The sequence below is a fragment of the Methylobacterium sp. J-068 genome (genome assembly GCF_022829445.1).
Taxonomy (GTDB): Bacteria; Pseudomonadota; Alphaproteobacteria; order Rhizobiales; family Beijerinckiaceae; genus Methylobacterium.
Genome location: NZ_JAKSXY010000027.1, coordinates 1 through 47,874 on the forward strand (window position 1 = coordinate 1; position 47,874 = coordinate 47,874).

At 66.6% G+C, this 47,874-nt stretch carries 36 protein-coding genes and 2 pseudogenes; 12 read left to right on the forward strand and 26 right to left on the reverse strand.

What is annotated here, in order from left to right; all coding sequences use genetic code 11:
- Both MKK54_RS01990 and MKK54_RS01995 read left to right on the forward strand, forming a co-directional pair.
- Nucleotides 1–320 (forward strand): CoA-transferase (locus tag MKK54_RS01990; protein WP_279597115.1); only part of this gene is annotated, 320 nt, incomplete at its 5' end.
- Nucleotides 321–795: 475 nt separating this feature from the next.
- Nucleotides 796–2,448: a porin gene (locus tag MKK54_RS01995; protein WP_244008830.1), complete on the forward strand. Its 1,653-nt coding sequence runs from the start codon at nt 796–798 to the stop codon at nt 2,446–2,448.
- A gap of 77 nt (nt 2,449–2,525) precedes the next feature.
- Here the strand turns inward: MKK54_RS01995 and MKK54_RS02000 are convergent, their stop codons facing one another.
- Nucleotides 2,526–4,421 (reverse strand): bifunctional sugar phosphate isomerase/epimerase/4-hydroxyphenylpyruvate dioxygenase family protein, encoded by a 1,896-nt coding sequence (locus MKK54_RS02000; protein WP_244008831.1) that lies wholly within the window; start codon nt 4,419–4,421, stop codon nt 2,526–2,528.
- A gap of 115 nt (nt 4,422–4,536) precedes the next feature.
- Between MKK54_RS02000 and MKK54_RS02005 the strand changes: the two genes are divergently transcribed.
- Nucleotides 4,537–5,442: a LysR substrate-binding domain-containing protein gene (locus MKK54_RS02005; protein ID WP_244008832.1), complete on the forward strand. Its 906-nt coding sequence runs from the start codon at nt 4,537–4,539 to the stop codon at nt 5,440–5,442.
- 194 nt (nt 5,443–5,636) lie between these two features.
- On the opposite strand, the pseudogene MKK54_RS02010 reads toward MKK54_RS02005, so the two are convergent.
- Nucleotides 5,637–5,855: pseudogene (locus tag MKK54_RS02010) on the reverse strand (integrase core domain-containing protein); the annotation flags it as partial.
- Nucleotides 5,856–6,094: 239 nt separating this feature from the next.
- Entirely contained in the window at nt 6,095–6,757 is a 663-nt protein-coding gene (locus tag MKK54_RS02015; RefSeq protein ID WP_313898368.1) for an IS110 family transposase, read from the reverse strand.
- A gap of 491 nt (nt 6,758–7,248) precedes the next feature.
- Here MKK54_RS02015 and MKK54_RS02020 point away from each other — a divergent pair, with 491 nt between their 5' ends.
- From MKK54_RS02020 to MKK54_RS02030, 3 genes are all read left to right on the forward strand, one after another.
- On the forward strand, nt 7,249–8,817 hold the full coding sequence (locus MKK54_RS02020; RefSeq protein ID WP_244008834.1) for a tyrosine-type recombinase/integrase: 1,569 nt from the start codon (nt 7,249–7,251) through the stop codon (nt 8,815–8,817).
- Nucleotides 8,818–8,879: 62 nt separating this feature from the next.
- Nucleotides 8,880–9,074, forward strand: a complete 195-nt coding sequence (locus tag MKK54_RS02025; protein ID WP_244008835.1) for a hypothetical protein — start codon at nt 8,880–8,882, stop codon at nt 9,072–9,074.
- A gap of 241 nt (nt 9,075–9,315) precedes the next feature.
- Complete coding sequence (locus MKK54_RS02030) at nt 9,316–9,870, forward strand: hypothetical protein (protein ID WP_244008836.1); 555 nt, start codon at nt 9,316–9,318, stop codon at nt 9,868–9,870.
- A 60-nt stretch (nt 9,871–9,930) separates the two neighbouring features.
- Here the strand turns inward: MKK54_RS02030 and MKK54_RS02035 are convergent, their stop codons facing one another.
- From MKK54_RS02035 to MKK54_RS02070, 8 genes are all read right to left on the reverse strand, one after another.
- On the reverse strand, nt 9,931–10,239 hold the full coding sequence (locus MKK54_RS02035) for a hypothetical protein (RefSeq protein WP_244008837.1): 309 nt from the start codon (nt 10,237–10,239) through the stop codon (nt 9,931–9,933).
- Nucleotides 10,240–10,450: 211 nt separating this feature from the next.
- Nucleotides 10,451–10,870, reverse strand: coding sequence for a hypothetical protein (locus MKK54_RS02040; protein WP_244008838.1), 420 nt, complete (start codon nt 10,868–10,870; stop codon nt 10,451–10,453).
- A gap of 152 nt (nt 10,871–11,022) precedes the next feature.
- Nucleotides 11,023–11,295: a hypothetical protein gene (locus MKK54_RS02045; RefSeq protein WP_244008839.1), complete on the reverse strand. Its 273-nt coding sequence runs from the start codon at nt 11,293–11,295 to the stop codon at nt 11,023–11,025.
- Nucleotides 11,296–11,664: 369 nt separating this feature from the next.
- On the reverse strand, nt 11,665–12,909 hold the full coding sequence (locus tag MKK54_RS02050; protein ID WP_244008840.1) for a hypothetical protein: 1,245 nt from the start codon (nt 12,907–12,909) through the stop codon (nt 11,665–11,667).
- Between the two features lie 135 nt (nt 12,910–13,044).
- Nucleotides 13,045–13,902 carry a hypothetical protein gene (locus MKK54_RS02055; RefSeq protein ID WP_244008841.1) on the reverse strand — a complete coding sequence of 286 codons (858 nt, stop codon included), beginning with the start codon at nt 13,900–13,902 and terminating at the stop codon, nt 13,045–13,047.
- 340 nt (nt 13,903–14,242) lie between these two features.
- Entirely contained in the window at nt 14,243–15,271 is a 1,029-nt protein-coding gene (locus tag MKK54_RS02060; RefSeq protein ID WP_244008842.1) for an adenylosuccinate synthetase, read from the reverse strand.
- The gene (locus MKK54_RS02065; RefSeq protein ID WP_244008843.1) at nt 15,250–17,067 is read right to left on the reverse strand and encodes a ribonuclease H-like domain-containing protein; all 1,818 of its coding nucleotides are present in this window, start codon (nt 17,065–17,067) and stop codon (nt 15,250–15,252) included. Before MKK54_RS02065 ends, MKK54_RS02060 begins: the two co-directional genes overlap by 22 nt.
- 540 nt (nt 17,068–17,607) lie before the next feature.
- Complete coding sequence (locus tag MKK54_RS02070) at nt 17,608–18,426, reverse strand: 23S rRNA (adenine(2030)-N(6))-methyltransferase RlmJ (RefSeq protein ID WP_244008844.1); 819 nt, start codon at nt 18,424–18,426, stop codon at nt 17,608–17,610.
- 370 nt (nt 18,427–18,796) lie between these two features.
- Between MKK54_RS02070 and MKK54_RS02075 the strand changes: the two are divergent.
- Nucleotides 18,797–19,163, forward strand: a pseudogene (locus MKK54_RS02075) (ISL3 family transposase); the annotation flags it as partial.
- 456 nt (nt 19,164–19,619) lie between these two features.
- Here the strand turns inward: MKK54_RS02075 and MKK54_RS02080 are convergent.
- Nucleotides 19,620–22,757: a PAS domain S-box protein gene (locus MKK54_RS02080; protein ID WP_244008845.1), complete on the reverse strand. Its 3,138-nt coding sequence runs from the start codon at nt 22,755–22,757 to the stop codon at nt 19,620–19,622.
- A gap of 263 nt (nt 22,758–23,020) precedes the next feature.
- Here MKK54_RS02080 and MKK54_RS02085 point away from each other — a divergent pair, with 263 nt between their 5' ends.
- Nucleotides 23,021–23,926 (forward strand): SDR family oxidoreductase, encoded by a 906-nt coding sequence (locus MKK54_RS02085; RefSeq protein ID WP_244008846.1) that lies wholly within the window; start codon nt 23,021–23,023, stop codon nt 23,924–23,926.
- Nucleotides 23,927–24,044: 118 nt separating this feature from the next.
- Here MKK54_RS02085 and MKK54_RS02090 read toward each other — a convergent pair whose 3' ends face one another.
- From MKK54_RS02090 to MKK54_RS02110, 5 genes are all read right to left on the reverse strand, one after another.
- The gene (locus tag MKK54_RS02090; RefSeq protein ID WP_244008847.1) at nt 24,045–24,386 is read right to left on the reverse strand and encodes a DUF3140 domain-containing protein; all 342 of its coding nucleotides are present in this window, start codon (nt 24,384–24,386) and stop codon (nt 24,045–24,047) included.
- A 106-nt stretch (nt 24,387–24,492) separates the two neighbouring features.
- Entirely contained in the window at nt 24,493–24,633 is a 141-nt protein-coding gene (locus MKK54_RS02095) for a hypothetical protein (RefSeq protein ID WP_244008848.1), read from the reverse strand.
- 135 nt (nt 24,634–24,768) lie between these two features.
- The gene (locus tag MKK54_RS02100) at nt 24,769–27,765 is read right to left on the reverse strand and encodes a PAS domain-containing protein (protein ID WP_244008849.1); all 2,997 of its coding nucleotides are present in this window, start codon (nt 27,763–27,765) and stop codon (nt 24,769–24,771) included.
- 219 nt (nt 27,766–27,984) lie between these two features.
- Nucleotides 27,985–29,103: an HWE histidine kinase domain-containing protein gene (locus MKK54_RS02105; RefSeq protein WP_244008850.1), complete on the reverse strand. Its 1,119-nt coding sequence runs from the start codon at nt 29,101–29,103 to the stop codon at nt 27,985–27,987.
- A gap of 109 nt (nt 29,104–29,212) precedes the next feature.
- Nucleotides 29,213–30,343 carry an HWE histidine kinase domain-containing protein gene (locus MKK54_RS02110; RefSeq protein WP_244008851.1) on the reverse strand — a complete coding sequence of 377 codons (1,131 nt, stop codon included), beginning with the start codon at nt 30,341–30,343 and terminating at the stop codon, nt 29,213–29,215.
- A gap of 426 nt (nt 30,344–30,769) precedes the next feature.
- Between MKK54_RS02110 and MKK54_RS02115 the strand changes: the two genes are divergently transcribed.
- Entirely contained in the window at nt 30,770–33,001 is a 2,232-nt protein-coding gene (locus tag MKK54_RS02115) for a CHASE3 domain-containing protein (protein ID WP_244008852.1), read from the forward strand.
- A gap of 42 nt (nt 33,002–33,043) precedes the next feature.
- Here the strand turns inward: MKK54_RS02115 and MKK54_RS02120 are convergent, their stop codons facing one another.
- The 8 genes from MKK54_RS02120 to MKK54_RS02155 form a co-directional block, all read right to left on the reverse strand.
- Complete coding sequence (locus MKK54_RS02120) at nt 33,044–35,236, reverse strand: PAS domain-containing sensor histidine kinase (protein ID WP_244008853.1); 2,193 nt, start codon at nt 35,234–35,236, stop codon at nt 33,044–33,046.
- A 3-nt stretch (nt 35,237–35,239) separates the two neighbouring features.
- Nucleotides 35,240–36,289 carry an acyl-CoA dehydrogenase family protein gene (locus MKK54_RS02125; protein WP_279597118.1) on the reverse strand — a complete coding sequence of 350 codons (1,050 nt, stop codon included), beginning with the start codon at nt 36,287–36,289 and terminating at the stop codon, nt 35,240–35,242.
- Nucleotides 36,290–36,394: 105 nt separating this feature from the next.
- Nucleotides 36,395–36,616 carry a type II toxin-antitoxin system ParD family antitoxin gene (locus MKK54_RS02130; RefSeq protein WP_244008855.1) on the reverse strand — a complete coding sequence of 74 codons (222 nt, stop codon included), beginning with the start codon at nt 36,614–36,616 and terminating at the stop codon, nt 36,395–36,397.
- 106 nt (nt 36,617–36,722) lie between these two features.
- Nucleotides 36,723–37,076: a DUF3140 domain-containing protein gene (locus tag MKK54_RS02135; RefSeq protein WP_409564113.1), complete on the reverse strand. Its 354-nt coding sequence runs from the start codon at nt 37,074–37,076 to the stop codon at nt 36,723–36,725.
- 160 nt (nt 37,077–37,236) lie between these two features.
- Complete coding sequence (locus tag MKK54_RS02140) at nt 37,237–39,669, reverse strand: PAS domain-containing protein (protein ID WP_244008857.1); 2,433 nt, start codon at nt 39,667–39,669, stop codon at nt 37,237–37,239.
- 87 nt (nt 39,670–39,756) lie between these two features.
- Nucleotides 39,757–42,942 (reverse strand): PAS domain S-box protein, encoded by a 3,186-nt coding sequence (locus MKK54_RS02145; RefSeq protein ID WP_244008858.1) that lies wholly within the window; start codon nt 42,940–42,942, stop codon nt 39,757–39,759.
- Nucleotides 42,939–43,751 (reverse strand): Crp/Fnr family transcriptional regulator, encoded by an 813-nt coding sequence (locus tag MKK54_RS02150; protein ID WP_244008863.1) that lies wholly within the window; start codon nt 43,749–43,751, stop codon nt 42,939–42,941. The genes MKK54_RS02145 and MKK54_RS02150 overlap by 4 nt, the downstream gene beginning before the upstream one ends.
- A 193-nt stretch (nt 43,752–43,944) precedes the next feature.
- Nucleotides 43,945–44,745, reverse strand: a complete 801-nt coding sequence (locus tag MKK54_RS02155) for a pentapeptide repeat-containing protein (RefSeq protein WP_244008859.1) — start codon at nt 44,743–44,745, stop codon at nt 43,945–43,947.
- Between the two features lie 292 nt (nt 44,746–45,037).
- Between MKK54_RS02155 and MKK54_RS02160 the strand changes: the two genes are divergently transcribed.
- Entirely contained in the window at nt 45,038–46,180 is a 1,143-nt protein-coding gene (locus MKK54_RS02160; protein ID WP_313898369.1) for a permease, read from the forward strand.
- 46 nt (nt 46,181–46,226) lie between these two features.
- Here the strand turns inward: MKK54_RS02160 and MKK54_RS02165 are convergent, their stop codons facing one another.
- Entirely contained in the window at nt 46,227–46,808 is a 582-nt protein-coding gene (locus MKK54_RS02165) for a PepSY domain-containing protein (protein ID WP_244008861.1), read from the reverse strand.
- 554 nt (nt 46,809–47,362) lie between these two features.
- Here MKK54_RS02165 and MKK54_RS02170 point away from each other — a divergent pair.
- Together MKK54_RS02170 and MKK54_RS02175 are read left to right on the forward strand one after the other, a co-directional pair.
- Nucleotides 47,363–47,599 (forward strand): hypothetical protein, encoded by a 237-nt coding sequence (locus tag MKK54_RS02170; protein ID WP_244008862.1) that lies wholly within the window; start codon nt 47,363–47,365, stop codon nt 47,597–47,599.
- Nucleotides 47,600–47,740: 141 nt separating this feature from the next.
- The coding region (locus tag MKK54_RS02175) for a cytochrome b/b6 domain-containing protein (RefSeq protein WP_244008864.1) at nt 47,741–47,874 on the forward strand (134 nt) is incomplete at its 3' end.

Genomic DNA, 47,874 nt, shown 5'->3' on the forward strand with positions numbered 1-47,874 from the left:
CCAACTGGATGATCCCGGGCAAGATGGTGAAGGGCATGGGCGGCGCCATGGACCTCGTGGCCGGCGTCAAGAAGGTGGTGGTGGTGATGGAGCACACCGCCAAGGGCAAGGACGGTTCGGAGAGCCCGAAACTGCTGGCCGAATGCGACCTGCCGCTCACCGGCACGCACGTGGTCGACATGGTCATCACGGATCTGGGCGTCTTCACCATCGACAAGAAGGGCGACGGCGGCATGACCCTCGTCGAACTCGCCCACGGCGTCACCGAGGACGAGGTCCGCGCCAAGACCACCGCCGCCTTCGCCGTCGCGTTGACCTGAGCGCGTAGACGCCCGGCCCGCGCCGGCCCGCGCTCCGACCGGGCCGGCGCGGCGGGCACTGTGCGAGAGACACTCGGCACCGCCCCGCTCCCCTGCGCCGTCCGGCCGGGAAACGATGGCCGCTGCGGTGCGACGGGCCACGACACCGGGAGCGGGATGTCCGGCCGAAACGGTCCGGGACCATCGGTGTCCCCATCATGGCCGAGCGCTCCAGGCTATAATTCGACCGGCCCTGTGACACTTCAGCAACGTTTGTGACCTTGGTACGACAATGGGCATTTTCAAATCTGACGAAGACTTGTCCAATTGACTCAAATTCGAATTGCAGGCTGAGATAGCAGATATCAGCAAACAACAGTCATCGGCACTCGTTCGGTTCGACGGTCATCGGCGCCTCGCTCATCGCGGCGGGCGCGTGTGGCCAAGGAATCGGTGTGCCGAAATGACGTCGCGACAAGATGATGTGGGGGAAACAATGCCAACGTATCGAAGCTTACTCCTGGGGTCCGTGGCGGCCCTGGTGACGATGCCCTTCGCCCGGGCCGCCGACCTGCCGGCGCTCAAATCCGCCCCGATCGAGTATGTCCGCGTCTGTACGACCTACGGGGCGGGATTCTTCTACATTCCCGGCACGGATACATGCATTCGTCTTTCGGGCCGGGCTCGGGCCGAATTCGGTTACCAGCAGAATTTCGTCCGCGGCAATTCGCAGGGCGATCTGAGCATGTATCGCGGGCAGATGCGCCTCAACGTCGATGCGCGCACCCAAACCGATTACGGCACCCTGCGGGCCTTCGTGAGAATGGAGGCCTCCAGCCGCACCGGCAACTTCATGTGGTCCGGCACCCTTCAGCGAATCGGAAAGGCGTACGCGGCGACGGGGCAAGACCAGCTCAACCGGACCCAGCAGCAATTCGACGTCGACAAGGCCTTCATCCAGTTCGCCGGCCTGACGGCGGGCCGCGCCTCGTCCTTCTTCGACTTCTACGCCCACGACTTCGAGATCATCGGCGTCTCGCACGGCTCGGACGTGTCGGCGACGAACCTTCTCGCCTACACGGCAACCAGCGGCACGGGCTTCTCGGCCACCGTCTCCATGGAGGATCCGACCTTCCGCAAGACCGGCATCTACGCGGCCGCCGCCAGCGCCCCCGCCCTGGCCGCCTTCGGGACGACCAGCGCGCCGAGCCCGGTCTTCCAGGGCTTCGCGGCCGACGGCACCCCCACCGGGGTCGGCTTCGTGGATGTGGTCGAGCGCAACCGGATGCCCGATTTCGTCGGCACGCTCCGTTACGACGGAACCTGGGGCTCGGCCCAGATTTCAGGCGCCGTCAAGGACGTCAATACCGGAAACTTCATCGCCGGTGCCTATCTCGGCACGAATAACGGCGTCGCGCTGAGCGCCGCCAATGCCGTCGCCGTCTCCCGCCCGAACACCGAGATCGGATGGGCGGTGCAGGGCGGCGTCAAGATCAACCTGCCGATGATCGCCGCGGGCGACACGCTCTACCTTCAGGGCGCCTACGCTCAAGGCGGCACGCAATATACCGGTGTGCAGTTCTTCACCGCAGGCTACATCACCGCGGCGCGCCCGTTCCAGGGGGCGTCCTTCTCGCAATACCTGCCGGACGCAACCCTCAACCCGCTGACCGGCAAGCTCCAACTCGTCGAGACCTTCTCGGCGGTGGTGTCCTACCTGCATTACTGGTCGCCGCAATGGCGCACGGCCGTCTTCGCCTCCTACGCGGGAATCAACTTCGCCCCCGGTGCGCGCGCGGCCCAAGGGGCCGCCAGTGTCGTCGGCGGCATGACGATCGGCGGGTCGCCGGGCCTGCCCAATTCCGTCGGCTATGCCTTCAGCGAGCAGCTGCGCGACAGCCACCAGTACTACGCCGGCGGCAACCTGATCTGGTCGCCGGTGCGCGACCTCGATATCGGCGTGGAGGGCATCTACTCGTCGACCAATCTGAACAGTGGCCGCGTGATCGACCAGAACAAGAGCCCCGGTGCCGTCGTCGCCAGCATCAGCCCGACGGGCGCGCCCCTGACCGCCTCCGGTGCCGTGATCCGCACCACGAACGCGACCGACACCTTCCAGGTTCGCATGCGAGTCCAGCGCGACTTCTGAAAGGGACATCCGCTGAGGCCAATGCTTGCGGACCTCCGATCCCGGCTCGGGTGAACCGAGCCGGGATCGAGCCGTTTTCAGGCCTGGGCCCGCATCGGCACGGCGGCGTCGCTGGGCAGGAGCTTGAGGCGGGTCTGGGCGGCGAGGCGGATGCCGGCCCCCTGCGGATCGAAGCCGGCATAGCCGCGCCGTTCCACGATCTCGAAGAAGAAACGCCGTTCGAAAGCGCGCGTGAAAAAGTGAAAGTACGATCCCGTGGCGTCACGGTCGTAGATGATCTGGTGCCGACGCATGCGCGCGACCAGAGAGGCGTCGAGGCCAAAGCGCGCGACGAGGTCGTCGTAGTAATTGTCCGGCATCGCCAGGAATTCGATCCCTCGCGCGGCAAGCGCCTCGGCGGTGGCGAAGATGCTGTCCGTGGCGAGGGCGACGTGCTGTACGCCGGCGCCGAAATAGTAATCGACGAAGCGCGACGACAGGGTCTTGCTGCTGGCCGAGCTGTTCAGCGCCAGGGTCATCGCCCCGTTGGCCGTGTGCAGCACTTCGCTCTGCACGAGCCCGACGGGATCGACGAGGTCGACCTGCGGTTCGGCCTGAACCGCGAACAGGCTGGTGTAGAACAGGCGCCAGGACAACAGCTCCACATGCGCCACGGTCTGGGTGAAATGGTCGATGGCCTTAAGCCCGGCGCCTCGGGTGTCGGCCGCGGGGTCGATCTCGAAATCCTGCATCCAGGCCGCCTCGGGATCGATCCCGGCCTCGACGAACTCGATGAGTGAACCGCCCACCCCCCGCACGGCCGGCAGGGTCCGCTCGCCCGGTCCGTGCGCCTGCTCGAACGAGGGGATACGCAGGCCCTCGGCCCGGGCGTGCGCGGCGGCGACGTCGTTGACCGCAAGGCCGATGGCGCAGACCGACGCCCCATGGACGGTGCCGTGCGCCGCGGCGAAGCCGTCCGGTTCGCTGTTGAGCACGAAATTGATCCGCCCCTGCCGCCACAGGCTCACCTGCTTGCTGCGGTGGCGCCCGCCGGGGGCGAAACCGAGCTTCTCGAAGAGCGCGCCGAGCTTCACCGCATCGTCGCGCGAGGCGGCGAACTCGATGAAATCGAGGCGCTCGACGCCGATCCGGGGCGGCAGCGTCGCGGCAGCCGCATTCCCGGCCCGCGCGGCCTCGTCCCGCAGGGCGGTGAGCGAGCGCACGCCATCCAGGGCCGTCATCCGCGTGGCATTGGCGCGGAAGTTGTCGTTGAAGATCTCGAGGGACAGGACATCGTCGTATCCGATGTGCATCAGGGCGGCGACGTACTCGACCAGAGCCAAGCCGCCCTGGCCGGGCATGCAGCGCAGGTGGCGGCTCCATTGCAGCACGTCCATCTGGATCGTTGGCGCGTCAGCCATCTGGACGAGGAAAATGCGCCTGGGATCGATATCGAGCAGGCTTTCGGTCGGGATGCCACGCGCCAGCGAGTGAAAGCTGTCGAGGACAAGGCCGGCATTCGGATGGTCGGCCGCCCGAACGATGGCCCAGGCGTCGCGATGGTCGTTGACGTGGCGCCCCCAGGCCAACGCCTCGTACGCGACGCGCAAGTCCCGGCGCCTCGCCCGTGCCCCGAGTTCATGGAGATCGGCGGCGATGCGTGCATGGTCCCCGCTCGCATCCGCCACTGTCGAAGAACACACCATCAGGAGGTCGGTGCCGAGTTCCTGCGCCAGGTCGAACTTGCGCTCCGCCCTGTCGAAAACCGCCGCGCGGCGTGGTTCCGGCAGTCCCTCGAAGTCTCGGAAAGGCTGGAGTGTGACGCAGCGCAGGCCGTGATCCGCGATCATGCGGCCGATCTCGCGCGGCTTGTGCGTATCGGCCAGCACGTCGGCTTCGAACAACTCAACCCCCTCGAAGCCTGCGGCGGCGATTGCCGCGAGCTTCTCCGGCAGCGAACCGCTGAGCGAAACAGTGGCGATGGAATTGTACAAGCGCGCCTCCCCAGGAGCTATCATGCGGCGGGTGGAGGTCGACTATGCGGTTCCGGTCGTCGGCCGACAAAGTCTATGATGCGTGCCAGGTATAACCGCGTGTTATGGATAGGCCGTGCTCAACCTTCGCCAGATCGAGGTCTTCCGCGCCGTCATGATCGCCAAAACGGTCAGCGGCGCAGCGCGAATGCTCCACACGTCGCAACCGGGCTTGAGCCGGATGCTGAGGCACATGGAGGATCGGCTCGGCTTCCTGCTGTTCGACCGCTCGGGTGGGCGCCTCGTACCGACGCGCGAGGCGAAGATGCTGTTCGAAGAGGTCGAGCGGATTCACAAGGCCCTCGCCGATCTCGATCACTTCAGCGCGTCACTGGCCCGCGGCGAGGATGAACTTTTCAGGATCGGCGCGTCCCCGTCCCTCGGGCATTCCATCGTTCCGAAGATCCTCAAGGACCTGACCGAGCGCTTTCCCCGGCTGCTCCTTCAGTTCGACATCCTCTCCGTCGAGCAGGTGGTCGATTATCTCGTGATGCACGTCGGCGCCTGCACGTTGACACTCTTTCCCATCGATCATCCCAACATCGTCTCCGAACGCATCGGCCGCACCGAAATGGTCTGTGTCGTACCTGCGGACCATGCATGGGCCGACCGGAGCACGATTCGTCTGGACGAACTGATCGATCAGCCACTCATCTCCTTTCAGGATGAGACGCCCCACGGCCAGGTCATTGCCCAAATGTACGCACGTGCCGGCCTGAAACGAAAAGTTGCCACCTATGTACGCTTCGCCGAGACGGCCTGCGCCTTTGTCCGAAGCGGATTTGGCATCACCATCGTGGATGCCTTTACTGCGGATCAAGGGATTGGCAACGCAAGGACCCTTCGCATTACGAGTACGGGTGAAATGCAGGTGTTTCTGCATCGCAATCGTCATTCAGCGCATTCGCGAATTAGTAAACAATTTGCGTGCGAAGCGCGGCGGCAAGTAAAATTATCAGTCGATGCGCTCAATATAGGATGATAAGTAATTTGGACCAGATTGTATTAAATCATAAAACAAGAAATATTTTATCTAAATTTGGCAGGCAACGGCGGCGGGTATTGCGATACCTACACACAAACGGTTTGGAGCCCGTCCGATAATGTCCGGTAGGAGTTAAATGGTCGAGACGGCGGTTGACCTGACCGGTATTTTGGACCGAGCCGATTCAGAGGCTACTGCATGGTGGGTTCCATGGGTAGACGGAACGCCCGATCTGAGAAGCTGACGGGCGCGAGCGGCCGGTAGCCCAGCGCCGAATGCGGTCGAACGCGGTTGTAGGTGTTCCGCCAGAGCCCGATCATGATCTGCGCTTCCTTCAGTGAGCAAAAGATCTCCTACCTCAGGCACTCATCGCGAAGCTTGCCGTTGAAGATCTTACAATCACCATTCTGGTCTAATCAACGATGCGCGTGTCAACGGATTATGGGATCCCCCGTGGATCTCATGCTTCCCTTCGAGGTCGACCCGAGGTCGCCTCAGGATGGGTTGCTGAAGTGTGGTGGGACCAATCTCCCTTACGCGGCCTCGGAATCTAAGGATGCCGGACACAGGAACGGCTCCGTCCTCGCCTGACCCTCGTCCCCACGGGGACACCATTCCGCGTCGTGCGCGGATCTCGATCGCGGTCGGCTCAGATCGTGGTGAGCCGGCCCGGCGGTTGGAACACGCTTCCATCACGCCACATCCGATGCAACACGACGACAAGGCGACGTGCGAGGGCGACGCGTGCTTTCTGCAGCCCACGGCGCTTGGCGACAGCCAGGGGCCAGCTGCGCAGGGCCGAGGGCTTCGTCGCGTGCACCAGCATGCTGGTGGCGGCCTCGTACGGCGCGTGGCGCATGAGCGCGTCGCCGGTCTTGGTGATCGTGCTCGAGCGATTCGTCTCACCCGACTGGTAGCGACGCGGCGTCAGGCCGAACTGGGCGCCGACGTCGCGGGAGTGAGCGAAGCGCTCGGCCTGATCGACCGTGGCCCGGAAGGCCAGTGCGGTGATCGGGCCGACACCGGGTACCGTCATCATTCGGCGACAGGCCTCTTCCTCGCGTACAGCCTGTAGAACCATGCGATGCAGGGCTTCGCGCTGGCTCAGCAGCATGGCCTGTACGAGCAGGACGGGCTCTACCACCCGCAGCAAGCTCGGTCGGTCCGCGAGCAACTCGCGTACGCGTCCCGCGAACCCAGCGCGCCCCACGCGTCCCATCTTCAAGCCGAAGCCGCGCAGTGTGCCGCGGATCTCGGCTTCGACGTCGATCAACTTGCTGACGAGTAGACGGCGCTGCGTCTTCACGTGCACGAGCGACTGGGCCAGAGCTTTGACACCGGTACGAGCGTCTCGGTCGGTGTCGATGCTGGCATTCCGGCCGGCGTGGTATGGTCCGGCAAGGCGAACCCCACGCGGTTCGAGCCTCCCCGTCCGAGCGTCCGATCTCGGACGGCTCCGAAAAATCCCGTCCAAGAGCCGTCCGAGAACGCAAAAGCCCCGGACTTTCGTCCAGGGCCTGCGGTCTACAATTCGTTCTGTCCGTGCCCTAAGCCACTAAGCTGAATAGCTTTTTGACGTTGGGAAGATTGGTAGCGAGGGAGAGATTTGAACTCCCGACACAAGGATTATGATTTCTATTGTTCCGGCCCTGCAGCCCGAGTTCAAGCCCGGAATGATCCCGGGTGGGATCACGAAAATGCCAGCGAGTACAGGGAATTGCGTTAACGGGGGGCAACTCGCCTCGTCGTAGAGCGGCTAGAGATCTCGGGCTCCGCAGCCCGAGAACAGCCCGAGCCGGTCCGATGTCCGTACGCCTCTCCAAGACCCACGTCGACAAGGCCCTGCGCGACGTCGCCGACGGCGGCCGGACTTACGACCTGATCGACAGCCAACAGCCGGGCCTCCTCCTCCGTGTCGGGCCGCGCGGCGCGCGCTGGGCATTCAAAATCATCCGGCAGCGCACGACGTTCAGGATGACGCTCGGGTCCCCGCCCGGCCTCACCCTCGACGAGGCCCGCTCCATCGTCGCGGAGGCGCAGCGCCACATCGCCAACCGCACCGATGAGCCCGGCGACCGGTTCCTGGAGGACCAGCTCATCCGGCTCGGCCATCTCCCGCCCCGGCCGCCGCGCCAGCCGCGGGATCCCGTGATGGTTGCCGAGATGATGGAGATCTCGGGCGACATCCCCTACTGGACCTGGGAGAGGGCGCGCGAGGCCTACCTCGCTGAGGTCAAGCGCACCCTTCGGGACGCGACGTGGAAGGACTACAAGGCCAAGCTCCACATCCCCGAGCTCGGCAAGCTCGCCGATCGGAAGGTGCGCAGGATCTCGTTGGAGGACCTCGCCGAGATCGTCGCCGCCGTCCACGCATCGGGTCGCGAGACACATGCCGTCAACGTAGCCTCGGCCCTCCGCCCGATGTGGGGATGGCTCCGGAAGGCGCACGTGAAGCGGTCGAGCGGTATTGGCGTCGAGGGGATCGGTGCTGACATCGAGAAGCTCGCGGCCCCGGACCGGACCCCGGGCGTCAAGCTCCGAGCGAACGGCAAGCAGGCCGGCCGCTACGTCGCGACCCCGGCCGAGATCGGCACGGTCCTCGCCGTCGCCCGCGCCGGCGTCATCGACCCAACGGTGTCCCTCGCCCTGGAGCTCTTGGTCCTGACGGCCCAGCGCTGGCGCCCGATCGTGGACGCGCGCGTCGAGGATTTCGTCCCGTGGACCGAGGAACCGGGGTGGGGCTGCTGGTCGATGGGTCCGGCTCACCGCAAGACGGCCGACAAGCGCGACGACCAATCGAGGCACGCCCTCCCGCTGCCTCCGGCGCTCTGGGCCCGGATCCTGCCGCAGCTGCAGGCCTGCACGGCGGCCGGGCGGGAGCATCTGTTCCCGCAGATCCGCGCTTGGCGGATCGGGGACGAGGTGTCGGGTCACATGAACGAGGCGGGGCTCAACCACCGCTTGCTCGACATGGGGCTGCGAGCGAGCCCTCACGACATCCGGCGTGGGTTCTCCACGCACTGCCAGAAGACGCTGCGCCTGCCCCGCGACGCCGTGAAGCTCGTCATGGACCATAACGAAGGCATCGCAGCGGACGACGTTCTCGAAGGGCACTACACGCAGGACGACCGCCTCGACCTCAAGCAGCCGGTCATGTCGCGGTGGCTCGCCTGGTGCGAGGAGCAGGCGGCGACGGCGGCCGCGGCGTTCCCGCCCCTGCCGGAGCTGGCGGCCGAGACCGCCGCCCGGCGCCGGGCGCGCGAGAAGGACGGCAAGGCGAAGTCGGCCGCGAAGAAGGCGGCTGCCGCCGCGGCCAAGGCCGAAGCCGCCGTCGGCGTCGAGGGCGACAAAGTCCTAGAACTTGCCGCGTAGCCCAGGGAAACCTCAACCACGCCGCCAGCATCTGCCACTACGCTTTGCGGACGTGGCACGGGATGCACCGCGGGGCGATCCACGTGCACGGGCACAGCCATGGGGTCCTCCCGGGGACCGCGCGATCCTATGACGTCGGCGTCGACGATTGGCGCTACCGCGTCGTGACGATGGCAGAGGTCCTGGAGCGCCTCGCCGAGAACGCGGCCCGCGAGAACGGGCCGGCCGCCGGCGCGGCGCTGGCCGAGGCGGCCTAGAGCAGCCTTGCCAGGGCGTCCTCGTCCTCTCGGGGTGGGTGGGGGGCGGTGAGCTCGGCGCCGGGGCACCGTCTCGCAGGGCGGCAGGCGCTCTCCATCCTGGAGGCGGCCCACGCGCTGAGTCTCGTCTACCCGCATAGGCGGCAGCTTAGCCCGGGCCTGCGGGACAAGCTGTTCGGGGCGGCCCTGGTCCCTTGCTGAGGCCTGCGGGAGACTGATCCCACACACAGAGGAGACGGAGATGGACAAGGCAACGAAGGCGGCGAAGGCGTTGGCCGCCCTACTCGATGCGCTCTACCGGGCGATCGTCGCCATCGTGATGGGCGTGCTCTCCCTAATCAGGATCGCCCCCCGGCCGACGGCGGCCGCCGTGGCCCGGGAGGTCCTTGAACAGGCGCCGGTGGCGCCCGAGCCGGAGCCGGAGATCGAGCCGGATCTCGGCTGGCTCGTGAAGGACCACGCAAGCAAGCGCCTGGGGCGCCGCCCGGCCGGGATGCCGACCCTTGCTCCCCTGCCGGCCGTCATCGAGATCTGGATGGCCGACCTCGACCAGGCGCAAATCCGACGGCTCGCGAGCCACGACCTCGCCGCTCGCCTCATCCAGCAGCATGTCACATCCGGCACCGCCGGATGCCTCCCGACCCTCGGATACGTCCTACCCTCGATGCGGACGGCTTATCCAGCTCCGGTCACACTGGGCCGCGATGGACGGACGGGCAAGGGATCGCTGCGCGTCGATCTCCAGGAAGTCCTCGAAGACCTCGGGTACGCCCCGGCCGGCCCCCGCTTCCGCTGACCGATAGACCCAGCTACCGCTGGAACGCCGAGCCCGCCGGATCCCCCGGCGGGCTTTTTTTCATGCCTGGATGGCGCGGAGCAGGCGGGCCAGCGCGGTCTCGGCACGGTCGGCGCGGGCCGAGGCGTGGCCCACCTCCGCGACGAGGACGGCCGTCTCGGCACGGGCCCGGCGGGTCTCGGCCTGCGCAAGAGCGACCTGGCGGCGGAGGCGGACGATCTCCTCGGCGAGAACCTCGGCGGCGCCAAGGTCTTCTAGGCGGCGATGCTCGCGGACGGCGGCATGCTGGCGTGCGGCACCGACGACGATGCCGGCAGCCTGGAACCCGCGGCCGAGGACGTCTCCGGTGACGTGGGCTACGTGCGACATGGGGCCTCTCCTGGCTGGGCGGATCTCTCCCCCCGCAGAAGGCACCTGGCCGGCGTCGCCGGTCAAGAATCCCGCGCCGGGATCCCATGATGAAATCGGGCTTATCCCTGGCCCCAGGTTGACACACGCGTGGCAGCGATTGCTTTCGAGCCAGAGGTTTTCGTCCTCCCGTTACTCCTAAGCTATGTATCGAGGTTCTCAAATGACTGAGTCAGGCAAGGGAGCGGGCGTGTAACGGTCGCTTCGGTTTCATGAACAACCGCTTCCGGATCGCCGCCATTACGACCTCCCCGTCGTAGGCGGGGGTGCTTGGATCGAGCTTCTGGGCCCGGATGCTCCGGATCAGCAGGTGCTCGCGCGTCAACGACAAGACGAGTCGAAGGTCGACCGGCCGGCTCACGCTGTCCTCGCACCGCAGAAGGACGCTCCGGAGCGCGTCGACGATGCAGCGGTCGAGCAGGCCGGGATCCGGCTCACCGGCATCGCGACGGCGCTCGCGGACGAGCCTCTGGTGTCCGGCGTTCTGGCGACGCAGGCGCGCTCGGTGCGCGGCCGCGGTACCTCTGTAGTAGCGGGCCGCCACGTTCTCGGGGCCGGCGTCGGGGTTCGAGGTGGGGATGAAGCTGTGCATACCCCATTGTGCCACTCGGCTAAGCAAGAAACGGCATGACATGTCAGGGCCGATCCGCTGCACGTCAGATGGTCTCGTTTGTGCCTTGCCCCGTGCGCACAATTCGGCCCGACGTCATGCCAAGATGACCCGACCTCGGGTCGAGGCCCATCTCACACGTGGACGTCGACAAGGGCCATGGAGAACCCGATGAAGGCCGGGCGGCTCGACGTTTTGACCTGGATCGTCACAGTGTCGCCCGAGGCCAGCAGGCCGCCGGCCCCGGAGAGCGTCGCGACCGTCTTTCCCGGCGCAAAGTAGAGGGCGCAGAGCGACCGCAGGGGCCTCGTGCGCCAGGTCTGCGCGAAGACCTCGAACCGGAGGCCGCTGGCCGGGGCGGTGTCGAGCTGGCCGACGGATCCCGCAAGTCCCTTCGGGATCGCCAAGGGGGTGCCGAGGCGGCGCGGAGATATGAGCTCGCGGTAGGCCAGCTCGTGCGTCCGCTGCCGGAGGGAGACCGCGACCCAGGACGCGCTACCGTCAGCGTCGACATGGTCGAGCGCCGTGCTGGCGGGCAGGTCCGTGCGGGCCGCGGACGAACCGTAGGGTACAACGCCTGGGACGGCATCTCGAAGCCCTCGACGCGGACCTCGGTCGTCAATACCAGCCCGTGCCGAATGGGCTTTATCGGGAGAAGTCGAATAAAACAACACTTAAAATTCAGGTAGTTCTTTCAAAATTGCAGTGATAAGTTCATATATGTCGTATAAAGATTTTACTTAAAATATTGTGCAGTGTAAATTTAATATGTATAGTTACCCCCTTTGTCGATTAATTCGAGTTCTACGATTTTGTCGAATTTTCGGTTTTCTTTTTATTATGGGAGTGAGAACTTTAGCGGCCGCTTTTTGCTCTAACGTGGAGATCCGGCGTTCCAGATCCGCCATCGAGGTCGCAGCTCGGTTCGTGGCAAACTCCGCCGCTGTGACTGCCTGAAGAAGTTTGGCGTTACGCGCTTCGACCGCTCCCAGGCGATCTTTCAGTTCCCCGTCCTCGACCAAACGCCGTTCGATGACGTCGAGGCGCGCACCGTACCCCTCTACCTTGGGGGCGACCCGCTCGGCATCGACAAGGCTACCGGTCTTCGCCTCCAGGACCGCCACGCGTGCCTTGACGTCGCTCGTCGCGATATTCGCGGTCTGCACCAAGTTCCATGTCGTGTTCACGATGCCGGTGATGCCGACGACGGCACCCAGGACGGCAAGAAGACCGAAGCCCCGGACCCATGCCTGCACCTTCTCGCTATCTTGCCGTGCTTGTTTCGCGTCCCGTCGCGCGCCTCGTACGGCGGTGGGGATCGAACTGGCGATCGGGAGGCCGCCTCCGGCCTTGTACAGGTATTCGCTTGGCGAGTTGTTGTTCTTGTATCCCTCGATCGCGAGCACCCTGCGATCCGGGTCGCTCCACGCAAGTGTGGGCCCGGCGCTCTTTTCAAAATTTGCGCTCGTCTTCGTGAACTCCACCCATATGAGCGCCTTGCTCGTATCAAGGTAATAGTCCGACGAGGTCAAATTATGCAAAGGTATCAGCAGTCGGCCTTGAAAGCCTGGATCAACGAGCGGCCCTGTTCCAAGAAGAAGCCCACGATGGACATGCGTGATACGCAGATTGAACCGCATCGCTATATAATTTGGAAGGAAGAATTTGTTTCTCGTTTGAACAAATACGATCGAATTTGCCGGTAGTTTGAGAAACGTGTCTTCTTCTTTCAGAGTTTTTTCAATTTTTTTCTTACCTTTCCAGTATATATAATCGCCACCAATATGTATTTCTAACGATGCCGCTTTGAGTCGGCCGTCATGAGGTTTTTCGGTCGCGGCGAAATGGAAGCCCGTCATCCCGGTTGCGCGGTCATAGTCCAGGATCTCCGCCGACGATAGCAGCGCGGGCGGAACCTTGGGGAATGGATCATCATTCTTGAATTTCTTAGCGCGCGCCTCGATCTCCACTAGCGATCGGGCATAAACACCCAGATCGCCGGTTCCCGTCGACTGAGCCATATCTACTTGCGCTCCCGCCATTGTCACCACCAGCCATGCGCATTCGATTTTGATGGTTTGCCCGGAACCGGTCTTTGCGACACGGCTCAGCAGGCGGTCTGAGTGTTGATGTTGCTTTGATGTCGGGATCGACCACTACCCGTCGAATTGGAGCGGCGCGGCGGCTGCGAACGGCTCGTTTCCAAGCCCGTCCTCGGGATACACACCGTCGTGCGTCGCCGGGATGAACCGCTCCGGCGTGGCGTCGCAGTGGGCATGCCAGCCGGCCTCGATGAAGTTCCTCACTCCCGCGTTCAGCGAAGCGTGGTGATTCTCGTGGCCGATGACCCAAAAGACGCGACACGATCCTCGCTTCAGGACGACGGGACAGAGGAATGCCGGTCGCCCGATCGCATCCGCAATGCGTATCGCCATGGCCGAGATCTGCGACCTATGCGACGCCGTGCGGTTGAGGTGATGGTATACGACGAGTGACTGGCCGCGAGCCCAAAAGGCCGCGATCTCTTCAAGAAGGACGTACTTGCCCGCCTTCGGTCCGTCCCGGGCCGCGATCTGGGATGCTATGCCGTTGTCCGGGTCCAGGAACACCAGGTCCGACGATGCGGTCTTATCGAGGGCCTGGGCGAGCCAGGCGGAGCGGTAGGCCGCCCGGCGATGGGGCACCGAGCCATCCCCGGCCACTCCCGCAACCGGTGTCGCGTGATACCGTGTATCATCAGGCAGCATGCCTGAGCGTTCGAACTCTTCGATTGTCCGCCGACCGAGCGCGACGATCCGTGCGAGGCCCGAATGCAGGTTAGGGTCCAGCATCGAAAATGAACTGTCGCGTAGATAACCGATGTGTCTACCGTCGCCGTTGTGGGCTTCGTCGGGGAACTTGTACCAAACCACTCCGAGCTTGAGGCGGCCGATCGGTGGATTGTTAGCCGTCAGCTTGCGAAGGAGTGAGAATTTTCCGAAGTCACCAACATCGCCAATGTATCTGTCCTGCATTTCACAAGCGCCGCAGCATTCAAGTTACCCACCAAATCAGATTATGCGGTATGATGTTATGATACCCAAAATTATCACTGACCAGCCAGGCAAATAATACAGCAACGCCATCAGGAAGCTGAGAGTGCCAGCGCGTTTCCCGGTCAATGCTCCCCCGCTTGGCGTTGACTTCACCTGCTTGATGGCATTCTCCGTTCCCTTCGTCAGTATGATGGCCCCGATTGCGATCAAAGCGAGTGAGGCTGCGCTCCGAATCGCGAGTTCGACCAACCGGGCGGCTTCCAACGACATGAGGTCTCCTTCGTCCCGGCCGATGAGCCGCGTTCGGGGCTGATCAGCCTCAGGCGTTCGATCCGAGTACGGACGACCGTGCGACGAGATTGTCAGGCCCGAATCCGAGCAGGTCGATCTTTCTGCCGATCGGACCCTCGACCGTCCGCTCGATGAAATCGACGACCTTCGAAGACGAGGGACCGTCCGCGCTCACGTAGTCGAGATGATTGAGGACGATGCGGGTCGGTCGGTTCATGCGGATGGCCCTGCGCACGATGCCGGGCTCGAAGCGTCCCACGCGCCGAACCTTCTTGGTCGCCGTCGTCAACTCAAGGTAGTCTGCGGGTAATCCCGCCTGGTTTGCGATCTCCGACCACGTGATCTCACCTGGAAGCGGTCCAGAGTTGCCGGCGACCCTGATCGGGTATGACCGAACTACGAGCGTTACATCATCGATGTCGAACGCGCTCAGGCCCGCTTCCGCAGCGAATGCGACGGCGGTGGTGTCCCTGGTTGTCGTGAAGGGATAGTCGCCGTGCAACAGGGATAGCCCGAAGCCCTGGCTTCCCTCAATGACAATCCTGGCGCCGCGATCGACCAGATCGGCGAGGAAGGTCTCGGTATCCTTGAGGTACGGCCATAGGGCGCCGTGGTCGCCGGCCAGCATGGTTGACTGACCCCGTGCCATCATCCGGCGCGCGAGCGCGGCCCCTGATCCGGATCCGGTCGACCCGATCCGATCCATCAGCCCTCCCCGGCTTTCCGCCGCCTTGTCCTCGGCCATTATCAGGCTGGCGGCAGGGCTGACGTACACGCGGTCGGGACCGAGGCCGAGGCTCCGGACCTCGTCGAGGAATATGTCAGGATCGACCAGCGCCCCTGGCGGGAGGACCGCAACGGTATTCGGTGCGAGGACGGACACCGGGAGCTGGCGCAGGGCTCGACGGCGGCCATCCAGGTCGATGCCGGTGTGCCCGGAATTCGTGCCGCCCACCCGTACGACGGCGACCGCGTCCTGACGACGGGCAAGTTCCAGGGCGACCTTTCCCTTGCCTTCCGATCCGTACTGCCCGCCTACGACGATTGAGATTGGCATCCTCGAGCTCCCGTTCCGAGTACGTGGCCGACCACGGTACGGATGGCCTGCTGAAACTCCCCTACCCCGCTTTCATTCACAATCCGTGTCGACGCTAGGTCGCCCAGCGCCTCGATCTCGTTCTCAACGGGTTGGGCGTCGGCCTCGGCCAAGGTGCGGCCCGTCCCGTCGCTCTCGAAGCGCGCTTGGCGGGCTTCGAGGGCCGCGTCCACATGGACGTGCACGAAGTCCGGACCCAATCGCTCATGGAAGAACGTGGCGTCCTCGATCCAGCGAAGCCCGTCCACCACGACGAGGTTTGCGTCGCCCACGCGCTCCAGGACGCGTTCGCAAAGCCAACGCTGCCCCATCGTCTCATGTAACCGCATTCCCGCCTCCTGACGGGAGATGCGATCCGGCACTCTCCCACCCGCACGGATCTCGTCATCCACGACCTGGCTGAAACGCGTGTACGAGAAACCCAAGGCTTCCAGTTCACGCGCCAGCGTCGTCTTTCCCGCGGCGATGCGACCGCTCACGCCCACCACTAGCGGGCGCTTACCGGGTTTCAGGAGCGGGACGATCAATGCGTTTTCCCCGCAGCCCGTCAATGCCTCGAAGCGACCGGCTAGGAAGAATGTCCCGACCAACGCGGAGGTGATTGCGTCGAGCTCGTCATGGGTCACCTTTTCCGTGAGGGGCTTGCCCTTCAGGCCAAAAGCCGCGAGCCCAGCGACGAGCCATTCGGGTCCCGCGCCCTTCCGCGGGATTCCCAGGATGTCCTGCGCTGCGCCCGGATAGCTCTCTATGACGGGTATCCCGAGCCGACGGATCCGTTCGGCGAGCGCGATGCCCCGCGCCGTAAGCTTCTGCATGCTCGGCAGCAGGGAGGGGTAGACGTTGATGCCGCGTCGCTTCAGCTCCCGCTCACAAGACCTCATGATCCCGAACTCGGCGCGGGTGGGATCGTCGTCGAACGGCGAAGCCCGGCCCCGCGGTAGGGAGAGCGGTGAGTCGATCGACACGAGGTCGGCTTTCGCCCCGACGACGTAGTCGACGATCTCGTCGTCGCTCGCCAATGTCTTCGTGGTGACGGTCGCACCGATCAGTGTCGCCAAACCGGAGGGCCTCGTCTGCGAACCCGTGAGATCGATGCCAACTATAATCTCCGCGACCGACGGACCGCCCTCGAACAAGCCCCCATAGGTCTGCGCCTGCCTGCCGAGCCTCCCCGGAAGCGGCAGCTCCGCTCCGTTCTCGGCGATGCCGACGGATCCTTTGAACCTAGACGCGAACGAAATGCTTTCGGAGAAGAGGCTGTTCCGGAGACCCCAGCTCGTGATCAGGTGGTCGAGGATGACGGCCATGCCCCGGACGTCGGCGCGGTTGTATGCAATGAGATCGCGAAGCGCGGAAACATCGCCCGCCAGGTACCGGTGCCAAAGGATGACGGCCGCCGCCCCGTCCCCATCGACGCCGTCGCGCGTGGCCGCGGCCAGCTCGGTCTCGATCGCCTTCTGCCCGCCGGTCAGCCCCAGCCGACGCGCGGCGAACCGCAGGTCGACATGCACAGGGGGCATCTCCAATTCCGGGAACTCCTGCCGCAGGAAGGGTACGTCGAACAGCTTTCCGTTGAACGTCACCAATGCGCTCGCCTCGCGCAAGGCGCGCCTGAGGGGACCTGGATCATCCCCGGCGACATGGGCATGGTAGTAGCCCCGATGCTCCCATCCGACGAGGGTGATCGAATCGTAATACCGGCTCAGTCCGGTCGTCTCCACGTCGAGGAGCAGCGCGCCGGCCGGATCGGAGGCCACCGCGACGATCTCTGGCGATGGGCCCCCGATCCGGACAGGCGGAGCCGTCGGCGCGGCCGTCGCCCTGGCCCGCACGCCGACGGGAAGGTCTATCCACAAGCCGGCCTGCGGGCCATATGTCGTACCTAGTAGGTTCATGTGTCCTCGACGGACGCCTGTACGGGCGATCGGGACCCGAGCGCGTGGTTTCGTCAACGATCGCTCAGTCGATAACAACTGACAAGTACGATGGGCTCCGGATCGGGTGTGGATAGGGTCGTAAATGGAGTACCGGACGGGAAATATCACGGCACGAATTGAGGTCATCGGCGGGAGCGGGACGGCGGGCGAATGGAATCCCCCGGCCCGGACATGGAGACGTGCTTCACGCTTCGTCGACGCCCTGGGTGCGGACGCAGCGTTGCACGCCATGGATGACCGGGCGGAGCGGGCCCTCCTCGCCGGCCGCCTCACGACGGCCCTGGCATGGCGGGACCTGATGGTGGCGGTGCATAGGATGACGCGTGAGGAGCGTCTCGAAGGTGAACGCGATCACTGACGCTACGCCGGGGCGGTGATCCAGCGCAGGTCGAATCGGCCGTCGGCGTAATCCATGGCGACCAGCAGCTCGGACGCTGCGGTTTCGAGCTCCTCCGCGTATCCCCAGGGGGCGTTGATGAACACCATCCCGCTCCCAACAAGCGTGTTGCCGTCGATGGGCGCGCGCAGTAAGTCGGCTCGCAGGATATTCGGAATCCCCGTTCGCGAAAGCGCTTCGCCGATGTCGGAGGCTATCCGGGTATCCTTGATCGGATACCAGGCCGCGAAGAGGCCGGTCGGCCATTTTCTTGCCGCGGCGATCAGCCGTCCGGCAAGGCGGGCTGCCTCGTCGACGCGCTCGAACGGAGGATCGATGAACACGAGGCCACGCCGCTCCACTGGTGGGATCAGGGCCAGCATGGCCTCGTAACCGTCACGATGGTGCACGGATACGCGCCTGTCCGACGCGAAGAGATTCTTCAGTCGATCCGCATCGTGTGGATGCAGCTCACATGCCGCCAGACGGTCGGTCGTACGGAGCATGTCGGCGATGATAATCGGTGAACCGGGATAGCTTCCTTTCGCGAGGTAGGGTCGGACGGCCGCCGCATAAGAGGTCGTCGCGAGCCTGCGGAAATCCAGTCGACCGATACCGTCCCTGGCCTCACCGGTCTTCGCCGCCTCCGGCGCATCGAGATCGTACAGCCCACTACCGGCGTGGGTGTCCAGCACGATGAACGGCTTCGGTTTTGCTAGCAGGCGCCGCAGCAGCAGGGCCAACGCCGTGTGCTTAAAGACCTCAGTATGGTTTCCGGCATGGTAGGCGTGGCGATAATTCATTGTCTCGGGCCAATATATGTCGCGATGGCGTGGGCTTGCTGGGCTTGGGTCTTGAATAGGCTCGGGTCTGGTAATCCCGATTTCGACCGGGCTCGACGGTCGGTCACGGACGAAGACATGAGTCAAGCCGCAGTTGCGACGGAGGTGGATCCTTCTGAATTCACGGGGCAGAACCGCGGGTGAGGCTTGACCGACTTTTCCTGTCCCGTGAAATGGGATCGCGAGGTAGACGAGGCCGCCCATCAACGCGACGTAGGTTAGATCTGCGACCCAGAGCTGGTCGGGTGTATCTCGGCGTGCAACGTCTCTGACACACTCTCGCTGATGCTGGCGGCTTTGAGGTTGCGGATATCCATGATGGAGCCGCAGCATGCGCCCTCGCTTTCGGTCATCGAGCCTCGTACCCGCTGGATTTATCGTCGATCATCACGATGTGGGCACAGACCGGATCGGCCTGGTCGTGAGGTCGGGAACTGCGGAGACGATCTGCCCAGACTGCCGGACCCCTAAGTTGCTACAGACGGCGTTTGCCGACCTGCCGCTCGGTGGCCGGCGCGTCGAGCTCCAGGCCGTTGTACGACGCTTCTGGTGCGACACGGCTGCCCGCGGGCGGAAGTTCTTCGCCGAGCGCTTCCCTGACGGCGTTCTGCCCGCCTCCGCGCGACGCAGCCGGAGGAAGTCCTCCGGTTTACCTACGAGGTCTTCTGGTCTCCCGACGCGCTGGGGCGCAGCTTGCCGCCGGAGCAGGTCGAAATTCTGACCGACAGGACGGAGCGAGAGGTCCGTTTCGAAGCCGGAGCTAAGAATGATCTACGTTAGGTAGGTGAGATATGCTGACAAAATCCATGATCGGGATGATGCGTCGGCGATGGCAGAATTCCCGCCCGTTCGAGGGGCGTGCGAGGGAAGGTCTTTTGCGGAAGTGCGAGTGTCTAGCGGTCCGGGGCCGACCCGGCAGGCGAAGGTGTGCTGGCTCGGCTAAAATGCGCGTTGTCGCAAGACGACGATGGAATGATCCGTCCGCAATGGCGCCGTGCGAGAATGCGACGCATTGCGACGCTCCTATACGTCCTCGATCGCACGCGCGTCACCCTTGCTCACCCTTAGGTGACGTAAGACCGCGCCGGCGCGTCCGATAGCGGCGCGTGTGCTGCGCCGAAACCAGTCGTGCTAGCGTCTCCGGCGAGTAGGGTTCACCACCGTTCGTGACGCCCATCTCGGCGAGCGTCGCTTGCACGAAGCGGAGGAAGGGGCCGCCAACCTCCCCATTTTTTCCTTCGCTTCGTGACACGCCCGCTTCGCGACCGACGTGCCGGCGGTAGATCTCTGAAAGGCTCTTCGTCACCAACAGGTCCAATGGTGAGCGAGCGGTTCGCAACGGCCATCTGGCGCCCGTTCATGCCGCCGGGCAGCCCGACGTCGGTGACCAGCAGGTCGATGCGAACGTCCGATTGCAGCACCTTCAGGCCGGCGACACTGTCTGCGGCTTCAATGGCAGTGTAGCCGAGATCCTCCAGCACCTCGGTGACGAGCATGCGTACCGAGGGTTCGTCATCGACGATCAGCACGGTCTCGCCCTGCTCGGCACGGCAGACCTCGGCGAGCCTGCGACCGGTCTCTTTCTCTTCGGCCTCGCCGTAGTGGCACGGCAGGTAGAGGCACACCGTGGTGCCTTCCCCAACCTCGGAATAGAGACGCACTTGCCCGCCCGACTGGCGGGCGAAGCCATAGACCATCGACAGGCCGAGGCCCGAGCCCTCGCCGAGCGGCTTGGTGGTGAAGAAGGGCTCGAACACCTTGGTCATCAGGTCCGGCGACATGCCGGTGCCGGTGTCCGAGACGCAGACGCCGAGATACTGTCCCGGCGGCATGTCGTGCTTGCGCGCGCCGGCCTCGTCGATCCACCTGTTGGCGGTCTCGATGGTGATGCGGCCGCCGTCCGGCATCGCGTCGCGAGCGTTGATGCACAGGTTCAGCAGGGCGTTCTCAAGCTGGCCCGGATCGATGAGCGCCGGCCACAGTCCGGCGAGGCCGACGACCTCCAGGTGGATGGAAAGCCCGACCGTGCGCCGGACGAGTTCCTCCATGTCGGTGACAAGGCGGTTCACGTTGGTCGGCTTCGGGTCGAGGGTCTGGCGACGGGAGAAGGCGAGCAGGCGGTGGGTCAGGGCCGCGGCGCGCTTGGCCGCCCCCTGCGCCACCGTCATGTAGCGGTCGATGTCACCTATCCGCCCTTGGGACATCCGCGTCTGCATCAGCTCCAGGGAGCCGGAGATGCCAGCGAGCAAGTTGTTGAAGTCGTGTGCCAGGCCTCCGGTCAATTGCCCGACCGCCTCCATCTTCTGGGATTGCCGCAGCGCCTCCCCGGCCTGTGCGAGGGCCTCGGCCTGGTCCTTGATCTCCGTGACGTCGCGCACGGAGGCGTAGATGAGCCCGTCGCGCGGCACCGCGTTCCAGGATAGCCAGAGGTAGCGGCCGTCCCGATGCCGGTAACGGTTCTCGAAGGTGATCTGGGCCTCGCCCCGTGCCAGGCCGCCCGCCGCCGCCACGGTGGCCCTGACATCGTCGGGATGCACGAAGTCGAGGAACGGGCGCGCCCGCATCTCGGCGTCGGTCCATCCGAGCAGGGTCGTCCAAGCCGGGTTGAGGCTGACGAAGTAGCCGTCGAGGTTGGCCACGCAGAGCATGTCGGACGACGCCTGCCAGATCTGGTCGCGCTCCGCGGTGCGGGCCGCGACCTGGCGGGCGAGTTCCGCCTCCGTCTGCTTGCGTGCGCTCACGTCCTGCACGAACACGTGGAATCCGTCGACCCGGCCATCCGCGGCCCGGCGCGGCAGGTAGCGGATCTCCGCGACCCGGTGGCGGCCGTCGCGATGCGGCCAGTCCAGCTCGAAGGTGACCGCCTCGCCCGCGAGCGCCCGGTCCAGGAACGGCTTGCGCGCCGCGTAGCCTTCGGGGCCGAGGAGAACCCGGACGTCCCGGCCGACGACCTCCTCCGCGGGCATGGAAAACCAGTCGTCGTAGGCCCTGTTGGCGAAGCGGAAGACGTGGTCCGCGTCGATGAAGGAGATCAGGACCGGCAACGCGTCGGTGATAAGACGGAGCTCACGTTCGCCTTCCTCCGCTCGCTGCTCGACCTTCCTGCGCTCGGTGATGTCCGAGAAGAAGATCGCGACGCGGTTCGCGGAAGGCTCCCCGGTCCGCAGGGCACGCACGTCGAACCAGCGGCCGAACACGTCGGCGTAGTGCTCGAAATGCGCGGGCTCGCCGGTTAGGGCGACCCGGCCGTAGGTGTCGAACCAATGCCGCTCCAGGTTAGGCGCGAACTCGCTCACCCACCGGCCCGTGACGTCCGCCCCCGTCTGGCGCACGAAGGCGGGGTTCGCTTCGGCGACCCGGTAGTCGACGGCGACGCCGCCCTCGAACCGCATCTCGACGATGCAGAAGCCGACCTCGATGCTCTCGAACAGGCTGCGGTAGCGTTCCTCGCTCTCCCTGAGTTTTGTCTCGGCGAGCCTGCGGTCGTGGATGTCCTCGACGACGCCGTACCACTGGACGATGTCGCCCCCGCCGTCGCGGCGCGGGTAGGCCCGGGCCCGCATCCAACGGTGCGCGCCGACCGCCGCTACATAGATGCGATAGTCGACGTCGACGGGCTCGCCGCCGGCGAGGCTCGCCCCGAAGGCCGCCATCGTGTGCGGGACGTCGTCCGGATGGATCGCCTTGGCCCAGCCGGCGCCGAGCGGCTCGCCGGGGGCCTGGCCGGTCAGTTCGAGCCAGCGGTTCGAGTACGACGTGATGTTGCCCTGCGGGTCGGCGGTCCAGGGGACCTGGGGATTCAGGTCCACGGTGTGCCGGTAGTGGTCCTCGCTCTCCCGCAGGCGGGCGGTGGTCTCGCGGAGTTCCTCGCCGGCCCGGTGCTCGGCCGTGCGGTCGCGCAGGACCTTCACGAAGCCGAGGTCCTCGCCGGCCTCCCCGCGCAACGGCATCATCTCGCCAGAGGCCCAGAAGCGCGAGCCGTCCTTGCGCAGGTGCCAGCGCTCGTCGTCCGCGCGGCCGTGTTCGAGGGACAGGCGCATCTCCGTGCTCGCACGGCCGATGGCGTTGTCCTCGGGGGTGAAGATGCATCCCAGGTCTCGCCCGCGCATCTCCTCCGCCGACCAACCCAGGATGCGCTCGGCCCCGACGTTCCAGTCCGTGACGAGCCCCTCCCGATCCGTGAGGACGACGGCGAAGCTGGTGATGCTGTCAAGGACGACCGTCTGCCCAGGGCCGTGGCCCGCGCGGCTCGGCCGTCCTGTATCCTGGGGTGTCGTCGTGCGTATCGTCATATGGCCGGTGGTCTGGGGTCGGAGCGTCCGGGACACAGCGCCGGGGTGCTTCCCGTGGTTCCGAACCTCATCATGAAGTGAGGGATTCCGGCCCTCGACGGAAGCGGACAACGGGAAGCACCGGCTGTGGCCGGCGACGATAACCCACGGTCCGCCAACAGGAACCCACCCGACAGAGGCGGGATTTCTTTTGGGTTCGGGCCATGTCCAAGACATGGCCGCAGCGACCATTCCCGATTAGGTCGCCTACCCAGGATCTACGAATGACAGATGCCGTCGACCATCGCCTCGCGATGCAGGATCCACGCACCCAGTATCCGCAGCCTCCGTTCAAGCGGCAGCCGCAGGAGGCGCCGGGCTTAGCCGGGGCCATGGACCCCAAGCCGGACCACGGCGAGACGAGCTACCGGGGGCATGGGCGCCTCGCCGGCCGCAAGGCCCTGGTGACCGGGGCGGACAGCGGCGTCGGTCGCGCCGCCGCCATCGCCTTCGCCCGGGAGGGCGCGGACGTCGCCCTCAGCTTCGTCGAGGCCGAGATGCCGGACGCGCGGGAGGTCGCGGCGCTGATCGAGGCGGAAGGGCGCAAGGCCGTCCTGCTGCCGGGCGACATCACCGACAAGGCGTTCTGCGAGACCCTGGTCCACAAAGCAGTGGTGGAGCTCGGAGGGCTCGACATCCTGGTGAACAACGCCGGCAAGCAGACGAACCAGAAGGACATCGGCGACATCACGGACGAGCAGTTCGACCTGACGCTGAAGACCAACCTCTACGCGATGTTCTGGATCACCAAGGCGGCGATGCCGCTGCTTCCGGCCGGGTCGTCCATCATCAACACGGCGTCAGTGGTGGCCTACACCCCACCCAAGATCCTGCTGGACTATGCGACCACCAAGGCCGGGATCGTTGCGTTCACGAAGGCGCTGGCCAAGCAGGCCATCGAGAAGGGCATTCGCGTGAACGCGGTGGCACCCGGCCCGTTCTGGACCGCGCTGCAGCCATCTGGCGGCCAACCGCAGGAAGCGGTCGAGAAGTTCGGCTCCGAGGTTCCGCTCGGGCGCCCGGGCCAGCCGGTCGAACTCGCTCCGATCTACGTGTTCCTGGCCTCCCAGGAGGCGAGCTTCGTCACCGGCGAGGTCTACGGTGCCACCGGCGGCAACGGTACCGCATAGGCACATCACGCCGAACGGCGCCTTGATCCCGTTCGACGTGCCGTCGCGCGGCCCTGGGTGGCAGAGGCCGACCCAAGGCCGCGTCCTTTGCGACGAGCTTCCGCCCCCCGCCTCCCGATCACTTCGAAGGGTCGTGGCCCCAATTCATCAGCGAAAGCCGCCAGGGCGAGTCTTTCACCTCGTCCTTGTCCTTCGGGCCACCCTGCTTGAGGTGTCGGTGCACGTAACCCACGACCTTGCGCATGTGGCTGTAATCGTCGTCCGACAAGTCTGCCTTCTTCTTATTCAACATCTCGACGATGCGACGGCCTTCCTGATGTCCAGTGGCCTCGCCGCCGTCCTTCTTCTGGCCGACCGACTGGCTCCCGTCACCCTTGAGGTGCTTCTGCAACGCGGAGGCCGTCATGTTCACGACCTCCTTGAATTCGGCGTAGGTCGCCTCGTGGTTTTCCTCAGCCATCGCTTACCTCTCGATTGACGTACGGTTTCCGTGTCCGTTCGCGGATGAGACAGGTCCGAGACATCCACGCAAAGGGTCGCCGGGCCTAGCTTGATCCAAACGTCGCTCAGGACTTGGACTTGCCACCCTTCTTGCCCAGTTCGGCCTGGGCCGAGGATGAGGTGCGCGGATTGGACTTGCCCTCATGGCTCGCCTTGGCGTTCGCCTTCCTGGCCGTGTCGCTGCCGTGGCCCTTCTTCTCGGTCATGGTCGTCTCCATTGGATTGTCGGGCCAATCCGCCGGGCCAAGCCTCGTTCCGAGACCGGTAGTGCGACCCTGCGCACGCCCTCGACAATGCAATGCGAGGTCGGAGCTGGCGGACCTCAAGCCTGACCGTTCGGGTCAGGCCGCCGCCTCGTCGTTCACCTCCTGCATGGAGGCCAGCGATGCCTCAAGGCGGCAGGTCAGGCCCGCGGGCGCGTAAGTCAGCCTGACCTCGCCACCGACCTCGGCCGCGAAGCTGCGCTCGATCAGGCGTGATCCGAAGCCCCGGCGCGTCGGCTGCGCCAGAATCGGCGGCCCACCCTGCTCGGACCAGGTCAGGCAGAAGCGCGGCGCGTCTTCCTTGTGGACCACGTGCCAGCGCAGGTCGACGGTCCCGACCTCGTTCGACAGGGCACCGTACTTGGCGGCGTTGGTCGCAAGCTCGTGCAGGGCGAGCGCCAGGGCCAGCGCCGGCTTTGCGGCCAGGTGCACGTTGAGACCGCTCGAACGGATACGGGTTGCCGTGTCGCCGCGATGTACCGCCAGGGCTCCGTCCACGACCTCCCCGATGGGCGCCTGGCTCCAGCTCGACTGGGTCAGGATATCGTGCGCCCGCCCGAGCGAGATCAGGCGGGCGGAGAATGCATCACGCGCGGATTCCATGTCGGCGGCATTGCGAAAAGTCTGACTGGCGATGGCCTGGACCATGGCGAGGGTGTTTTTGACACGATGTTGCAACTCGCCGGTCAATAGCCGCTGGTGCTCTTCGGCACGCTTGCGTTCGCTGATGTCGAGCATCGCGCCGATCATGCGCACGGCGTGCCCGCGTTCGTCGCGGATGACGTAGCCGCGGTCGAGGATGTGGGCGTAGGAGCCATCCGCGCGGCGGAAGCGGTACTCGCTGGTCCAAGCCGTACCGATCCGGTCGATGACGGCATGGAGCGAGTCGTCGATGCGGGCTCGGTCGTCCGGGTGGATTTGGTCGATCCACCAATCGCCCGTCGGCTCCACCGTCTCCGGCCGGTGCCCATGGGCGGCCTGGAGCGCCTCGTTCCACATGACGTGGTTGCTGGTCAGGTCCCAGTCCCAGATCGCGTCGTTGGTGGCGCGTGCGGCGAGGCGGTAGCGCTCCTCGGTCTCGCGGAGCAACTGTTCGGCCCGCCGGCTCGCCGTGATGTCACGCGTCGTACCGATGAATCGGATGGTTCGTCCATCCGAGACGAAAGCCTGGCCCTTGGCCGATACCCAACGCTCGATCCCGTCCGCGATGCCAACCGTCCGGAAGGCGATGTCGTAGGAGCCGCCACCTTCCGGATCGAGGGCGGCCTTCACGGCCGCATCCACCCAATCACGGTCGTTCGGATGCAGTCCGGCAAGGAAGGCGTCGTAATTCACGGGTGCGCTGGAGGGCAGCCCGAACAGGGCACGTGTTCGACCGTCCCATTCCAGCGTGTCCGTCACGAGGTCATAGTCGAAGATGCCGGTGCCGGTGGCGTCCACGGCGAGGCGAAGCTGTTCACGCGTTTCGCGTAAATCGTCCTCGGCCTGACGGCGGTCATGGATGTCACTGTTGCTGCCGAGCCAGCCGACGACCTGCCCAACGCCGTTCCGCCTCGGCTCGGCCCGGATGAGGAACCAGCGGTAGTCCCCGTCATGGCGGCGTAGCCGGGCCTCGGTATCGTAGACGACCTCGTTCGTGCGGGCATGCTCCCAGGCCAGCAGCAGGCCGGGCAGGTCGTCGGGATGGATCACCTCGCCCCACCCGAACGGCAGCGCCTGCTCGGGGGTTTGGCCGGTATAGGCATACCAACGGTCGTTGAGATAGCTGAGGCTGCCGTCCGGGTTGCCGAACCAGATGATGGCAGGCGCGAGTTCGGTCAGCGCCTGGAAGCGTTCCTCGGCGACCTTGCGCTCGTGGATGTCGAGCGAGGTGCCGATCCAGCTGCGCAGGATTCCGTCGGCGTCTCGCACAGGGTGGGCGCGGGACAGGAACCAGCGGTACTCGCCGTCCGCACGGCGCAGCGGGAACTCGACCTCGTACGGCTGGCCACCCGACGCCGCGGAAAGCCATGCCGCGCGGGTCGCCTCGCGATGGTCGGGATGGATCACCCCCATCCAGCTGGCCTCGCCGGTCTCGCCGGTCGGCAGGCCGGTGTAGTCGTACCAGTAAGCGTTGCAGTAGGAGACAGCCGCGTCCGCGTCGGCGAACCAGACCACCTGCGGGCTGACCTCGACGAGGGAACGGTAGCGCAACTCGCTCGCCTGCAACGCGGCCCCCGCCTTGCGCTCCCCGGTGCGGTCGCGCAGAATCTTGAGGTAACCGAGTAGTTCTCCGCCGTCCGACCTCAGCGGCATCATCTCGCCGTTGGCCCAGAACCGAGTGCCATCCTTGCGCAGGTGCCATCGCTCGTCGGGGGCGCTGCCGGTCTCCCTTGCCAGCCGCATCTCGGTTTCCGGCCGTCCGTTGGTACGGTCCTCGGGCGAGAAGATCGCATCGATTGGCCGCCCCAACATCTCGGGCTGCGTCCATCCAAGGATGCGTTCGGCACCCGTGTTCCAGCGCGTGACGCTCCCTCGGGGGTCAGTCGCCACGATGGCGTAGTCCGTCGCGCTGTCGAGAATACGCTCGTGAAGCAGGCGCTGCTCGGCCTGTTCGCGGAGCGCACGACGAAGTTCCATCTGGCCCATGGCCTGCCGGGCGAGCCGCCTCAAGCCCTTGCGCTGCCGCTCGGTCAGCACGTGCGGCTTGGTGTCGAGCACGCACACGGTGCCTATGGGCTGACCCTCAGCGGTCCTCAGAAGGGCGCCCGCGTAGAAGCGCAGGCCAGGATCGCCGGTAACGAGCGGGTTGCCCTCGAAGCGCGGGTCGCGGCTGGCGTCCGGGACGCAGAGGAAGTCCTCCTGGAGGAGGGCCTGCCGGCAGAAAGAGCTCTCCAGAGGTGTCTCGCGCACACCCAGACCAACCTCCGCCTTGAAGAACTGACGCCCGTCGCCAACGAGGTTGACCACAGCGATTGGCGTCTCGCACAAATCGGCGGCGGCCTCGGCGATCTCGTCGAAGTCCTGCTCGCGCGGCGTGTCCAACAGCCGGTAGCGGTCGAGAGCGCGAAGGCGTTCGACCTCTTCATCGCTCATCGTGACGCGATCCATGAAAATGTTGGGCTCAAGACGCCTGAATGGTTCCAATCAACGAGGATTCCTACGGCCAAAGCGACCACACCGATTTACCCGATGCCGACGTACGACCCATTCCCGCATATGTCGGTCGACAGTATCGCGACCGGGAACTGATGACCATGCGACGGGCCTCGTTCCGGCTGAAGTCGGCCGGTTCGGAAATCCGACGGCAAACCGTCAGCCGTTCGGAACGGGTAGCCCGATGCTGATCCGAAGCCCGTCCGGATCCGCGGCGACGTCGACCTCGGCGCCCGTCTGCGCGGCCAGGATGCGATTGATCAGCCGCATGCCGAACCCTTCCCGGGTGGGCAGCGAAGGCGGTGGGCCGTCGTGCTCCTTCCAGACCCAGGCCAGCCATTTGTCGTCCGAGCGATCCTCCACCGCCCAGGTCACCGTCACACGGCCGTTCGGATCGGCAAGGGCCCCGTGCCGGAGGGCGTTGGTGGTCAGTTCGTGCAATGCCATACCGACCGGCACCGCGAGTTCGGAGGGAAGCCTGAGGTCCGGTCCCCGGAGCGTGATGCGGCTGTTCTCGCTGTACGGATCGAGCTCCGCCCGAAGCAGGCTCTCGAACGAGGCGACTTGCGCCTGGTCTTCGGTGATCAGGGCGTGGGTCCGGGCGAGCGAGACGATGCGGCCGGTGAAGGCTCTCCCGAATTCCGGCAGGGAGACAGCCGAGCGCATCGTCGCGTTCAGGACGGCCTGGACGGTCGCTAGGGTATTCTTCACGCGGTGGTGGAGCTCGCGGACCATCATGGCCTGCCGGTCCTCGAAGGCACGGCGGTCAGTCACGTCACGCTGGGCCGAGACCCAATGGGTGATGCGTTCGTCGGGGCCGCGGACCGGCGTGATCAGCCACTCGACCATGTAGGCCGTGCCGTCCTTGCGATAGTTGAGCGTCTCGCCCTGGAAGGCATTCCCGGCAGTCAGCGCGGCGCGGGTCCCCTCCAGCAAGGCGCGGTCGGTCCCTGGCCCTTGCAGGAAGCGTGGGCTGCGCCCGATCACCTCGTGCGCCTCGTACCCGGTCATGCGGGCGAAGGCAGGGTTCGCATAGACAATGATCGGTCCCGGCTCATCGAGTTCGGCGGTAGTGATGAGGATGGCCTCGCCGGCGGCCTCGACAGCCGCCCGAAGGAGCCGGAGATCCACCCCGTCAGGCCAGTCCTCGTTCGTACGCGACACCTGGACGAACTCCCGAGGTGGCGGACTAGGATCGCCCCCCATGTCCAGGACGGCGACGCCTCCGGGATACCGAATGATGCGACAACCGGCGACGGGGCCCGCAGTTTCCGCCACGGTCCATCTGCCACGGGCCAGGCGACGGCGTCAGTCCTGGCCGCCGTGCGCGGACCCGGTTCCCCGGGAGGGTCTGAGTGGTCGCGCTTCTCCTCGCTTGCGTCCAGGCTCAGGACGCCAGGCTCGCCCATGGGAGGCCTATGACGACCTTGAGACCTTCCGCTTCCCAGTGGTGGGAGATGGTCCCCGACAGTTGCCCACGGACGGTTCGCTCGGTGAGCTTCGATCCAAACCCCTCGTTGTGGGGCGGGCATCCGATGCGAGGACCTCCGCGTTCGGTCCAGACTATACGCATGTCCGTGCCGACGCGTCGGCAATCGACGGTGACGGTGCCGCCGTTCCCCGACAAAGCACCGTGCTTGATCGCGTTCGTGGCCAGTTCGTGGATGACGAGGGCCAGGCCGGTCACCGATCCATCGCCGACCGGGACGTCGTCCATCGCGCCGTGGACAAACCGGCGTTCCGCGCTGCCCGCCTCGTCATAGGGTCGTAGCAGCGCGTACAGCAGGCCCTGAATGGTCTGTTGCGGACGGGACGAGCGCTCGTCCACCTGTGGAACGTGCAGGTATTCGAGTGCCCGGCTCATGGCCGTGAAGCGGTCGCGCAGGGTCCCGGCATAGGATTGCACAGCCGGGAGGTTCCGCGCCGAGAGGGTGACGAGCCCGTTGACCAAAGCGAACATGTTCTTGAGGCGATGGCTTAATTCGCGGCTGCGTAGGTCATGTCCGTCTTCGATCCGCCGCAGCTGGGTCATGTCCCGCGAAACGGCCATCACGCCCACGAGCCGGCCGTCGACGTCGACGATCCGGGACAGGACGACGTCCCAGTACACGGTCCCACCCTGGGGCGCCGGGCGACATCCATCGAAGCGCGCCGTGCCCACCGTTGCCGCCACCGCCAACGCGTCCGAGACCGTCTCGCGAATGGCCAGGGGCCACGACAACGACCATGGCTCATGGTCGGCATCGACCAGGTCGCCGTCGCCGAGCACACGGCGCGCCATCGGGTTCCGAAGACGTAGATGACCCAGTTGGTCGATCACCTCGACGCAGTCTTGGCTCGCGGAGATAAGTTCGCGACCGAAGTTCCAGGCGTTCCACGGATCGTAGGGATTGTCCGCGGCCTCGCTTGATGGAAGATCGAGGCGATAAGGACCGTCGGTTCCACCGTCGGCGGGGGCTCCGCCGGCCCGCAACGGGACCACGTTCGAGCTCGGCCCCCGGCCGGTACCCTGGGTCATGGCCTGGCCCTTCGTAGCCTATCGATGGCCGGGCTACATGCGGTGATCACAGGATACCGGGATCGCGCTTGTTGGCGTCGTCATAAGATCGTTTCTGCAGACTATCGGTCCGTTTTCGGTGTCTCTTCAACGCGATGTACTCTTTCCAAGCGGGCCGGTGGTAAGAGGCAGTCGTCATGCCTCGATCCGATCAGAGCTCAGGTTTCCCTCCACCACCGATTCAAATCTCCGCTTCCAGCGCAATTCGTATGGCTGCCCCGATGCAGGGGGCTCTCAAGCGAAGACCCTAATTCCCTCGCAATCATCCGGCATTGCGCTACCAATCGCATCGACAGGCCGCGTCGGTCCCCGTTCCGGGGCCTTGCCCGGTTCGCCGCGCCGTCGTCCCCCTTCCCGTACGGCGGCGCGGTCGGTCACGGAATCGACATGACCAAGCACCTCGTCGCCCGTGCCAACCTCCTCGTCTTCGCGGTGCTGCTCGCGATACTGGCGCTCGTCGGTGGCGTGACCTGGGAGCGTCTCGGGGCTTCGCGCGAGGCACGGGAGTGGTCGCAGCACAGCTACCGGGTTCTCGCGTCGATGAAGGACCTCGCCATCGCCCTGCGCGACGCCGAGACCGGACAGCGCGGCTTCCTGCTCACGGGCAAGGACGACTACCTCACGCCCTACAACGAGGCCCGCGACCGCGTCGGCCTGCTGCAGGGCGACCTGCAGAAGCTCACTATCGATAACCCGGCGCAGCAACGTCGCCTGCGCGATATCTCGCCAGTCATCCAGCACAAGATGGAGGAGCTCGCGCAGACCGTGCAATCACGGCGCGACAGCGGTCTCGATGCGGCGCTGCGCATCGTCAACACCGACGCGGGCCGCACCTACCAGACGCATGCCGAGGGTGTCCTGCAAGCCATGCTGGTCGAGGAGCAGGGGCTGTTGGACACCCGATTGGCAGAGAACGACGCCCGCGCCGCCTGGGTGCGCTGGCTCGTGCTTGGCGGAGCCGTCCTCGCGGCACTCGTCCTGCTCGTGGCGGCACGCCTCCTGAACCAGGCATGGTCGCGCTCCAACAAGGTCGAGGCCGAGCAGCGCACGTTAGCGCTTCGCCTGCGCGCCTCCCTCGACAGCCTGAGCCAAGGCATCGCCGTTTTCGGCGCCGACCGCCGGATGACCAACTGGAACCACTGCTTCCAGGTCCTGCTCGACATCCCGAAGGCGATGCTCCGTCCCGGCACGCCCTACGTCGCATTCGTTGAGCACACCTCCGAGGCGGGCCGTCCCGCCCTGGAGACCGAGGACCAGATCCATCACGGTCGCAACGCCCCCGGCGAGCCCGTGGTTTACGAGCGCGTCCGCGCCGACGAGCACCACCTGGAGCTCCGCCGCACCCAGATGCCGGACGGCGGGTTCGTGCTCACCGTGACCGACATGACCAAGCGAGCCCAGGCCGAGGGCGTCCTGCGCGAAGCACAGAAGATGCAGGCCATCGGCCAACTGACCGGCGGCATCGCTCACGACTTCAACAACCTGCTGCAGGTGATCCTCGGGAACCTGGAGTTCGTCCGGTCCAAGCTCGGCGACGCCGATGCCAAGCTCAGGACCCGGATCGAGCGGGCGGCCTGGGCGGCGCAACGCGGGGCGACGCTCACCGGCCAGCTACTGGCCTTCGCCCGCAAGCAACCCCTGGCTCCCGCCGCCATCGACCTCGCCGCGGCGATGCCGGACCTCGTGCCGCTTCTACGACGCACCCTCGGTGAGCACATCGAGGTGCGATACGTCGAGAGCGCGGGCCTATGGCCGGCGATGGCCGACCCCGCGCAGCTGGAAAGCGCCGTGCTGAACCTCGCCCTCAACGCCCGCGATGCTATGCCGGGTGGCGGTCGCCTAACCATCGAGCTCGGCAACAAGGTCCTCGACGAGCACTATGCCCGCGACCACGCCGAGGTGACGGCCGGCGACTACGCCATGGTCGCGGTCTCGGACACAGGCCATGGAATGACGCCGGAGGTCGTGGCCCGGGTGTTCGAGCCCTTTTTCACGACAAAACCCGACGGCAAGGGCACTGGCCTGGGGCTCGCGATGGTGTTCGGCTTCGTCAAGCAATCGGGCGGCCACGTGAAGATCTACTCGGAATCCGGCGAGGGAACGACGGTGAAGATCTACCTTCCGCGGGCGGTGGGCGCAGTCACGGTCGCGGGTCAGCGCTCCGCGGCTCCGGTCGAGCTTCCTCGGGGGAACGCCTGTGTGCTCGTCGTCGAGGACGAGCCGGCCGTGCGCGAGATCGCCTGCGCGATCCTCTCGGACCTCGGCTACCGCGTCTTGGAAGCCGCCGACGGCGAGGAGGCCCTACGCGTCTTCGGCGCAAACACCGGTTCCGTCGACCTGCTGCTCACCGATGTCATCCTGCCGGGCAAGGTCCGGGGCCGGGAGCTCTCCGAGCGCGTCACGGCAATGCGTCCCGAGGTGAAGGTCCTCTTCATGTCGGGCTACACCGAGAATTCCATCGTCCATCACGGCAGGCTGGACGATGGCGTCCGCCTGATCGGCAAGCCGTTCAAGCGCGAGCAACTCGCCGTCAAGGTCGCGGAGGCGCTCGGTCATTCCACCCCGACCACCGCCGGGGACGGCAACGTGGTCTCGCTACGTCCACGCCTCGGGAACTGACCGTCGCCGGGGTGCCATGGGGCACAGCGTCGGCCGTTCCGCCTAAGTCGAAGCAGCACGCACCCAATCCGTTTGTTGGCCGGGATGCTCCCCGCCTTGGTCCCGGTCGCGGGAGCGCAAGGCATCCGCGTGGCCACGCCGGTCACCTGCGGCTTGGTCGAGCGCGTCCGACCCCGAGGACCGAGGCCGGGCCATGCGCCCGAGCACGCGCGAGATGTCTCCGGTGGCGTAGGGCTTCTGGACGAGCTCGAAACCGTGGCGCCCCTCCTCGGCCAGCACGTGGCTGTACCCGCTGGCCAGCACGACCGGTAGGCCCGGATAGCCGCGGCGTATCGCCAAGCCGAGCTCGATCCCGTTCATTCCCGGCATGACCACGTCCGAGAAGACGATGTCGAACCGAGCGCTGTCCTCCGCGAGGAGCGACAGGGCTTCGGCGGCGTTGACGGCCCAGGTCACCTCGTGCCCGAGGTCCGCGAGGATTTGCGTCGCGAACCGGCCGACCTCCAGGTTGTCCTCGACCATCAGGACCCGTCTCGACCCGCCCGGCAGGACCGGTATCGCCGCGACTCCCCGGGCGGCAGCGAGTTCGGCCGGCGGGGCGATGCGCGGCAGGTAGAGCGTGAACGTCGTGCCCTCACCGGGCACGCTCTCGACGGCGATGTCACCTCCGGATTGCTTGGCGAAGCCGTAGACCTGGCTGAGCCCGAGGCCGGTCCCCTTGCCGACGTCCTTCGTGGTGAAGAACGGCTCGAAGATCTGGTCCAACGCGTTCGACGGTATGCCGGTCCCCGTATCCGTCACCGACACGGAAACGAAGTCGCCGGGGGCCGGTGCGTGCCCTCGGATCGCCGGAATGCCCGGGACGTCGCGCAATCGAAGGCTCAGTGCGCCCTCGCCGTCCATGGCGTCACGCGCGTTCACCGCCATGTTGACCAGCGCGGTCTCGAACTGGCTCGCGTCGGCGTGGACGAAGCAGGCTTCGCTGGACACCTCCGTATCGATGGAGATCCGGACGCCCACGATGGTGGCCATCATCTCGGTCACCGTCCGAAGTCGTTCCGCGGCATCGAACGCCTCCGGCTTGAGAGGCTGCCGACGCGCGAAGGCCAGGAGTTGCCCGGTGAGCTTCGCGGCGCGGTCCACGGTGTCGGAGATGGCCGCGACGTAGCGTTTCCGGCGGTCGTCCGCCAGATCGTCCCGGGCCAGCATCTCGATGCTGCTCTTGATCACCGTGAGCAGGTTGTTGAAGTCGTGGGCCACGCCACCCGTGAGCTGCCCGACGGCCTCCATCTTCTGGGCCTGCCGCAGGGCGGCGGCGGTGACCTCCCGCTCGGCCACGGCCCGGGCGATGCGGCCTTCGAGATCCTCGTTCAGAAGACGCAGGGACTCCTCGTCGCGCCTGCGGTCGGTGACGTCGCGCGCGACCAGGGTGACGCCCTCGATGGAGCCTCCGCCGCCGAGGACCGGACCGGCCGACAGTTCGAGCGTCAGCACGCTGCCGTCCCCGCCCACGATGCGCAGCTCCCGCGAACGGATGCTCTCGCCCATGCCAGCCTGGCTGAGAAGCGCCACGGCGTTCGCCCGGTCGTCGGGCAGGAACAGTTCGAAGAAGGCACGCCCGGACACGGCGTCCCAGGACACCCCGAACACCCGGGCGGCCGCCTCGTTCCAGCTCACCACCGCGCCGTCCAGGGCGACCGCCACGAGCGCGTCCGGTGCGTTAGCCAGGATGGCGGCGAGGTAGCGTTCGGCGAGCGCCAGGTGGCGGGTGCGACGCTCTTCCGGAGCGTCTGCCACCGGGATGGCCTTCCCGAAGCGGGCATTGATCCGCCCGTACAATCCCTTCACGGCGCGGCGGCTCGCGACCGCCGTCGCGGCTTCCCGCAACAGGCGTTCGAGCTCGGGAACGCCGACGTCCGCTCCAAGCACCCAGGCCTCGGAGATCTCCGGAGAGAACGGAAGCAGCCGTCGCATCCGGTCGAGCCGGTCGTCCGGGACCACGAACAGGATCTGCCCGGACGGGCGGCGCTGACGGAAGGTCCGTGCCCGCGCGAGGGGATCGGCGACGGTGGGCGCGATCACCAGGATGTCCGCGTCACGCTCGACGGCGGACGGCGCGTCCGCCGATACGGACACTGTCAGGTCGAGCGTGGACCAGTCCACGTCTCCGGCCTGAGGCCACGCCGCGACGTCGGGGCCATCCCCGACGAGAACCAGCACCTGCATCGCCGCCATGGCTCAAAGCAGCGGCAGGCCGAGCACGGATCGGCCGAGCCAGGCCTTGAGGAGGTGCGTGGTCGGCGACATCACGTGCGCGGCCTGGGCGTCGCGCAGGAGCCGCGCGAGCTTACCGTTCTCGCGATAGCCGCGACCACCGAGCAGGGTCATGGCGGTATTGGTCACCGAGACCGCGGTATCGGCGACGTCCACCTTGGCGGCGAACAGCGCCTTCGGGGCTTCCGGCGAACCTTCGTCACCGAGCCGGGCGGCGTAGGTCACGAGCTGGCGCGAGCGCTCGATCACCGTCCACATCTCGGCGACCCGCTCGGTCAGGGCGGCGTTCTCGACCAGGCGCTCCGAGGTGTGCTCGTAGCGGTGCTGACGCAGATGCTCGACGGCAAGGTCGAAGGCCGCCTGGGCGACTCCGAGATAGGTGCCGGCCATCGCCACCAGGAAGTACGGCGCGACGACCTCGAACACGTACCAGATCTGGTCGCCCTCGGCGCCGAGCAGGTTGGCAGCCGGCACGCGCACGCCGTCGAACAGCGCCCCGGACGAGTGGTTGCCGCGCATGCCGATGCCGGCCCATGGCGGATCCCAGGCCAGGCCGGCCGTGCCCTTGTCGACGAGAAGGCAAGTGAACGTGCCCGGATCGTGCTCGGCCCCGGGAGCCACCGTCGAGACCACGTAGGAATCGGCGTAGGCGCCGCTCGTGATGAAACTCTTCTTCCCATCGACGACGAAGCCGTCGTCATCCCGCCGGAAGGTCGAGCGCGGAAGGAAGAAGTGCGCCCCGCTACCAGGCTCGCTCAGGGCGAGGGACGTGACGTGCTTGCCGGCGGCGATGGCACGAAGGTAGCCGTCCTCCTGGGACGGCGTAGCCTTCGCGGCGATGACGGCGGTGGCGACGCAGTGCATGCCGTAGCACATCGCCGTCGAACTGCAGGCGTGGCCAAGGATCTCTGTCACGCGGGCGAGCGAGGACAGGCCCTCGCCCAATCCGCCGAGGCGCCGTGGAGCCCGAGGAGCCCCACGCCACCGAGGGCGCAGAGGCTGTCTCCTGGCCAAACCGCGTCCCTGTCCGTGATCTCGGCCCGCGGGGCCGCGACGCGGTTCGCCACGTCCTCCGCCAGCGCGATCACACGCGACGCTACGGATGATGCGGCGGCGTGTTCAACCACTGTGCTCTCGCGACCCATGTGTCACCTGTGCATGGGATGGCTGGATGCCGTTGACGGCGTTGGCCCAACCGGCCTCGTCGCGCTCCAGCAGCCGCAGGCCGGCCCGTACGACCTCGCTCGCGCTGAGGTATCGACCCGAGGAGACGCGCACCGCGATGAACTCGGAGAGTTCCGGGGTCAGCGAGACGTTGAGCGACTTTGGGGCCTTGGCCATGCACAGGGATGTCATTGCCACGGTCGACTGTCAAAGCCTGACACGACCCTGCGACCCCGAAGCATGGACGGGTGACCCACGGAAGTGCGTCCTCGCCGTCTCCGGCTCAGGCTCCCTTCAACGGGTCGTGTCCCCAGTTCATGAGCGAGAGCCGCCAGGGGGAGTCCTTCACCTCGTCCTTGTCCTTCGGACCGCCCTGCTTGAGGTGCCGATGGACGTAGCAGACCACCTTGCGCATGTGTCCGTAGTCGTCATCGGTCAGGTCAGACTTCTTCTTGTCCAGCATCTCGACGATGCGTCGGCCCTCTCGGTGCCCCGTCGCCTCGTCGCCATCCTCCTTGTGGCCGACCGAATGGCCCTCCTTGCTCCCGAGATGCCTCTCCCGTAAGTCCGCCGTCATGTTAACGACCTCCTTGAACTCCTTGCAGGTCGTCTCGCAGTCGTGTTCGGACAACTGCAACCCTTCGGATAGGCAAGGGGCCGCGTGCGGGACGGCCCAAGACGATCATCCTACTCGCCCGGGTCGATGCCGGGTCCCTTCCTTTCCGTCATGCCTGCCTTCCTCGCATCAACGGGGCGACGTTCCGGGATCGGCCGGCATGACGCAGGTCCATGGCTCATCACGATAGTTCAGCCTGGACCGTCCTCGCTTCCCTGCGGACCGTCGCGACCCGACGCAGGATGCGCGAGAGCTCCTCGACCGAATAGGGCTTGCGCAACAGGTCGAACCCGCCGGTGCCGCCCTTGGCGAGGACGTGGCTGTAACCGCTGGTGAGCACGACCGGCAGGTCGGGATGCCGGCGCCGGATCTCCCGGGCGAGCTCGACGCCGTCCATGCCGGGCATCACCACGTCGGAGAAGACCACGTCGAAGCGCTCCGGATCCCGATTCAGCTCGGCCAGGGCCCGTCGGGCATCCTCGGCCCAGACCGTGCCGTAGCCGAGCTCGGCCAGGGTCTGGGTGGCGAAGATCCCGACGTCGACGTTGTCCTCGACCACCAGGACACAGGTGCCGTGGCCCTCGACCAGGGGTTCCGGCTCGGGTGCCTCGACGGGAGGTGCCGCGTCCGCGGCCGCCCGAGGCAGGTATAGCGTGAAGGTCGCGCCCCTGCCGGGCTCGCTCTGGACCAGGACCTCGCCACCCGACTGCCTGGCGAAACCGATCACCTGGGACAGGCCGAGGCCCGTGCCATGTCCGACGCCCTTGGTCGTGAAGAACGGCTCGAAGATCCGTTCGACGTCTCCCGGCGCGATGCCCGTGCCGGTATCGGCGACCGACACGGTGACGAAGTCGCCCGGCACGGTGGGATGCGCGCGCACGGCCGGGATGGCCGAGACCCGCGCGACGGCGATGTCGAGCCGCCCCTCGCCACCCATGGCGTCGCGGGCGTTGACCACGAGGTTCACCACGGCTGTGTCGAACTGGCTCGGGTCCGCGTCGACGAGACAGGCTTGGTCCGGCACCGTGACGTGGACCGCGATGCGCGAGCCCGTCAGCGTGCCGACCATATCGCCGACCGAGACGATGTTGCGGCCGACGTCGAACACCTCCGGCTTCAGTGCCTGCCGCCTGGCGAAGGCCAGCAGCTGGCCCGTCAGCCTGGCGGCACGGTCGACGGTGTCGGAGATCGCGCCGACGTAGCGGAGCCTGCGCTCCTCGGGCAAAGCCGGCCGCTTGAGCAGGTCGGTCGACGACTTGATCACGGTCAGGAGGTTGTTGAAGTCGTGCGCCACGCCGCCGGTGAGCTGGCCGATGGCCTCCATCTTCTGGGCTTGGCGCAGGCCTTCCTCCGCCGTCGCGAGGGCGGCCGCCTGATCCTTGTCGAACGTGACGTCGCGCACGACCCCGTAGATCAGCCCGTCGCGCGGCACCGAGTTCCATGCCAGCCAACGGTGGGAGCCATCCCGGTGGCGGTAGCGGTTCTCGAACCCGAGCACGCTCTCGCCCCGTGCCAGACCGGCCATCGCCGCCATCGTCGCGTCGCGGTCGTCGGGATGCACGAGGTCGAGGAACGGGACCGCCGTCAGCTCCTCCTCCGACCAGCCGAGTGTCGCGGTCCAGGCCGGGTTCAGGCTTATGAAGCGACCCTCGAAGTCCGCCACGCACAGCATGTCCCGCGAGTGGCGCCAGACCTGGTCGAGCTGCCGCGTGCCCTCCTCGACCCGCCTTTCCAGGGCCTCGTTGGTGTCCAGCAACCGGCGCTCGGCCTGCTTCCGGTCGGTCACGTCGAGGACGAACACATAGAAGCCGTCGACGGCGCCCTCGTCGGACCTGCGCGGTGTGTAGCGGATGTCTGCCACCCGGGGACGCCCGTCCAGATATGGCCAATCGAGTTCGAGCCGCGCCGGCTCCCCCGCCAACGCGGCCTGGAAGGCGGCGCGCCGCGCTTCGAGTCCGTCCTCGTCCAGGAACTCGCCGACGTGGCGCCCGATCACCTCCGAGGGGGACAGGCCGAACCAGTCCTCGTAGGCCCGGTTGGCGAAGCGGTAGACGAGGTCGCGGTCGATGAAGGCGATCAGGACCGGCAGCGCGTCTGTGACGAGCAGGAGGTCGGCCTCGCGCGCCCGCAGGGCCCGCTCGGTCAGGACGCGCTGCGTGGTCTCGTTGGTCACGCAGAACAGCCCGACGACCGCGCCTGCCTCGTCGCGGATCGGCGAGTAGGAGAACGACCACCACGTCTTCTCCTCAACGCCGTACCGGGCCATGGTGAGGGGCAGGTCGTCGAAGCGGCTGGCGGTCCCGGAGAGGGCCAGCTCGACCATCGGCCGGACCTGCTCCCAGACGTCCGACCAGAGCGCGGGCAAAGAGGCGCCGAGCGCCTCCGGAAGCCGCGGGCCCAGGATAGGGCGGTAGGCGTCGTTGAAGAAGAACGTGAGCTCGGCTCCCCAGGCGAGGAACATACTCTCGGGCGATGCAAGCACCAGGTTCAGCGCGACCTTGAGTGCCGCCGGCCATGCCCCTGAAGGACCCATCGGCGTGCCCGACCAGTCGTGGGCGCGGACCTTCGCGCCCATCTCGCCCCCGGCTTGCGGAAAACCGTTCTCTCGCGACACGCACTCAACCGGTCTTGGTCGTTGGAACCCGCCGGAAACGGCGGATGCCCGTCAACGGCGATCCCTGGCCGTCGTTGCGACGCGAGATCAGCGCACGTCCTCGAAATTGCGCAGTGGTGCCTCGACGACACACCGAACGCCCTCCGGCGGATAGGTCAGTGAAATCCTGCCGTCGACGGCATTGACGAGGCCGCGCTCGATCAGGCGGGAGCCGAATCCCTTCCGGGAAGGCGGCAAGACCGGCGGGCCGTCCCGTTCGCGCCAGCTGATGGTCAGGACTGGGTCCGCGTCGGCGCCGGTCAGCGTCCATTCGACATCAACGCGACCGCCCGGCGTCGAAAGCGCGCCGTACTTGGCGGCGTTGGTCGCGAGCTCGTGCATCATCAGCGCCAGGGCCAGCGCCGCCCGGCCGCCGATCTCGACCGGCGGCCCGCGATAGTCGACCCGGCCGCCGCCGTCGTCCTGCAAGCCGACGCCGCCGCGGACGACCGGCTCGATGGCGGCGCGCTCGGCGGCGCCCCCTAGCAACAGGTCGTGGGCCTTGCCGAGGGTGATCAGCCGGTCGGCCAGGACGTCCTTGGCCGCCTCGACGTCCGTCGCCCCCCGCAGCGTGTTGGCAGCGATGGCCTGCACCATCGCCAGGAGGTTCTTCATGCGGTGGCTGAGCTCGTGGTTGAGCAGGTCTCGCTCCTCCTCGGCCCGCCTGCGCGCGTCGATGTCCGATACAGCGGCGACGGCGCCCGACAATCTCCCGTCGGCGCCGCGGATGGCGGCCGCGACGATGTCGATCCAAGTGTCCGTGCCGTCGGGGCGGCGGTAGCGCACCTGCAACTGGGCACGGTCCATCCCCTCGGCGATGACCCGGGCAAGCGGATACTCGTCCGGACAGACCGGCTCGCCGTCCGCGTGGAAGGACTTCCATTCCCCGTAGGCGGCGACGTTCGGCGACGGCAAAACCGGGTGGCCCAGGATCTCCTCGATCCGGACGTTGCCGCCGACGATCCTGCCGGAAGGCGCCTCCGCGAACAGGATGCCGACCGGTACGGTCTCAAGGATGGAGCGCTGGCTCGCCTCGCTGGCGCGCAGGGCCTCCTCGGTGCGCTTGCGCTCCGTGATGTCGTTGAACAGCACCGCCACCTGGTGCGAGCCCGACTCGCCGAACGGGTAGGCGAAGACCTCGAACCATCGGTTCCCCAGGGCCGCGGCGACGCGCTCGAAGCGCTCGGGCTCGCCGCTGCGCGCGATCCGGTCGTGGATCTCGAACCAGTGCTCCTCGTGGCCGGGCGCGAGCTCGCGCATCCATTTGCCCAGCACGTCGGTCAGCCCCGACTGACGCTCGAAGGCCGGGTTCACCTCCAGGAAGCGGTAGTCGAGCGGACGCTCGTCCGCATCGACCCTGACCTCGATCACGCAGAAGCCTGCGTCGATGCTGTCGTAAAGGTCGCGGTAGCGTGTCTCGCTCGCGGCGAGCTCCTCCTCGGCCTTGCGGGCGGCGGTGACGTCGCGCGAGACCGCCAGCAACCGCGACACCTCCCCGTCGCCGTCGCGGATCGGCGTGAGGAGCACGTCCCACCACTTGGGCGTGCCCTTCATCGTGCAGGCCGGCCCCGCGAAGCGTCCGATGCCCGACTTCAGCGCGGCCTGGACCGCGGCCTTCGCCTCGACCTTGGCCGGCCCGTCCCAGAACTCGGTCCAGTCCTTGCCGGCGACGCCGTCGAAGTCGTCGATCTCCATGACGCGCATCCCGCCCTCGCTCATGAAGCCGATGCGGGCGTCAAGGTCGAGCACCTTGATGCAGTCGGCCGAGGAATCGAGGACGCTGCGCAGGAACGCCTCGCTCGCCTGCAGGCGGGCGGCGGCATCCCGCTGCTCGGTGCGGTCGCGCAGGATCTTGAGGAAGCCGATGGCGGTCCCATCCTCGTCGCGCAGCGCCATCATCTCGCCGTTGGCCCAGAAGCGTGTGCCATCTTTCCGGACGTGCCAGCGCTCGTCGATGCCGCGACCTTGGTCGAGGGCGGCCTGCATCTCCTTGGCTGCGATGCCCGCGGCGCGGTCCTCCGGCGTGAAGAACACGTCGGCCGGGCGCTGGCACATCTCGGCCGGCGACCAGCCGAGGATGCGCGTGGCTCCCTCGTTCCAGTCGTCGACGCGGCCGTCGAGGCCCATCACAATGATGGCGTAGTCGATGGCGCTGTCGAACACCGCCCTGTAGCGGTCCTGCCCGGCACGGACGCTGCGTCGCGCGTCGGCCTCCCCTGCCTCCGCCAGGCTGGTGGCCACCGTGCCGGCGAACAGGCGCGCGGCGTCGAGGTCGCCGTCGGCGAAGGCGTCCGGACGGCTCGACTGCAGCTTGAGGACCCCGATGGGGGCGTCACCGCGAACGACCGGCACGCAGAGCGCCGCCCGCGTTCCGAGGTGCTCGACCACGTCGTGCTTCGCGCGCGGGTCGACCGTGGCGTCCGGGCTCGACACGGCCTCGCCGGTCGCGAAGACGTGGCCGGACAGGGTTCCGGTCAGCGGGATGCGCAGGCCCGCGTGCGGTGCGAGGTCGCCACGCGCGATCCGGTAGACGAGCGCGTCGCCCTCGCGGATCGCGATGACGCCGCCTTCCGCCCGGGGAACGGCCCTCATGGCACCGGCGAGCAGGGCATCGAAGCCCGCGTCGAGGTCGCCGCGGGCACGGGTGACGGCGGCCTGGGTCTCGATCAGGGCCTCCTGCCGCATCAAGGCCTCGCGCTGCCCGGCCAAGGCCTCGTCACGGAACGCGAGGGCCTTGCGCAACTCCATCTGGCCCAGGACCTGCCCGGCCAACTTCCGCAGCGCCGACGCCTGGGTCGGCGTCAGCCCCGCCGGCCGCGGCTCGTGGTCGATCACGCACAGGGTGCCGAGGCGCTCGCCGCCCGGTGCCGTCAGCGGCGCCCCGGCATAGAAGCGCAGGTACGGCTCGCCCGTCACGAGCGGGTTGGCCCGGGTGCGGGGATCCCGCGTCAGGTCCGGGATCACCAGCAGGTCCGGCTCGCCCAGCGCATGGGCGCAGACCGACTGGTCGAGGGGCGTCTGGCACGGCTCGAACCCGCGCCTCGCCTTGAACCACTGGCGTTCTCCGGCGACGAGGCTGACCAGGGCGACGGGCGTGTCGCAGACCAGCGCCGCGAGATCGACGATGTCGTCGAAGCCAGGCTCCGGCACCGTGTCGAGGATGCCGTAGGCGGCGAGCGTCGCCAACCTGGGTGGGGATGCGGTCTCGGACGGGACAGAGGGATGCACGTTCACGAATGCGCTTCCCGGATCTTGGAGGGAGGCTGATCGATCCAGACTTGAGGCTCCGTCGCCTCGACCACGAGGATCTCGCCGTCCGGTGCGCAGACCGTCCCTAGGACGGTCCGGAAATGGCTGCGGACCCGGGCATGGCACTCGCAGCAGGCGGCCTCGGCACGCCCGCGGTCGAGCAGGTGGATGCGGCCCCTGCCGACCACGATCAGGCCCTGGTCCTGAAGGTCGCCGAGCACGCCGGTGACGTAGCTGCGCCCGACCCCGAGCATGGCGGCCAACACGTTCTGGGTCACCGGCAGGGCGTCGGTGCCGAGCCGGTCCTGGAGCGTCAGCAGCCAGCGGATGACGCGTTGCTCGATGGGGTGGGCCCCGTTGCAGGCGACAGACTGGAGCACCTGCGCCAAAAGGCAGTCGGCATAGCGCACGAACAGGTCGTTCAGGGTTGGCGAGACCCGCTTGGCATCCCGGAGGCGGTCCGCGTCCATGCGCAGGACCGCCCCCTCGATCTGCACGACGCATCGGGTGAAGGCGGGCAGGTATCCCTGGCTGACCACGCCCCCGATGGCGCCCTCGTGCCCGACCGTGGCGGTCTCGACGGTGCGGCCCTCCCGCAACGGCACGACCAGGGTTGCGACGGTGCGGTCGAGGGGGAAGGTGACCTGCGAGACGTCGTCGCCGACCTCGAACAGGGTCCGCCCCCGCGGGTGGTCCTCCAAGGCGAGATGGGGGGTCAGGAGCGCACGGTCGCGCGCGGCGAGCGCGGCCAGGAGCAGGTTGCCCTCGAACGGGACGGCGGACGGGACTGGCATGGGATTCAGGTGGTCGGGGCGCATGGATTGCCCGGCGGCGAGAAATGCCATGAGGTCGCCTGGTAGACAAGTTGACAATCGCCGGATTGGCGACGGTCAAGCAAACTTGAAAGCTCTTCTCGTACCGAGTCGCCGATGGTCACGTCGTGCGAGGTCCGGTGCGGCGATGCCTGTGGGACGGGAAGGCCGGGGTTCAGTCGGCGACCTTGGTGACGGCGCGGTCGGCGTTCACGCGCTCCGACCAGTCCTTGGCGCCGTCCTGGCCCTTGAGCGAGATGAGACGGGCGCCGCTCACGTCGACGTTCTTGAAGTCGGCCCCTGACACGGTCGCGCCCGTGAGGTTGGCGCCCGACAGGTCGGACCCCATCAAGACCACGTCGGTGAGGTTCGCGTCGGTGAGGTCGGCATATTCCAGGCGCGAGCGCCCGAGGTTCGCCCCCTGCAGGTTGGCGCCCTTCAGGTTCACCGAGACGAACACGGCCCGCATCAGGCCCATGGACTGGTTCTTGATGTCGGCGCCGCCCTTCAGGTCGATGAGCTTCGCCCCGCTCATGTCGGCGCCCTTGAAGTCGCCGATGGGCATCGACCGACTGAGGTCGGCGCCGCTGAGATTGGCGTCGCGCGCGGTGATGCCGAACATCTTGGCGCCGACGAGCTTGGCCCCGCTGAGGTCGGCCTTGATCAGCCACGCCTGCTCCAAGTTGGCGCCGGACAGGTCGGCGCCGCGCAGGTTGGCCTTGTTGAGCCGGGCGGTACGCAGGTTCGCCCCCTTGAGGTCGAGGCCCGACAGGTCGAGGCCGGCCAGCGCCTTGTCGGAAAGATCGACGGGCTTGCCGTTGGCCTTGGCGATCAGGGCTTCCACGTCGGCCCGGGTCATCTCGGCCTTGGTCATCGCGGCCGAGTTCATGTCGGCACCGAGCAGCAGGTCCTGCTCCGCATGGGCCGGGCCGGCCAGGAGCAGAGGGGCGAGCAGAAGGGGGACGAGGCGGCGCATGGTTTCTCCCGATTGTCGTTGTCCCGGCAAGCTCAGACCTCTCGGTCGCCAAGCCCGGATTGATTTTTGCTCATTGACGATTCTGATAACGCAGCCGCGTCCCGTTCGTCCGTGACGCAAGTCAGCGTCGTGGTCGGATCCACCGAAAAGCATGCGGCCAGGGCGAAGGCTCAAGTGTTCCGGGAGACGTGCACCCACGGCTCGATGTGCATCGACGGCCGGACCCGTACGACCCGACGCGAGTTTTGAGGATCATGCCTGACGGGAACGGGAGGCGTCAGTGGGTTGGTTCGTGGATAACCTCGGCCAAGCATTGCTCATGGCCGCGGGGATGTTCTGGCAGACCGGTTGGACGCTCGTGCTCGGCTTCACGGTGTCGGCGCTGCTTCAATCCGTGGTCTCGACGGAGCAGATGAGGCGCGCGTTGGGGCGCGACGGCGCGCGGGAGATCGCGCTGGCCTCGCTCGCCGGCGCGGCCTCGTCCTCGTGCTCCTACGCGTCCGCGGCGATCATGCGGACCCTGTTCAAGAAGGGGGCGGCTCTGACGACCTCGCTCGCATTCCTGTTCGCGTCGACGAACCTCGTCCTCGAACTCGGCATCATCCTCTACCTGCTGCTCGGCTGGCCGTTCATGGCCGGCGAGTGGATCGGCGGCCTCGTGCTGATCGCGGTGATGAGCGTCATCGTCCGCCTGACCTACCCGAAGCGGCTCGCCGAGGAGGCCCGCAGGCACGAGGAGGCAGGCGCCGGGCACCAGCACATGTCGATGACCGTCGAGGGGGCGACCCTGCGCGAGAAGCTCGCCAAGGCCGAGACCCGCATCAGGATCGCCCAGAACTTCTCGATGGAATGGTCGATGCTATGGAAGGACCTCGCCATCGGTTTCCTCGTCGGTGGGCTCCTCTCCGCCTTCGTGCCCGACACCGCCTGGAAGGCGCTGTTCCTCACCGATGCCTCACCCTGGCTCAAGGTGCCGCTCAACGCTCTGCTGGGGCCGCTCATCGCGGTGCTGACCTTCGTCTGCTCCATCGGCAACGTGCCGCTGGCGGCGGTCCTGTGGGGCGGTGGTGCAAGCTTCGGCGGTGTGCTCGCCTTCCTCTACGCCGACCTTATCGTGCTGCCGCTCCTCGACGCCTACCGGCGATATTTCGGCTGGCGCATGGCCGCCTATATCGGCGGCGTTTTCTACGTCACCATGGTCATCGCCGCACTGGTGATGGACCTTGCCTTCACTGGGCTCGGATGGGTCCCCGATCACGCAGGCGACGTGCGGGCCCACCTGACGCATTTCGCCCTGAACTACACGTTCTGGCTAAACCTCGGCTTCGGGGCGCTCGCAGCCTATTGGTTCTGGATGGCCCGGAAGCATCCCATGCAGCACGGCCACGGCGACCACGGGGGTGGAGAGGGTCGGCATGCCCACCATCACGGCTGAACGGACGGGCGCCGGCTCCGGCGTGACCGGAGACCGGCGGTAAGACCTAGTCGACGACCTTGCCGTCGGGGCCGACCGTAACGCTCGTCTCCTTGTCGGCGCCGGAGACCTTGATCACGTACTGCACCGCCTTGCCGTCCTTCGACACCGACGCCTCGTACGCCTTGCCGCCGCCGGCCTTCTGCTCGGCGATGGCGAGCGCATCCTTGAGCGAGGTCTTGGCCTCGTTGAAGTTGGCCGGCTTCAGGAACGTGAAGTAGCGCTCGATGGGCTGGTTCTCGGTCTTGTACAGGGCGCCGGTGTCGGCATTGATGCCGTACTCGACGAGCTTGCCGCTGGGATAGACGACCTTGACACTGTAGTGCGCCGGATCCTTGCCATCGGCCTTCTCGAAGTCGGCGTCGATGGCGCGGCCGCCCTTTTCCTCGCCCTGCATCTCCGCGGTGCTGATCGCCTGTGGCAGGGCGACCTTCGCGGTCTTTGCTACTTGCCACTCCTTCATATCGCCGTTCGCCTGCGTGGCGGGCATCGGAGTTTCCGGGCTTGCCGCGGGCGGGGTTCCCTGGGCGGCGGCGAGGCAGGTGCTCGTCGCGAGGAAGCCGGCGGCGAGCATCAGACGTATCGACATGGCAAGGCTCCTGGTTTCTTGGCGTTTTCAGGACCCCGGAAACGCCTGTCCTTGGATGGGGTTTCCCGGAAGCGTAATCATGAATGGGACCGGGCGGTATCCGGCCTGAACGAACCCATTCGTTGACCTCGCAGATGGCAACCGCCGTCCCGCAAGCCGCTTTTGAGATCGGTCGATAGGCTTTCGTGCGAACCGTATTAGCCGACCCGTCCACGGCGGCCGCCGGTCACCGCGATATCAACCGCCTTGCTTATCGCCGAGCCGCCCTGGGACTCGCCGGTGTGACAGCCCCGGAATTGCAAGGGAGCGCGCACGCGGTCGCCTTCGATGTCTGCGCTACGGGCCTGCTCTGAAACTTTCCTCTGCACGCCTCCGTACAAGTCGGCGTACGCCCGGCCTGGGCGCGGCGCGAGGCTTCGCCTCGGCGTCCGGTTTGTTGCGCTCCAAAGCCATCGCGTCCGGATTTTTATTCGATAAATCAGGAACTTGATGGTCGGGTCTTCTCTTCTCCCGATGTGCGAAAGGGGATTCCTTCCCCGTACAGGAGACATTGAATGAAGATCACCACCCTTGCCCTCGCCGCCTCGGTCCTCGGCAGCCTCGCCCTCGGAGCCGGCGGCGCCTCCGCGGCCCCGATGGGCCCGAACGGACTCCAGGCCGCCCCGTCCGACGTCACCCAGGTCCGGATGACCAGCAGCGAGCGGATGATGATGAAGAAGCGCATGATGCGGGAGCAGATGATGAAGCGCCGCATGATGAAGAAGCGGATGATGATGAACCGGGGCATGTGATTTCAAGGCGCCGTGCACTTCCGGAGGCCCCTACCCAGGGGCCTCCGCCCGAGCCGTCCAGAGTGCGGGGAAGACCGTTGGGCTCGAACCTACCTGAGCCGATCTGCCCCTGACACCGCCGAGGTCGAGCGCCCCCGCTGGATGTTTCGCCATCCCCTCGTGATCAGAGTCACCCACTGGGTGAACGCGATCTGCCTGCTGGTCCTGGTGATGAGCGGCCTACAGATCTTCAACGCCCACCCGGCCCTTTATTGGGGCAAGGTCTCGACCTTCGA

Bases quoted from the DNA above. Each gene is read 5' to 3' on its own strand.
- MKK54_RS02020 (WP_244008834.1), top strand. From the start codon at position 7,249: ATGTCCGTACGCCTCTCCAAGACCCACGTCGACAAGGCCCTGCGCGAC.
- MKK54_RS02060 (WP_244008842.1), bottom strand. From the start codon at position 15,271: ATGCCAATCTCAATCGTCGTAGGCGGGCAGTACGGATCGGAAGGCAAG.
- MKK54_RS02150 (WP_244008863.1), bottom strand. From the start codon at position 43,751: ATGCCAGTCCCGTCCGCCGTCCCGTTCGAGGGCAACCTGCTCCTGGCC.
- MKK54_RS02165 (WP_244008861.1), bottom strand. From the start codon at position 46,808: ATGTCGATACGTCTGATGCTCGCCGCCGGCTTCCTCGCGACGAGCACC.
- MKK54_RS02100 (WP_244008849.1), bottom strand. From the start codon at position 27,765: ATGAGCGATGAAGAGGTCGAACGCCTTCGCGCTCTCGACCGCTACCGG.
- MKK54_RS02115 (WP_244008852.1), top strand. From the start codon at position 30,770: ATGACCAAGCACCTCGTCGCCCGTGCCAACCTCCTCGTCTTCGCGGTG.
- MKK54_RS01995 (WP_244008830.1), top strand. From the start codon at position 796: ATGCCAACGTATCGAAGCTTACTCCTGGGGTCCGTGGCGGCCCTGGTG.
- MKK54_RS02085 (WP_244008846.1), top strand. From the start codon at position 23,021: ATGACAGATGCCGTCGACCATCGCCTCGCGATGCAGGATCCACGCACC.
- MKK54_RS02155 (WP_244008859.1), bottom strand. From the start codon at position 44,745: ATGCGCCGCCTCGTCCCCCTTCTGCTCGCCCCTCTGCTCCTGGCCGGC.
- MKK54_RS02090 (WP_244008847.1), bottom strand. From the start codon at position 24,386: ATGGCTGAGGAAAACCACGAGGCGACCTACGCCGAATTCAAGGAGGTC.
- MKK54_RS02110 (WP_244008851.1), bottom strand. From the start codon at position 30,343: ATGACCCAGGGTACCGGCCGGGGGCCGAGCTCGAACGTGGTCCCGTTG.
- MKK54_RS02035 (WP_244008837.1), bottom strand. From the start codon at position 10,239: ATGTCGCACGTAGCCCACGTCACCGGAGACGTCCTCGGCCGCGGGTTC.
- MKK54_RS02070 (WP_244008844.1), bottom strand. From the start codon at position 18,426: ATGAATTATCGCCACGCCTACCATGCCGGAAACCATACTGAGGTCTTT.
- MKK54_RS02055 (WP_244008841.1), bottom strand. From the start codon at position 13,902: ATGCAGGACAGATACATTGGCGATGTTGGTGACTTCGGAAAATTCTCA.
- MKK54_RS02050 (WP_244008840.1), bottom strand. From the start codon at position 12,909: ATGGCTCAGTCGACGGGAACCGGCGATCTGGGTGTTTATGCCCGATCG.
- MKK54_RS02030 (WP_244008836.1), top strand. From the start codon at position 9,316: ATGGACAAGGCAACGAAGGCGGCGAAGGCGTTGGCCGCCCTACTCGAT.
- MKK54_RS02040 (WP_244008838.1), bottom strand. From the start codon at position 10,870: ATGCACAGCTTCATCCCCACCTCGAACCCCGACGCCGGCCCCGAGAAC.
- MKK54_RS02120 (WP_244008853.1), bottom strand. From the start codon at position 35,236: ATGGCGGCGATGCAGGTGCTGGTTCTCGTCGGGGATGGCCCCGACGTC.
- MKK54_RS02095 (WP_244008848.1), bottom strand. From the start codon at position 24,633: ATGACCGAGAAGAAGGGCCACGGCAGCGACACGGCCAGGAAGGCGAAC.
- MKK54_RS02025 (WP_244008835.1), top strand. From the start codon at position 8,880: ATGCACCGCGGGGCGATCCACGTGCACGGGCACAGCCATGGGGTCCTC.
- MKK54_RS02130 (WP_244008855.1), bottom strand. From the start codon at position 36,616: ATGGCCAAGGCCCCAAAGTCGCTCAACGTCTCGCTGACCCCGGAACTC.
- MKK54_RS02170 (WP_244008862.1), top strand. From the start codon at position 47,363: ATGAAGATCACCACCCTTGCCCTCGCCGCCTCGGTCCTCGGCAGCCTC.
- MKK54_RS02080 (WP_244008845.1), bottom strand. From the start codon at position 22,757: ATGACGATACGCACGACGACACCCCAGGATACAGGACGGCCGAGCCGC.